Raw genomic sequence first — 57,671 nt, 5'->3', positions numbered from 1 at the left:
GAGATTGGCAAGAGCATGGTAGCGTTGCTTCAATCGGGCACTATCGTTGGTTACGTTTAAAATGGTGCCCGTTAAATCTTTAAAAGTTACTGCTCCTGTTTTTTTACTGGCCGGATTATATTCGGAATATTTAACATCCACCTTGTTCAGTTTTACAGTATCAATTAGGGTGGGCAGGTTTAGGCGTTTTAGTGCCATGTGAGGATAGTTTTGGCCCTTATCGAAACCAGGAGGCGGCGGAGACTCGCGACTCATAAACACTTCTACATTGGCAGGGCCAATTTTTAACGATTGGGCATGCAGGGTTTGATCGGTATTTAATCCAACAAAATCAACGCCATTAAATTCTATTTGATCAAAAGCAAGATCATAGCGGTCTTTCTGCACTTTGTATTTACGGGCAAAAGTTAATTCGGGGTACAAAGGCAAAAGGGTAAAGCCTTTGACTGTTATGCGTTTTGATTTGGCAGAGCCTGAAATGGTATCGACCTTCATCGAGTACATTTTATCTTTGGTGATAGATTTGTAGCCTGCAAGCTGAAAAGAGACATCTTTCGTGTAATAAAACCTGGTTGTATCATCACCCGAAAGCGAATCCAGTAAAAAATCGTTAACCGTAATATCGAGGTGTTTGATTGAGTTTTTAACCTTTTGCGAACCGGTTTTATTGATATAATCGAAATCGGCATCTACAATCCTGATCGCTTTAACGTGGATCGATTTAAAAATCTTCGATACCTGATCGTAAAGCGTTTTCTCACTTTTAACCGTATCGGTCTTTTTAGGTACCTTATTGTAAATCATATTGATAGAAGGCTGTTGTAAAATGATTTCGCTTACTGCTACCTGTTTTTTAAAATAGGCGGTTAGTATGCCAACACGACTAATCTGTAGTTTTTTCAGTTTGAGTTCAAAAGTATGTGCAGGAGCCAGTTTAGCTACTTTTAAACTATCGAAAACCAAAGGGTTGGGCTTTAGCGTAACATCACGCAGGGCCAGGCTCCCTGTAATCACATTCAGGTTAATGCTTTTAAAATCGATATTATACAGGTGGTGCGAACCATTATACACGCCTTCCTTTATTTTTTCGGTGAGCAGGGGCTTCCATCTGGCACTCAGAAACATGGCGCCAAATAATAAAATCAGGATTAAGATCCCGAGGATACTGCCAATCCAGATCCAGACTTTGTTTTTATGTTGAGCTGTCATTTTTATGCCTTAATTGATACGTAACAGCTGTGAGGGCGAAAGGTTTTTGATAAGCGGAAAGACTAAAGTCTAAAGCTGAAAGACCAAAGCGGGTGTAAACAGTGGCTTTGTATCTAAACCCGACCTTAGCGGGATGCCGTAATTTTTCTATTGCGGCAGAAGCGGGGGCGGGACTGCAGCCCGCCACAGGCACAGCCCATTCCTTTCCAAAAAATACAGTCTATCTAAATGCAGGTACTTTACTTTAGCGGAAACGATCCTTGATCATAATCGTACTGTAAACATTTAAACAAAATATGTCAATTTGTCACTTTTAATTTTATTTGTGTATTTTTGCAATCCCCAAAATGTTTTTAAATAATGATTGATTTACAATTACCAGATAAGACGCACGATGAAGCAAGGCAAGGTGAGGCGCTAATTTTAGATACACCGGTAAAAGCTGATGCCCGTAAATTATATATCGAAAGTTATGGTTGCGCCATGAACTTTGCTGATAGTGAAATTGTTGCTTCGATTTTGTCGGAAACTGGATTTGAAACCACCGGGGATTATCACCAGGCCGATGTAATTTTCATCAATACCTGTTCTATCCGCGAAAATGCCGAAACAAGGGTGAGAAACCGCCTGTCGCAATTTGGGGTAGAAAAACGCCGTAACCCGAAATTAATTGTTGGGGTATTAGGCTGTATGGCCGAGCGTTTAAAATCTAAATTTTTAGAAGAAGAGCGTTTGGTTGATGTGGTGGTTGGCCCCGATGCTTACCGCGATTTGCCAAATTTGATTGAGCAGGTTGAAAGTGGCCATAAGGCTGTTAACGTACTGCTATCGCGCGAGGAAACCTACGCCGATATTAGTCCGGTTCGTTTAAACAGCAATGGCATTACCGCCTTTATTTCCATTACACGTGGTTGTAACAACATGTGCTCATTCTGCGTGGTGCCTTTTACCCGTGGTCGCGAGCGCAGCCGCGATGCACATTCGATTGTTGAAGAAGCAAAAGCCTTGTTTGAGGGTGGTTACCGTGAGGTTACCCTTTTGGGCCAAAACGTAGATTCGTACACCTGGACCTCAGAAGATGGTACTGAAACGGTAAACTTTGCGCAGCTTTTAGAGCTAACAGCTTTAGTTAGTCCTGAGTTAAGGGTTCGTTTCTCTACTTCGCACCCTAAAGATATTACTGACGAAGTTTTATATACCATCGCCAAATACGATAACATTTGTAACTATATCCATTTACCAGTTCAATCGGGTAATACACGTGTGCTGGAATTAATGAACCGGACTTATACCCGCGAGTGGTACATTAACCGGATCGATGCTATTCGCAACATTATTCCGGGATGTGCAATTTCTACCGATATCATCGCAGGTTTCTGCACAGAAACGGAAGAAGAGCACGAAGAAACCCTGAGTATGATGGATTACGTGCAGTACGATTTTGCCTATAACTTTACCTATTCAGAGCGTCCGGGTACTTTAGCTGCACGTAAACTGGAAGACGATATCCCTGAGGAGGTTAAAAAACGCCGTTTGGCTGAAATTTTAGCTAAACAACAGGCACACTCGTTAATGCGCTTGCAGGAGTGGGTTGGTAAAACCGTACGCGTTTTAATTGAAGGTACTTCAAAAAAATCGGATAAAGATTATTGTGGCAGGGGAGACAGTGGTGCTATGGCCATTTTCCCGGCAATTGAAGGTGTTAAACCAGGTCAATATGCCAATGTATTTATCGAAAAATGTACATCTGCTACTTTGATCGGAAGAATAGTTTAGAAGCCAAAAGACCAAAGCAAAAAGCAAACATAATCTGAAACACCCAGTCTTGATACTAGTTACTTGATACTAAAGATAGGCACTTGATACTAAAGAATGGATACACAAAATATTAAACAGCGGTTCGGTATTATTGGCAATTCGCCTTTGCTTAACCGTGCTATAGATATTGCCAGCCAGGTAGCACCTACTGATATGTCGGTTTTAATTACCGGCGAAAGTGGTAGTGGTAAAGAGGTATTCTCGCAGATTATCCACCAAATGAGTGCCCGTAAACACGGTGCTTTTATTGCGGTAAACTGTGGTGCCATTCCCGAAGGAACAATAGATTCGGAGCTTTTTGGTCACGAAAAAGGCTCTTTTACCGGTGCACACGAAGCACGTAAAGGTTATTTTGAAGTAGCCAATGGCGGAACCATTTTCTTAGATGAGGTTGCCGAACTACCTCTAGGTACTCAGGCCCGGTTGCTTCGGATTTTAGAAAGCGGCGAATATTTGCGCGTAGGTTCATCTAAAGTGCAAAAAACCGATGTACGTATTATTGCAGCAACCAATGTGGATGTATACAACCGTGTTAAAAACGGCAAATTCCGTGAAGATTTATATTACAGATTGAATACCGTTCCTTTGCGTATTCCGGCTCTGCAGGAGCGTAAAGAAGATATTTATTTATTGTTCAGGAAATTTGCGGCCGATTTTAGCGATAAATACCGTAGCCCAGCTTTACACCTGGAGCCCGATGCTATACAAATTTTAACCAATTACAGCTGGCCGGGCAATGTGCGTCAGTTAAAAAATATTGCTGAGCAAATTTGCGTGTTGGAGAAAGACCGCAATGTTACCGGGCAAGCCATTTTAAACTATATCCCGAACGAGGCCGGTAGTAATTTGCCAATGGCGATTAATGCACAATCTAAAGAAGATTTTACCGAGCGGGATATCTTGTACAAGGTGCTTTTTGATATGAAAAAAGATATGGTTGAGCTGAAAAAACTGGTAGCAGAAATTATTCAGCACGGTGGAAATACCGCAACGGTACTGGCCGATAACCCGCAATACATTAACCAGCTTTACAGAGATGTAGAGTTACCAGCCGGACAAGAGCACGCTTTTACCATACAGCAACCTGCGCCGGTAAACAATAACATTAATGGCAATAGCAACTCAGATTATTTTACACACGATGCTGAAGAGGTAGAAGAGTCATTATCGCTGATTGATAAGGAATCGGACCTGATTAAAAAAGCATTGAAAAAACATAAAGGCAAACGCAAGTTTGCTGCTCAGGAGCTGGGGATCTCAGAACGGACCCTTTACCGTAAGATTAAAGAGTTAAATTTATAAGTTTAAGCCATTGTTGCCGTTATAAGCATGCTGTAAAAAAGCATAACGATTTATCATGATGAAAATTAAAATACTTGCGTTGATATTGGTTGCTACTGTACTGAACGCTTGCTCGTACAAATTTAGCGGTGCATCTACAACGGGCTTAAAAAATGTGGCTATCCGTTTATTCGAAAATAATGCACCACTGGTAGTTCCAACTTTAAGTAATCAGCTTACCGAGGCTTTAAAGAACAGGATTCGTACCCAAACCAAGCTTATTCTGGTAACCGGCGAATCGGATGCTTCGTTTGAAGGTCGTATTACAGGCTACGATATTAAACCAGTGGCCCTTCAAAACAGTGCAACACCAACCTCTGGTGCCAACAGGCTTACCATTACCGTTTCGGTAAAATATAAAAATAACATCAAAGAGCACGAAAAGGAGAGTTTTGAAGAAAGCTTTACCCGTTACTTCGATTTCCCGGTAGGTGGGGCTCCCATTCAATCGTTATTGCCCGGCGCCATCGAAAATATTAACAAGCAATTGGTAGAAGATATTTTTAACCGTGCTTTTGCACAGTGGTAGGCAAAACAGCCCGTTAAACACAAAATTTTTAAAAACCCGTCTACATTTTTTTAACTTAGCAGCAAACCTCAATAATGGATAACAAACAGCTACTGGCAGATTTACTTGCGCAACCCGGAAAGGTTGGTCCAGAGCATGCATCCATGTTGCAGGAAATGGCTGAACAATTTCCATATGCGCAGCCCATTCAATTGCTTTTAGCGCGGGCAAATGCGGCGTTCGTACCTAAAGCCGCTTTATACGGCCAGGGCCATGTGCTGTTCCACATTTTAAATATGGTACCGGTTAAAGCAACCGATACTGTTGAGCTGGATGAACAGGAAGTTTTTGAAGAAACTGGAGCACCTGAAGAAGCGGTTAACTTAAATCAGAACGAAGCAGTTGAAATAGAAACCCCTGATCATTTACCTGGTTCTGATAACCAGTTGGTAGATTTACCTGCTGTAGATCATTCTTTTATCGAAGCTGCATCTGCCATCGATTTCTTTGCTTTTGAAGAAAAAACAAGTACAGAAGTAGTTGCGCCCGCACCTGAAATAGAAACGGTGGTGCCCGATAGCCATGAAAAGAGTTTCGTTTCCAAGTACGACGACGACGAGCTTCCTTATACCTTTTTATGGTGGCTGGCCAAAACACGCGCAGAGCACGAACAAATTTTTCAGCCTTATGCACAGGCAAAGCCGGTTAAGCAAAAAGCAAAACCACAAACAGCTCAGCCGCAGGAAAAAGCAGAGTTTCAGCAGCAGTATGTAGAGCATATTTTTCACATTCAAACCCCATTCGAAGTAGCCGACCATTTGGCCGAATATCCTGCTCCGGAAGTTAAAGATGTGAAAGGTGCTGAAATTATTGAACGGTTTTTAAAAGAAGACCCCACCATTAAGCCTCCTAAGCCCGAATCTATCGATAATGAAAATAAGGCCAAGAAAAGCGCAGAAGATCATTACGACCTGGTTTCGGAAACTTTAGCCAAAATTTACATCGAGCAAATGCTTTACCACAAAGCCATAGATACTTATAAAAAATTAAGTTTGAAATATCCAGAAAAAAGTGGTTACTTTGCCGACCTTATCCAATCTATAGAAAAGAAATTTTAAAAATAATATTACCATGGTAACCTTTTTAATCATTTTATTAATTATTGTATGTATCGCTTTAGGCTTATTTGTATTGGTACAAAACCCTAAAGGTGGTGGTTTAGCTACAGGCGGTGGCACCAGTAACATGTTTGGTGTACAACGTACCGGCGATGTTTTAGAAAAAGGATCGTGGGTTTTATTAACAGCAATCGTTGTTTTAACCTTATCTATTACTACAATTGCTAAAACCAGCGGTGGTAGTGCTGCTGTAGGAAACTCAGCTATTCAGGAGCGTTTAGATAAAACACCTTCACCATCACCACTTGGTGGAAACTTAAACAGCACTAAACCTGCTGCAACAACTCCGGCTAAAGCAGATTCTACTAAAAAATAGTAACAACAATATTGTACTGAAAAGCTTTCCTCAAAAGGGAAAGCTTTTTGCGTTTATAACCCCTTGCTTAAACGAGCTGTTACAACACAATCAACTTAACGCTGGCTGTTAACACATATTTAACATAAAAGCTTTAAATTGCCACATGAAATTAAGTGTGCTGGTTTTGTTTACTGCTCTTGCCGTAGGTCTTTCTATCGGCATGGTTAATTTTTACTTTCAGCATAGCTGGTATTACCTGGCTATCTCGTTCGGGGTATCTTTTCTGAGTAGTTTCCTGGTGTTTTATTACCTGCTCGAAAAATACATTTATACCAAAATTAAACTCATTTATAAGCTTATCCATAACCTTAAATTAGGTAAAGATTTAAAGGATGCTTTGGGGGAGTACGTAAGTTCTGATCCTATTAACGATGTAGAGCAGGAAGTGAAGGAATGGGCAGGTGCGAAGAAAAAGGAGATTGATTTGCTTAAAAAACAGGAACAGTTTAGGCGCGAGTTTCTTTCCAATGTATCGCATGAGTTTAAAACGCCGCTTTTTGCCATTCAGGGCTATATTGAAACCTTGCAGGATTGTTTGGTAGATGATCCGGATCAGGCTGTTTTGTTCTTAAAGAAGGCTGAAAACAATGTAGAACGCCTCAGCTACCTCATTAACGATCTGGATGTGATTTCGAAACTCGAAACAGGCGAATCGCCGATTAATTACCAGAAATTTGATTTTGTGCAACTGGCCAAAGAGGTGATGGAAAACCTGGAAGACCGGGCAGAAAGTAAAAACATCAAACTTTTCTTTAAAGATAAATATACCGCCATTACACCGGTTTCTGCCGATAGGGAAAAAATCCGTCAGGTATTGATTAACCTGATGGTAAACAGCATTAAGTATGGGGTTGATGGCGGCGAAACAGCCATTAAGATTTTCGAATTGCACGATCAGGTACTGATTGAGGTAACCGATAATGGGATTGGTATCGAAGAAAAGCACCTGGCCAGATTATTCGAGCGTTTTTACCGTATCGATACCCACCGCGCCCGCGAAGTAGGTGGAACCGGTTTAGGTTTGGCCATCGTAAAACACATTTTAGAAGCGCACCAGCAAACCATCTCGGTAAGGAGCACGCCCGGCATCGGAACAACCTTCGCGTTTACGCTTCAAAAGGGAGGGTAAACCAGTCTGTTTTAGCGGTTCAAAAAACAAAGCTGATAATTTAGTTCATGCCTGCAAGTACGCTGCTGCGTAAAATCCTGACGTTCTTCATGGTAAAATGAATTTTGATGTCGTTTTTGTTAATATAATTACGAAATTAACATTAACTTAACATTGAGCTTGTAGCTTTGCAACATATTAAGAATTAACATGAACAATATTTTTAAGTTCTTTACGCCTCAAGACAGAAAGTTTCACCCACTTTTCGAGCAGGCAGGAAGCAATGCATTAAAGATTGCTGAAGCCCTTTTAGCCATGGTGAGCACAGCCGATGCTGAAAACAGAAAAGCCATTTTTAAAGAAATTGAACGCCTGGAGCATGTAGGCGACGATATTACCCATTCGATTTTTCTTGAGTTAAGCCGGAACTTTATTACGCCTTTCGATCGTGAAGATATTCATCAGCTGGCTACTGCAGTTGATGATGTTGCCGATTATATTTATGGCACTGCCAACCGTATGCAAATGTATAACATGAACGCCATTAATGAGCCGATTGTTAAAATTGCTGAGCTTTTGGTAGAAATGTGTACCGATATTGATAAAGCAATTAAAGAATTACGCAGTTTCAAAAATATCCGTGTAATTGCTGATGCTTGTATCCGCATTAACAGTGGCGAAAACCAGGCCGATTATGTATTTACCTTAGCCGTAGCCCGTTTATTCGAATACGAAACCAATGCGATTGAATTAATTAAACAAAAAGAGGTTTTACAAACGATAGAGAAAGCAACAGATAAGTGCGAGGATGTGGCGAATGTGCTTGAAACTATCTTGGTTAAAAACGCTTAATAAAAAACAAACATGGTAACTACCTTATTGGTTGTTGTTGTAATTCTGGCTATTGCTTTCGATTATATTAACGGTTTCCACGATGCCGCCAACTCGATTGCAACCATTGTTTCTACAAAAGTACTTACGCCTTTTCAGGCCGTTTTGTGGGCTGCGTTATTCAATTTCGCTGCTTACTTTTATTTTACCGACCACAAAGTGGCCAATACAGTTGCTAAAACTGTTATCGAAAACTACATTACACTCCATGTAATTTTTGCCGGTTTACTGGCAGCCATTATCTGGAACCTGTTAACCTGGTGGTATGGTATCCCTTCCAGCTCATCGCACACCTTAATTGGTGGTTTTGCAGGAGCCGGAATGACACATGCTTTACTTACCGGTGCAAGCCCGCTTGATGCCGTAAACATGCAATACGTAATTAAAATTGTATCGTTTATTGTTCTGGCGCCAATCATTGGTATGGTAATTTCGGTGATATTAACACTCATCATTATCAATATCTGCCGTTATGCTAAGCCGGCAACTGCCGAGAAATGGTTTAAACGTTTGCAGCTTATTTCATCTGCAGCACTAAGTTTCTTCCATGGCGGTAACGATGCGCAAAAAGTTATGGGTATTATTGCTACAGCTTTAATTGCCTCTAAAGTAATTCCCGATTTCGAAGCCATGCCTGCATGGGTGCCAATTGCCTGTTATTCGGCAATCTCTTTAGGTACCATGAGCGGTGGCTGGAAAATTGTAAAAACCATGGGGTCGAAAATTACCAAGGTAACAGCGCTTGAAGGTGTTGCTGCCGAAGGTGCAGGTGCGGTAACGCTGGGTATTACCGAGCATTTCGGTATTCCGGTTTCTACTACGCATACCATTACCGGTTCTATTGTTGGGGTAGGTGTTGTTAAAAGTGTATCAGCTGTACGTTGGGGCGTAACCATTAACCTCATCTGGGCCTGGATTTTAACCATCCCGGTTTCAGCTACGCTGGCAGCCATTATTTATGGTGTGATTTACTACTTTAAATAAAAAACAAAATCCTTTAAATATACTCAGAAGACCAGGGCCAAAAGCCTTGGTCTTTTTTGTTGGCTTTAACCGCAAAGAAAGCAAAGTTTTTCGCAAAGGACACAAAGTTCCTTGTTTTTAAGGTTTCTTGTTCTTCATGAAAAGGTTTGTTTTAAGAACGTATCATTTGCAATCTCCTTAGCTCTAACAGTCATTGCCAGCTCGATCCGATAGCTATCGGATGGCAATCTTAATTCGGATACGTTGCATAATCCTTAATTCCAGATAAGGTTGAGTATTGGAGCTAAATAAAAGCCACAGCTTAACAGATTTGATCTAATCTGTTAAGCTGTGGCAAAAATATTTGCATGGCGAACATTGCTGTAAATGGCGCTTTCACTGGAAAGTTAGCATGTAATATAATTTCCTTTGCGTGCTTTGCGCCTTCTCTTCGCTCCTTTGCGGTAAGATTTAAAACTTAACGCTCAGCTCAACATCATTAGTGCCTTTCTTAGGCAATACCCAATCAGGTCCATCCTGTACCAGTCTTTTGGCTTCTGCATCGGCTTTTTTGTTAAGCGATTTAATTACGGTGATATCTGTAGGTCTTCCGTTGGTTTTTACCTTGAAGCTTAAAATCACAAACTGTTCAGGGCCTTTCGGGTTATACAGTTTATTGTTATTTTCGAGGTATTGCTGATAGTTAATCGTAGCAACCGGAATAGGCTTGGTAATTTCCTCTGCCGATTTTCCGTTAAGATTCTGCTCTGCGCGAAGTGTAATTTTAGGCGCCGCTATATTTTCTTTTTTACGACCGTTTGATCCGGTAATCAGTGCAATTTCATTGAGGGTTTTGCCTCCGCTCATCGCCGAACGGATAGCATTCGGATCTTGCATGCCCACCACCGGAATCTCTTTGAAACCAATGGCGTTAATTAATAAATCCTTGTCTTTAGCACTGCTATCGGCTGGCAAGGTAAAATATCCTTTCGTATCAGTAGCTGTGATGTTCTTCGATCCTGCCAGTTTAACTATTGCGCCACTAATGGGTTTTCCGTCACGCTGATCAACAACGTTGCCGCTGAAAACAATATTACTTGATCCAATAGATTGCGGTGCAGCAGCTACTGCAAGCGGCCCGTCAAATTTAGCTTTAACAGAATCGGCTCTGCGTGCAGCAAAAGCATTCACTTTAGCTTTGCTTAAACTCGCCTGCGCTGCTATTGCTTTACTTTCAGCAATTTCCTTTTCTGCATTATAATCTGCAGGAGTTGTTTTTTTGTTGATGGCCAGATCGCTGGTTTTGGCGTTGGTAATGGCTTTATCAATGATGGCTTGTTTAGAAACTTTGGTCAAAGTATCAACTTTAGGGCTAACAGCAGCTACGGCAGTAGTAGTATCGAGGTTTACCATTACACCTCCCGATTTACGGGCAGCTATTTCGGCATTCCTGCGGTTCGTTTCGCGCATAAAGAACAAAATGCTCACGGCAATAAAAGCTACCGTAGCGGTAGCAGCAATGCTGAGCCTTTGTGTGGTGATACCCCAGAGCTTCCGTTTTACCGGCTTTTCAGCAACCCTGTCATACAGTTGTTTTTGTAAAATAGAAAGGCTTTGTTTGCGTTTTGGCGATTGTTTTAAGCCTTCTAAAGCTTCGGCAACGAAAGGATCTTCCAAAGCCTGCCTTTCTACAAAGTGCATAGCTTTAGCATCAAGCTTACCATCCAGGTAATCTTCCAGCACATCAATATCTAACCAATCGTTATTCACTACTGTTTTTCTCTATACAAATCTTTAAATTCCGCTTACCGTTCTGGATGTAACTTTTAACTTTTAGCATGTCGTAGCCGGTAATATCGGCCACTTCTTTATAGCACTTTTCCTGTAAATAAAATAAATCTACGCTTTTTCGCTGTTCTTCAGGCAAAGTTTCCATACACTTTTCCATAATGGTAAGCTGCGTTTCTTTTGTGTTGTCTATATCCAGATGCACAAACTCGCTGTTTTCCACAAAAGTATCGTCGATAGAAACATTATTTTGCCTGGCCGATTTGCGCAGCGCCATTAAACAATGGTTGCGTGTAAGCACGTGGAGCCAGCTTTTAAAGTTTAGCACCTCATGCACTTTGAGTTTGATAACCAGTTCTTCGAAAATCTGCATGACAGCATCCTTGCTTTGCTCTTCATCTTTGAAATAATTGAGGCAAACCCCGAAAACCAGGTGCATGTATTTGTTGTAAAGCGTACCCAATGCATCTAAATTGCCCGTGTTTTTGTACTCGGCAATTAGTTTAGCATCATCTTGCTGGCTATTTCCAGCTGTATTTTTTATAAATCTCAAAAAAACAGGTAGCTATATCGAATTATCTTTCAAGTATAAAAAATATTTCTGAGTGATTAACCATAAACTAATTTTTTAGGATACTTTGCCCTTTTATCAGCTATAACTGAAATGGAAAATTTAACATTTCAGCTGTAGCGAAACCCTTATCTTTGGTAACCAATAAAAATTGGCCGTTGTTTTGCTTAACAGGATTAAACACACACCAAATGAAAAGAATTAACACTTTTTCTGCAGCACTGGCTTTTCTGCTGTTTGCAAATTTTGCTGCTACTGCCCAGATTAAACTGAGCGATATTTTTAAAAAAGTAACCGAAAAACAGGGCACTGCAACCAGTGCTACCGGAACGCCAACAACCCTCGAAATAGGGCAGGGCATTAAAGAAGCCTTGCAGATTGGCATTTCAGCAGGTGCCGACAGGCTTTCGGTAAAGGATGGTTTTTTAGGCAACCTGGCCGTTAAAATTTTAATGCCACCCGAAGCCCAAAAGGTAGAGAAAACCTTACGTGGTATTGGCCTGAACAAGCTTTGCGATAATGTAATTGTGAGCCTGAACCGTGCAGCCGAAGATGCGGCTACCGAAGCCAAACCCATCTTTATTTCGGCCATTAAACAAATGACCCTGACCGATGCTACCAATATTCTTTTAGGTAATAAAGATGCCGCTACCGAATACTTTAAAAGGGTAACTACAGCGCAATTGGTGCAAAAATTTAGCCCCATTGTAAGCACCAGCTTAAACAAAGTGAATGCGACCAAATATTACAGCGATTTAACCACCCAATACAACAGGTTGCCACTGGTAAAACCGGTTAATACTAACTTAACCGAATATGTTACCCAAAAAGCAATTGATGGTTTGTTTATCGAAGTTGCAAAAGAAGAACTGAAAATAAGGGATAATCTGGGTTCCAGAAGTTCTACCTTACTGCAAAAAGTGTTTGGTTATGCCGATAAGAAAAAAAGTTAAGTCTGTTTAACATCATAAAAAGGAGAGATTCAGGTGCTGCAAGGGGCCTGAATCTTTTTGTTTAAAAACAATTTGTAAAATTGTATATGATGAAATTTAACATTCAGCTGGCTTTTATTTTGATTGCCGGCACGGTACTTACAGGTTGCAGCAATCAACAATCGGCAACGGGCGATTCGAAAGCGGTATTAGACACCGTTTCGTTAAGCAGTAAAAATTATGCCCTGGCTTATCAGGACGGTGAAAAGATTGTTGCTACCAGTATCGATACCATGAAGCAAATTTCGTTTGGCGGCGCAACTGACCCGGCCATCTCGCCTGACGGGAATAAACTGGCTTACACTTTAAGCGATTCTGCCGGCCACCGGTCTATCTGGATTGCCGATATGGAAAATAAAAGTCAGGGGCAACTGGTTGTGAATAACAATAACTATTACCAGGCGGTATGGTCGGCAGATGGGAACACCATTGCCTTTAATATTTTTAACAAGCAAAACCTGTGGAAAATAGGCATCATTAAAGCCGATAACTCGGGTTATGTAATGCTCGATAGCGCATCTAAAATTAATGTGTACGCGCCAACCTGGAAAAACGAGCGCGAAATTATTGGCCAGGATTTAACCAATTTGTACACTTTTGATCTTTCGGGTAAAGTGACAGACACCAAACCAATAGCCGGTTTAATAGGTAAAGATTTAACCATCGCCAGCAGCAACCGGTTTTTCTATACTAAAGACGGTAAGAAACTGGTTTTTAATGCGGGCAATAATGATGTTTTAGACGGATTAACCGGCCCCTCAGAAGCAGTTTATGTTTTAGATCTGGCCAGTAAGAAAGTCGTAAGGCTTTCGCCTAAGGGTATTAATGTACCTTATGTTTTTGTAACTGCCGACGACCGTATTTTTTACAGTGGAGCGGAAAAGCCTTTTACGAATCCCAAAATTTATATCACCGATTTAGACGGAAATAATAAAATTGTGGTTGATAAAGGCACAAACCCGACTGGGGCTTTAAAATAACAACATGGCAAAAAAGGTAAAAATCGTAATCGTAGGTATTGGCGGTGTGGGAGGCTACTTCGGTGGCTTATTGGCTAAAAAATATGCTGGAAAGGGAGCCGTCGAAATTGTTTTTGTGGCCCGCGGCGAACATTTACAGGCAATTAAGGCAAATGGCTTAAAGGTGCTAAAAGGTGATGAATCGTTTACTGCAAAGCCCGATCTGGCAACTAGTCATTTTAACGAAATCGGGTTCGCCGATTATATTATCATTTGTACCAAGAGTTATGGTTTAGCTCAAACGCTCGATAGTTTAAAGCCTTGTATTGCCCCGCAAACGGTGCTTTTGCCATTGTTGAATGGCGTAGACGCCCATGAGATCATTAGTCGTCACTTTCCGGAAAATATAGTGCTAAAGGGCTGTGCTTTTATTATTTCGCGGCTGAAAAGCGCCGGAGTAATTGAAAACTCGGGTAACGTGCAGAAAATATCTTTTGGTTTGGATGGGGCATTAGGCCCGGCAGTACTATTGTTGAACGATATCTGCCAGAATGCAGGAATTGAAGTGAAATGCAGCGATAAAATCTCAACTGCGGTTTGGGAGAAATTTATTTTTATATCGCCAACCGCTACTGCAACTTCTTTTTACAATAAAACCATTGGCGAAGTACTCTTGCATCACAGTCCTGAAGTTAAACAGTTAATCGAAGAAATAAAAAGCCTTGCGCAGGCAAAAGGAATTGCGCTGAGTGATGATATTTCGGAAAAGACCTTTAATACCATGAAATCGATGAAATATGAAGCCACTTCGTCGATGCATAGGGACTATCTCGATCAGAAACCCGAAACTGAAGTAGAATCGTTAACAGGTTACATTGTGCGCGAGGCAGCTAAACATGGCTTGGAAACGCCAGCTTATACGCATTTTTATGCGGGGTTGATTGTGAAATGATTTGGCTTGAGGATTAAAAATCCTCAGCTCATAAGGTCAGGAAAAGATTTCCTGACCAACAATATGGTTTGGAGACCCCGGTTTATACGCATTTTTATGCAGGGTTGATTGGGAAATGATTTTATCTGGAGAATTAAAAATCCTCAGGTTATAAGGTTAGGGAAAGATTTCCTGACCAACATCGTGTCATTGAAATTAGCCTTGCTGAAAAAAAGTGAAAAAAAATTAAAGTAATATTGGGTTTCATCCGTTTACTGGTTTACAAAAGATAAATAGTGCCAAAAAACGAACCTCAAAATATCATTTCCACTGTTGCCAGTTATGGTAAACGCCTCTTCAGTTTCATCCGTGGGCGGGTGAATACCGATGAGGATGCCGAAGATATTCTGCAGGACGTTTGGTTTCAGTTGAGTAACCAGCCCGAGGCGGGTGCCATTGAGCAAATTAGTGGTTGGCTCTACCGTGTTGCGCGGAATAAAATAACAGACAAATACCGCAAACAGAAAGAAGAACGGCTCGAAGATTTTACTTTTGAAGGAGAAGATGGCGAAATTAATTTCAGGGAGATCCTGCTGGCCGAATCCTACTCGCCGGAAGAAGAAGGGTTGAAAAAATTGTTTTGGGACCAGCTTTTTTTAGCATTAGAAGAACTGCCGGAAAACCAACGATACGTATTTGTGCAGAATGAACTAGAAGAACGCACCTTTCAGGAGCTGGCCGATGAAACCGGCGAAAACATCAAAACTTTAATATCGCGAAAAGGTTACGCCGTAAAACATTTACGCAACCGCTTACAAAATTTATATCAGGAATTTATCAATTATTAAATTTGCAGGAGATGAGAAATAGAAAGTTTAGTAAAGGCAAGAAATTCATTTTCTTTTTACCCGTGGTAGCACTAATTGCCACCGCCCTAGGGTTTGTAGTAATGTACTTGTGGAACTGGATTTTACCTGAAGTAGCCCATGCCGGGCGACTTAATTTCTGGCAGGCAATTGGTCTGCTCGTGCTGTGCCGGATCTTGTTCGGTAACTTTAATAAAGGTGGTGGCGGCGGTGGCTTTCGCGAAAAGGCACATAGCATGCGTGCAAAATGGCATAGCATGAACGAGGAAGAAAGAGCAAAGTTTAAGGAAGAATATAAACGACGTTGTGGTGGCTGGGGTCGCCACGATCAACGATAAAGAATTTTTGGAGCCAGCTTAGCTGGCTTTTTTGTTTTAGAGGTCGAGGTTCCAATTAACAGGTGTCATCCTGAGCCTGTCGAAGGACATTAGCCGCTGCATAGTTGAGTATCTAAAAGTAGCAGGTAATAGCTCACTTCTCTTTTTGAAAAATCAATTTGGGTGACAGCCCTTCTGGGATCGTCATTTCGAGCGGAGTGCAACTTATACAGATTTTACATCGGTAACGTAGTCGAGAAATCTATTTGCAGATTCCTCTCAGGTTTCTGTCCGTAGAGTTAAGCGTAGCATCTCTACGGATGGTGAATAAGATTGAGTTTATAACTCAATAATTACGAACGAGTCATAGACTCTTATCCATTCTTTAATCTGTAGAGCCCTTCGGAACTCTACAGACAGTTTGCGTAATAACGTTAATGGTATAGCTTTCCGATGAACAGGGACAGATATTCAAAAGACTGTATGGTTAATAAAAGGGCCTAAAATACAGCCACAGATCTACAGATTAAATCTGAGCATCTGTGGCTTTTTATTTCAACACGTTTCTAGCCTGATTGCTTATCTCAAAGTCAGATGGTAACATCTGACTTCACTTCAACCTATTCATAAAAATATTTCAAAAAAGTTAAAGTAAAATCTTTTCTCCCCCGTCTACCTAATCAAACAAGGAAATAATAGCCATGAAAAAAATATTAAAAGCCATAGGATTCGGAATAGTACTCGGTGCAGCCGTATTCTTCGTTCCATTCATATTCAAATTTATTTTAATCGCGATGTTAATCGGGATGGTGTTCAGGATGTTTGCCTATAAACGACACAGGCATTTTGCCCAAAGGTTTAACGGGTACTATCCTAACCATTTTGAGCAAATTACCCCAATTGATGGTCAATGGTACCGTCCAAACGTTCAGGGTAATGGTATCGCAAACAGTATAAACGTAAATTAATTTAGCCATGAGAGCATTTAGAATATTTTTAGCCTTAGCGGCAGCCGGAGCAACTTTTTACAGTTTAAATGTATTGGCCGTTCAAAACGGATACCGCGACCGGTTAGACTTTAAAAACAGGCATTACCGTGAGCAAGATTGCAGGCCAGGACAGAAAAGCCATGCCTTTAATCACCATAACAACAATACAACAGGCACTTTTGAGCTTAGATCAGCAGCGCCGGAAAGCATCATCCCTGTAAAATAAACTGATATGTCGCGCGTACTTTTTTTATCCAATCCATACGATAGTTCTGCAAGTCCGATTTTGGGCCTGGCAAACGAACTGATTAACAAAGGGCAGGAAGTTACATTTTTCAGCTCGGATGAGTTTCAGGGACCTGTTGAGGGCATAGGTGCTGATTTTAAACCTTATAAGGGAGATCTGGATATTTTTCATGAAAAGAAAAGCGACGAATCTAAATCGGGTTTGATTAGTGCATTGCTCGAGCCAATGAAATTTATCGATGATATTGTGGTACAGATCAGGGGGCTGAAATTCGATTACGCCGTATTTTCTCCTGCCTATCCATACGCCAATATCATTACCCAACTACTGGGAATTCCCAAAGCACAGTTTGGTGTTGCCAGTTAAAATGCCGGCTATAACGGCCGGCGAATTAATAATTACAAACCATTAAATTTTAAAAACATGTACAACGAACATAGCTGCCATACAGGCAAAATGCATCATGGTTGCGGTCACAGCCGCGGCAGATTTGGCCATCACTTTGGAGGCCGTTTTAAACAGGGTTACGAAATGTTTAACCGCGGTTTCAGGCGCGTACCGGTAAATATCGAAGAAACCGAAAATAGTTTCATTATTCACCTTTATGCACCCGCTTTGGTTAAAGAAAACCTGAAAGTGGTAACCAAAGATGATGTTTTAACCATTTCATACAAGCCAGCAGAAGAAGGGGCAGCCGAAAAATTTAGTCGCCGCGAATATAGCAATGGTGCTTTCGAAAGAGCCTTTGCTTTAAACGGAAAGGTACTTAACGATCAGATTGCTGCGGCTTATACCGACGGAATTTTAAAAGTAACCTTACCTAAAAATCCCGAAACCAATACACCAGAGAAAGATATCCTGGTGGACTAAGTTTTGTCTATTATAATTTCGCGAAATGCTCCGGTTACAATCGGGGCATTTTTTGTTTAAATGTTTTTGCGGCCGTACAACTTTTAGGAGTGTTACTTTGAAAGCTTCCTGCCGTGGGTGGGAAGCTTTCAAAGTAACTATGATTTGTCGCTGCGTATGGTGGGAAGGTTTCAAAGTATGTTTGATCGGGCGCTGCGCACTGCAGGAAGCTTTCAAAGTGGTTTTGATCTCTTGTTACTGTGAGCAGCAGGTTTTCAAAGATATAAGGACAGGAAAGGCGTTTCAGCGTCGGGCCATTGCGGCTAAAACAGCCAATCTCTGCAGATGTTGAAATGCGTTTGCTATTCGCCTTAATTTGAGGTACTTTTGCTAAAAGACAAAAACAGACAGATTGAATTTTAACGACTTTAATTTTAACCCCGATTTATTTGAAGGCTTAATGGCCATGGGGTATAAAAGCGCTACTCCGATACAAGAACAAGCCATTCCGGTAATTTTAGATAATCACGATCTGATTGCCTGCGCCCAAACGGGTACCGGAAAAACGGCCAGTTATCTTTTGCCTGTAATGGATAAAATTAGCCGGGCCACTGAAAGACATAACAATACTTTGATTTTGGCGCCAACCCGTGAGCTTGCCCAGCAAATCGATTTGCAGGTAGAAGCGTTGGCTTATTTTACCAATATCAGCTCACTAGCTGTTTATGGCGGGGGCGATGGTATTGCTTACGAACAACAAAAGCGTTCGATGCGTGAAGGGGTAGATATTATTATTGCCACACCCGGGCGTTTAATGGCACATTTATCATCTGGCGTATTGAAACTGGAGCATTTGCAGCATTTAATTCTGGATGAAGCCGACAGGATGCTGGATATGGGTTTTTACGACGATATTATCCGCATCATCAGTTATTTGCCTAAAAAACGACAAACGCTTTTGTTTTCGGCCACCATGGCGCCGAAAATCAGAAATATGGCTGGCAAAATCTTGCACGAGCCTAAACAGATTACCATTTCTATTGCTAAACCTGCCGAAGGGATTGATCAGCAGGCCTACAACATTCACGATCAGCAAAAACAAGCTTTACTAACAGAGATTTTTAAAGAAGGTAAATACAAAAGCAGTATCATTTTTGCTTCAACCAAAGAGAAAGTAAAGGCATTGTATAAAACTTTTAAAGGCTTAGGCATTAAGGCCGAAGCTTTCCATTCGGATTTAGGTCAGAAAGAGCGTGAAGATATTTTACTGGCATTTAAAAATAAGCGGTTGGGCATTATCATCGGAACCGACGTATTATCGCGGGGTATCGATGTAGAAGGAATTGACCTGGTGATTAACTACGATGTGCCTGGTGATCCTGCAGATTATGTACACCGGATTGGTCGTACGGCAAGGGCAGCTACCAAAGGAACGGCCATTACCCTGGTTAACGGCCGCGATAAGCGCAAGTTTGATAACATTGAGAAGCTGATTGAAAAGCAGGTGCCCCGGATGCCTTTGCCTGAGCATATTGCTACCATGGAAATTACTCATGTAGAGGAAAAAAGGCCTCAGCATAAAAACAACGGAAAGAAACGCGTTTGGCACAAAAAGAAACCAAAATCTAAGCCAGCTAGTTAATTGCAGTACTTGTTGTCATCCTGAGAAGGTAATTATTATATAAAAATCAGTAAGAGTGACAGCTTCTCAGAGATCGTCATTTCGAGCGGAGGGCACCGTAGTCGAGAAATCTGTTTCATTAGATTTCTCCGTTCCGCCACCGGTGAAAAACCGATTGGCTCCAGTCGAAATGACGATTCTTCTACGCAGTGCGTCAATGGTAGCCTCCCGATGAATCGGGACAGGTCGTTGAAAGACTTTCCGAATTATATAAGAGAACAGCTCTATAAATTTTAGCCACAGATTCATAGATTTTTATTTAATCTGGAAATCTGTGGTTTTCTAAGTTGACCGTCATTGCGAGAGGGCTTTTTCAGCCGTCGAAGCAATCTTACAAGGGTAACCAGGAGCGCATGATTGATGATTGCTTCATGTCTCTCAACGATGTTCATTTATTTAACAATATGGTGATATTCTGTTGCTGTTTTGACAACTATAAAGAGTAAATTAGCTTTATAAAAACAGAATCATAATGGACGCAAAAATTGGAATAACCGCAGAACATAGACAAGCAGTTTCAGAACAATTGGCTAAACTATTAGCCGACGAATACGTTTTGTACACCAAAACCCGTAATGCCCACTGGAACGTGGAAGGTATCGACTTTTTGGCCAAGCACAAGTTTTTTGAAGAGCAGTATAACCAGCTTGATGAATTTATTGACAGTGTTGCCGAACGCATCCGTAAAATAGGTCATTACGCACCTGCAACCCTTAAAAACTTTTTGGCTTTAACGCACTTAACCGAATACAGCGAGCGCCACAATGATAGCCTGGGTTACATTAAAGATTTATTGGCCGATCATGAAACGGTTATCGAATTTATCAGAGGTAATATCAATCCGATTGCAAACGATTATGGTGATGCCGGAACCAGCGATTTTATTACCGGACTGATGGAAACCCACGAAGAAATGGCCTGGTTTTTAAGAGCGCATATCAAATAAGCGATCAAAATAATTTTTTAAACGCCAATAGGATAAATTCTTATTGGCGTTTTTGTTTTATGGCTATCTTTACGGCACTCCATGGCAAATTTTATTATTATCGGCCTGTGTATACTGGCTGGCATCCTTTTTAGAAAAAGCAAAACCCTGCCCAAAGATGCGCACAAAGGCATTAATGCCTGGATTATTTACATTGCTTTACCTGCGGCTTCATTTAAATATTTACCACACATCGTGTGGACGAAAGAATTGCTTTTTCCGGCACTGGCACCTGCCTGCGTGTGGTTATTTGGCTGGTTGTTTGTAACCGCGTGTAGCCGCAGCCAGAAATTAAGCAAAGCAACAAGCGGCGGGCTAAAGCTAACGAGTGCTTTAAGTAATACCTCATTTCTGGGATTCCCCTTAATTGCGGCCTATTTTAGCGAGAAAGATCAGGCTATAGCCATTATCTGCGATCAGGCTACTTTTATGCTTTTATCTACTATTGGTATTGTGGTGGCCATCCGTTCTTCGCAAAACCAAAAACTGAGTGCAGGGCTGGTAATTAAAAAGGTACTTACCTTTCCGCCACTTATTGGCTGTGTTTTAGCTTTATCTATACCGCATTTTATTAATATTAGCCCCCTCGAATCGCTTTTCGAAAAGCTTGCTGGAACTGTTGGTCCGCTGGCTTTGTTTTCGATTGGTTTACAGCTCAGGTTTGGTGGCTGGTTTGGCGAATTGAAGCACATCAGCTTTGCTTTACTCTACAAATTAATACTGGCACCAACAGTAGTCTTGGCTATGGCGGTGCTATTAGGTTTGAACGGCATCATTACCCGGATCACCATTTTTGAAATGGCCATGCCCACTTTGGTAACGGCTGGTGTGGTTGCAGATCAGTACAATTTAAACCCTAAGTTGTCTAATTTAGTGGTAGGGGTAGGGATTGTGCTTGCCTTTATTACAACGGGTTTGTGGTGGCTGGTGCTTAATTATTCAGGTTTGGTTTAGGTTTAACCGCAAATAATTTTGCCACGGAATCACGGATTTTCACGGAATATTTTAAGCTTACCGTAGTTTTAAGTTAGCGCTCAGTGTTCTCTGTGGATACCTCAATGTTCTCTGTGGTAAAAATGGTCGATACATATCATCGTTAATCACAAAAAAAGCCGCAAAATTTCTTCTGCGGCTCCCAGTCACTTGAAATTTTTTACAAACCTAATTTCTTGGCAATAGCAGATGGGATACCTGCTTTGTTCAATAAAAATGCTGTGGTTTTATATTTTACGTAGTTTTTGGTTACGTATAAATAACCTTTATAATCGTTGGTTACACCCCATGAGTTTTTAACGATATAGTATTCTTTACCGTTCTGGTCTTTAGCTAAACCAACAATGTGCATACCATGGTCATCAGTAGTCTGGTAGTGATCAAAAGCTGCCTGACGGTTTTCCTGTGTAATTTCCATCTCTGCCTGCGGACCATTAAACATATCCGCTTTTTCTTTCATCGTCATGTCGTTAAAAGGCGTCTGCGGAACGAACGCTACGCCGTTTTTATAGCTGAATGATTTCTCGCTTACATCGGTAGCCCAGGCTACAGTATAACCGTTTTTCAAGGCATTGTCAATGATATCGGTAATCTCATTTACTTTAACGTTATAAACCTGATCAAACGACCAGTTATCAGGAACCAATAAAGTAAACTTGCTGTAGAAAGGATGATCGTTGAAGGAAGATAATTCCACGTAGTTATCTGGATTGATACCTACCACTTCGTTTGCGAAAGTTTTAGGCGTATATTTTTTACCGTTGTAAGTAAAGTTTTCAGGGACAGCGCCTAAATACGCATCGATAACGCCGGTATAAGCTTTTAACCAGTTAGGTGTTAACTCACCATTTGAGTTTTTAACCACAGCCTCTAAAACACCTTTTTCGATGTCGCCAAGCTCAGCAGTTTTATTGGTTTTTGTACCATAGTTTAAGCCAGTATACACTTCTTGTGGTACTGCGCCATATTTCCTGTACATATTAATTACATCGTGCAAGGCACCGCCATCGCCTAAAGAAACTGCGCCATGCATGCGTACATAGTTGATTCCTTTTTCTACATAAGCATTACGTGCTGTGAAAATCTGCGATAACTGAACAGGTTGTTTACCTGCTTTGATCATTTCCGATTCAAGGAAAGAGTTGGTAGAATAACTCCAGCAGGTACCCGATGAACCCTGGTTTTGAACAGGTGTATTGGCTAAATTAATAACATCAGTAAATTTAAAAGATGCTTTACTGTTTTCGCTTTGGTTGTTTTTTAAAGAATTAACAAGATTGTCCTGACCGTATGTTACCAAAGTAGATAACGACAAAGCCAGACCAATCACACTGATTTTGGTGTAGTTGATCATTTTTTATGAATAATTATTAAAATTGAGCGAATGTAGAAATACTTGCTGATTTAGGATCAGAATGTTTGTAATAAATCGATAACATCCGTCATATAAATGCAACAATGTTGATTTAGCACTCTGGTAAACTGATTGGGATGTTGGTTGCAAGGCCTCCGTCAGAGGTTTCTTTATACTTCGCATTCATATCCAGGGCAGTTTCCCACATGGTATTTACCACCGCATCTAAACTTACTTTCGCCTTATCGGGGTTACTTTGTAAAGCCAGCTGGCTTGCCGTAATCGCTTTTATAGCACCCATGGTATTTCTTTCAATGCAAGGAATTTGCACTAAGCCTCCAATAGGATCGCAGGTTAAGCCCAGGTGATGTTCCATGGCAATTTCGGCGGCCATTAATACCTGTCTTTGTGAGCCACCCAGGCACTCGGTTAGTGCCGCGGCTGCCATCGCAGATGAAACGCCAATTTCGGCCTGACAACCGCCCATAGCGGCCGAGATAGTGGCTCCTTTTTTGAAAATACTGCCTATTTCTGAAGCGCAGGCTATAAACTGGATGATTTTGTCTTCGGTATAACCATTGCAAAAGGTGATGAAATATTGAAGTACAGCCGGTATTACCCCTGCAGCACCATTGGTAGGGGCAGTAACTACGCGGCCAAACGAAGCGTTTTCTTCATTAACAGCCAGTGCAAAACAACTTACCCAGTCTAAAATGTAATTAAATCCGTTTCCGCCGTTTCTGATAGCCTCTACCCAGGTATCATAGTTGCTGTATTCGTTCTGGCCAATTAGCCTTTTGTTAAGCGGGAAAGCGCGGCGGGCAACTTCTAACCCCCCTGGCAGAAAGCCGGTGGTGTGGCAGCCACGGTAAATACAATCGCGCATTACGGCGAAATGCTGTAAAATGCCTTTTTTCGTTTCCGCTTCAGGTCGCCAGGCCAGTTCATTTTCCATTACAATTTCGCTCACTTTTAAACCTGTAGACAGGCACCAATGCAAAAGCTCTTTGGCTTTCTCAACCGGAAAGGGTAGATCTACCTGTGGTTTTTTGCTATTGTCTTCGCCTTCTTTTACCACAAAACCACCACCAATAGAGTAATAGGTTTCTGAAAAAGCTTTTCCGTTGTTTAAAAAAGCCTGGAAAGTAACTGCGTTGGGGTGGAAAGGTAAGCTTTCTGAAAACAGGAATAGCAAATCTGCAGTATAATCGAAATCGATAACCAGTTGATTGGCGAGGTTCAGTTTTTTATTCTTTTGGATGGCTTCGAAAGTAGGCGTTACTGCATCTACGTCAAAAGTTACCGGATCTGCACCTGTCAATCCCAATAAGATGGCTACATCAGTTCCGTGCCCTTTGCCGGTTTTGGCAAGTGAACCATAAAGCAATATTTTTATGCCTTCTACGGTATCAATCGGGTGGTTTTGCGTCAGCGAAGCCGTAAACTGTTGTGCTGCCCGCCATGGACCTAAAGTATGCGAACTGGAAGGGCCGATGCCTATTTTAAAAATATCGAAAACTGAAATCTGTTCCTTAATCATTACGAAAGTTGTTATGCAAAGCTATGATTGTTTTGTGATTTTTAGCTAAATAATTTTTAGTGATTAATGAGCTAGAATGCCGTAATTTTTGTTCCCCTTGACCTCTTAAAAAGCTATCTTGCGGATACATCTTTTGCAATTCCCTTTGTACAATCCGTCATTGCCAGCTTGACTGGCAATCTTAATGCAGTAAAATGTCCTGTGAGCTATTTTTGAGGCTAACCAAACCCCAATCACTTTGTCCTTGAGGAAATTTCGCTCCCCTTTGAAGGGGGCAGGGGGATGAGTTTTTGATTCTGTTTCACGTGGAAAGCGAATCCGTTAAAAATCAAACTCTATAATATCATCATCTTTTAGCATGCGCTCTACAAACTTCTGGTGGTTTTGTGGCGTGCCGGTAGCCGTCCAGTTGCCGGTAATGATGTTGTTTACCAGCTGATGTTTGCCGCGTTGTGGTTTTAGTTTACTTGCTTTGAAAACTTCCTCGTAGCTTTCTAAATCACCGTGGGTATGCTGTTTTTTAACAATGCGGTATACGCGTTTGGTAAAGCGGCGGTCGCCAATTTCTTCTAAAAAAGGAAAAATAATTAAGGCCAGCATAACCACAACAGTTACCCCGATAGCCTGTTCGTAATACCCTGAACCAACTGCCATGCCTATAGCAGCTACAATCCAGATGATACAGGCGGTAGTTAATCCCTTAACACGGTTTTCTTCCTTAAAAATTACACCTGCGCCTAAAAAACCAATGCCTGTTACAATGTTCGAGGCAATACGATCCTGGCTTGTTGCACCAATATTGATGGAAAGGATGGTAAACAGGGTGGCACCTAAACCAATCATCATCATGGTTTTTAAACCCGCCGATTTACTTCTATACTCGCGTTCGGCACCAATAATACCACATAACAGCGTAGCGAGTAGAAATTTATTCACTTCGCTTTGGGTAATGAAATGGTGGTTTTCCAGGATCTCGTTCATAGGCCTTAAATTAACTAAGGCAAATTAATAAAAATCGTAACATCTCAGGCCATTTGCACGGCCGCCGTTCGAACTATTTGGAAAGTATTTTTCGTAACCTACCCCAATTTCGGAAGTACCGCCGGTATTGGTGTAGTTAATTTTGGAGGTGGTTGCATCGTGGCTAATGCCCAGTCTGAATTTTTCACCGTTGGTTCTGCGGTTAAAAATATCGAAGATCACCGAAAAAACAATCGCATCGTTTCCGTTCCTGTTGCCATCGTTACGGTACCAGATACCGGCGTTAATGCCTGCATATTTGTATTGCATACCTGCACTGAAGGAAGTAACGTTGGTTTGCTTGTAGGCTACGATAGAAGGGATAAGGTAACTGCCGTCGCGGTCGTACTGATCTGGAATCAAGGTTAATTTGTAGCTTAAATTGCCTGAAATACGGAGTGGTAATTTACTTTGAAAACCCGAAAGCGATTCGTCGGGGCGATTGAGGTGGTGTGTAGCCAGGCCCATCATAAATTTGCCAACTACCAGGTTTGCACCTGCATTGGCATCTAAATAAAAACGGCTGTCAACCGCGGGGCGCTCAGCACCCGAAATACTACCGGGAATGTAGCCTGTATTGATATCGATCTGATCGCCAAATACCAGTTTATCCCAGTTTAATTTCTGGTTCGTTACGCCGGCTTGCAAACCGAATGAGAGCGTGAAATCATCGCCGCCAATAATGTAGGCATAACTTACAGCAATGTTATTTTTAACCAGATAAGCGGTGCCTTCGCTGCTGCGGTTAAAAACCAGACCAATGCCACTATTCAGCCTGCGGAGGTTAATATCTCCTGAAGCCGTCATGTAAGAAAAATCACTGGCTAAACCGGTCCACTGGTTGCGGTAGAGCGCATTAAAACGGATATCGCCTTCAAACTGACCGGTAAGTGCAGGGTTTAAATAAATAGGTGCATTGTAAAACTGTGAGTATATATGGTCTTGCGCCAAAGCAATTAGCGGTAGCACCAGTGTAAGTAAAAATATAATTGTCCTTCTCCCCATCATCTATCTGATTAAATATATTACACCCGTTTTTTTGGGAGGAGATGAATCATAAGTCATCCCTTTCCAATCGCTGCCATTAATAAACCTCACATCCACTTTCCAGTAATAAACACCCTGGGGCTGATCCTGACCTTTGTAGGTACCATCCCAACCCTCTAAAGGTGCACCATCGTCTAACTTGGTGGTTTCCCATAAAAGCTGGCCCCATTTATTAAAGACAGACATATTCCATTCTTTTATACCCCGGCCTTTTGCCTTGAAAATCTTGATTTCGTTTTTGGCACTTGCCGGCATAAAGGAGTTGGGGATATTTAAATATCCGGGTACCCCGATAATCCGCACTGATTGAAAAGTGGTTGCTGAACAGCCTTCCTTATTTAAGACTTTGAGGGTTACGGTATAGGAGCCTTCATTGGCATAAGTATGGTTGGGATTTTGCAAGGTTGATTTAGCGCCATCGCCGAACGACCATTCCCAGCTTACCGATCCGGTGCTGGTATCTTTAAAGCCAAAGCTGTAATTCGGAATGGAAAGCTCATTGCCCGGACTTACCGTGAAAGTGGCTACGGGTGGAGCAACAATCTGGATAAAGTCGGGTAAAGCTAACGTATTGGTACAGCCAAGGCTGTTTGTGGTGGTTAGCGTAACGGTATAGTTTACTCCCGAACCAGTGTAAGTGTGCTGTGGCTCAAAATCGGTCGAAGTTGGAGAACCATCGCCAAAATCCCATACATAACCTACTGCAGCTACACTTGTATTTTTAAACTTTACCACAAGATTGGTACAGCCAATGGTTTTATCGGCCATGAAACCAACGGTTGGCTGCGGCAGGATGGTAACAGTTTCGCTTGTTGAGTTTTTTGAGCAATCGTTTTCTGCATCCAGCTTAATGGTATACCGGCCTGGTTTGGTGAAAAGATGCGGGAAAACACCCGTGGTGATAGAAAAGGCGCTGCTGATTTCGCCGGTATCTTCGTTGGTAAAAGTATAGGTAAAGCTGCTGGCTCCGCTTGTGTTATTGATAAAGTTGACCGTAAAAGGCGCGCAACCTCTTTTTTCGTTTCCGTTTACCACCAGCTCAGGGATAATATTGTTTGGCGAAACCCTGATCACCACCGGTATGGCGTTTGCAATACCGCAAGCATTCCTGGCGGTCATGTTTACGGTAAAATCTTTTACTACTAATGTTTTAAAGATGTGACTTACAGTTTGTCTGTCGGTGTAAGTTTCAGGGCTACTGCCATCACCGAAATCGTAGGTGTAAGTTGTGCCGGTACTTTCTGGCCCGGTATTGCTAAAGTTAACCAATAGATCAGCGCAGCCTGTAGTTTTATCGGGGGAGAACAAGGCAACAGGCTTGGCATGTACAATAACTGTCGCAGCCGTTACAACCGGCGGCCCGCAGGGTGAGGTTGTTGTTAGTGTAATGTTATAGGTTTTGTCTTTTCCACTTGGATCGGCCAGGAAAGTTATGGCTGCAGGCTGGGCAAGGGTAGAAGATTGGCCATTGCCAAAATCCCATTTATAAGTTGCACCATTAAGCGGCGTGGTGGTATTGGTAAAAGTAACGCCAAGCGGTCCGCAACCTTCGGTGGTACTTTGTGTAAAAGATGGCGTAACAATTGGTAAAGTTGTAAATACCTCCGTCTTTTCGTCAGTGTTACAGCCCAGGCTGCTGGTTACCACAAGTTTTATGTTTACGCTTTCGTTGCCATTGGTAATGGTATAACCGGGAAAGGCAGGGCCGGTTCCAATTTGTACATTGTTGGCAAACCAGGTATATACGGCATTGCGATCGGGGTATAATGTAGCCGCAACATTGGTTGCATCGAGTTTAAAAGGAGCACAGCCCGTGTTGGTGGTGTAGGTTATTTCTGCTTTGGCATGTGGGTTTACCGTTATTTTAATCTCGTTACTTAAATTACCCGAGCAGGCTCCGCTTGCTACCGCGCGCCGGTAATAAATGGTAACGGTTGGAGTTGGCGGGTTAAAGTTCATGCTTGTAGCACCTAATACATCGCTCCAGGCCGTTCCGTTAATACTGGATTGCCATTGGTAGCTATAGGTGCCGCTGCCACCTGTTGGTGTAGAACCCGTAAGCGGTGCTGCTGTTGCGCCGACACAAATCTGCTGATCAGCACTAATGGTATTGTTGGTTAAACCCGGTAAAACAGTAATCTGTACCGAATTACTGATTGAGGTACAAATCGTGCTGTTTACCAAACGCCTGAAATAAGTAAATACGTTAGCCGTTGTGGTTAAATCTTTACCGATGGCCGAAGGGATATTCACCCAGGTACTGCCGTCGGCACTGCTTTGCCATTGGTAAGCATAGGTGCCTGTTCCACCTGTAGGTGTATCGCCCGTAATGGTAATGTTTTGGCCTGCGCAAACGGGGGCAGCCGATGCATTAATGGTATTGATAACCGGCGGATAATAGGTAATGGTTACATCATCAGTGGAAGGAGGACAGCCGCCAAAGCCGGTAATGGTCCACCTGAAGGTATAGGTTTGACCGGATACAAGGCCGGTAACAGCCGTATTGAATAGAGTAGCGTCGGCAAATACGACTCCGGTTTGGCCGGAGGTTAAGGTCCAGCTACCTGTGTTTGGAGCAGGATTATTCCCGTTTAAAGTAATGCCATTGCCGCTGCACAGGCTTTGGTCAGCACCTGCATTAGCTGCAACCGTACCCGGGTTTACGGTAATGGTGGTTACCGTAGAAAGGGCTTCTGCACAGCTTCCGCTTTGTACTACCGCGCGGAATTGAGTAGTAATGGTAAGGTTAGTAAAAACATAAGGGTTGGCTGTTGAAGCAACTGTCGACCAGTTTGTGCCGTTATCAACCGAACGTTCCCAACGGATGATGTTACCCACCTGTCCGCTTAGTATTATATTGCCTCCATTGGCGCCTGAGCAAACACTGGCATCACTACCAGTAGTGCCGCCTACACTGAGCGGGTTAACGGTAAGCTGTACATCATCACTTGAGGTCGAACAGCCAGAATCGCTGATGGTCCAGCGCAATACATAGGTGTTTCCAGCGACTAAACCCGAAATTAACGTGTTGTTTTGGGTATCATCAGCAAAGGTTATGGTGGTAGGCGCTGATACGATTGTCCACTTACCAGTTCCTACAACGGGGCTATTGCCTTTTAAGGTATAAGTAATTTGGTTACAGATGGCTTCATCTGGTCCCGCGTTGGCAGGTGTTGCACCTGGTAATACAGTTATGGTTACGGTAGCAGGAGTGCCGGGGCAACCATTGGCAGAGACCGGTGTAACAGTATAGGTTACAGTTCCGGGGCTGGTACCCGAATTGGTTAAAATATCGTTAATCTGGTTACTGGCAGAGGCAACCGGTCTGTTGCTGTTGCCTGTTATGGCACCCGTTACGGTACTGGTATAAGTGTAATTTACGCCACTCAGGTTTGCCGAAAGCGTTATGCCTGCAGCAGTAGCATTACAAATGCTGGTGTTTTGTGGCGTTGCGGTAGCTATTGGGTTGGGCGTTACGGTTACCACCAGATTAAAAGGTGTACCATCGCAGCCATCTTTATGCGGTACAATTACATAAGTAACTACGGCGTCGGTGCTGGCATCGGTATTGGTGATGATGTCATTAATATCACCGGTTCCATTGGCGCTATAACCTGTTGCATTTGTGGTTCCCGTTGCCGTCCAGGTGTAGGTAACACCAGTTACAGCCGAGGTAGGGGTGTAAGCCACGCTTTTTCCGGTACAGATGGTTTTTGTTGCCGCACTGGTAACGTTGATATTTTGCTTAATAGTTAAAATAATATCATCGTCTATCTGGTTGCAGGGCGCTGGCAAAGTGGTTGTGGCGCGCAATTTTAAGGTTACCGTTCCCGCTGCTTTTTCGGCTGCTGATGGGGTGTAAACTGCGTTCAGGTCATTTCTATTAGTGTTAAAAGTACCAGTACCACCCACCCATGTTTGGCTTGATGTGGTACCTGTTACTGCTCCAGCCAGTGTAAAGCTGGGATCGTTAAAACAGATGCTTTGATCAGGCCCTGCATTAACCACAGGTGCGGTACTGAATGTCAGGATTTGAGTATCTGTCGCAGTTCCGCAGTTATTTTTGTGGGTTACTGTTACGGTATAAGTATCGTAGCTATCAAACTTAATAGATGGATATTTAGAATTGGCCGTAGTACCACCTGTAAAGCTGTAAGTTCCCGATCCGGCAGCACTAACCGTCCACGTGTAGGTATCAGCTAAATCTTTAGATGTGCCCGAAATGGTGGTTTTGGTTGGGCCCGTAGTGGTATTGTTAAAATCGTAAGTAGATAAATTACAAACCGTAATATCGGGCGAGAGCGTAGCTACAGGTGTTGCGTTTACCACTATGGTTTGTGCAGGTGTAGTTACCACGCCACATGATGGAGTTGAAATGCTTAAGACGATCGTATAAATACCCGGATTGGTAAAATTAAATTCAGGTTCCTTACTGCTTGCACTGGTGCCATTGGCATAAGTTACCGCCGGTGTTACCGACCACGAATAGGTATTGGCTGCATTACAAATGTTATCCAATACGGAGTTATCGGTTGGTTTTAATGTTCCAGGTGCGCAAATGGTTGTTGCGGGTAAGGTAAAATCTGGTTTTGGAGGATCCTGGATACAGATTTTCATTTCTACAGGATCGGCATCACATTCACCTGTTAAATTTTTAGATTCCAGCCGGATGATGTGCTCGCCATGGGTTGTAAATTTGTATACAAAATTGAATGATTTCGGCTTGTCAAACTCCTTCAGTACGCCATCTACATACCAGTTATAAGTAACGTTGTTAGGAGTACAGGCAGCGGTGTTGGTATTTGGATTTTCCCCTAAAATTGAAGTGTTAACGAAAGTAACATCTTTATTTGTACAGCTCGGTGTATTGAAAACAAAATCATTTATTGGTTTAACTACTACTTTGGCTGAAGAGGAAACCGGGGTTCCCATAGTAGTACAGAAGGCATTTTTTACATTAATAGAAACATCAAATGCATTGTATATTGTTCCGGCGCTCGAGGTAGATACACTTCCGCAAGAAGATCTGGTGTAGGCGTGTGTTACTTTCCCGCCATTGGCAATAATTTCGCAAATGGTATAAGTCGATGTTGTTAAATCGCCCCAGTTAATGGTGTAAATATCGCCAGGAAAATTGTTTTGGATACCTGCAGTTGAGGTCACATCTACGTTAAAGGTTAATGCTCCGTTGGGCAAACAAACCACTGTGTTCCCGGTATTAGCAAAGGCAGTTATCGCTCTATTATTGATGAGTAAATAAGCCTTTGTACCAATCGTACCGTCAGGCATTACCGCTTTAGTGTAAATTGTGTAATGTACCTGTTGAGCGGTAAAGTTTTGTGGGTTAATAGCAAAGTTAACCGTTGTCGGAGTGCCGCCATTTACTTCATCAACCACTGTTGCGGTAACAGTACTGTTTGCTGTAGATGCGTTATTGAGGAAAAAAGGATTGTTGGCTTTACTGATACAGGTACCAAAAGTTTCGGTATTAGCAGCGTTCAGATAGGTTGAGGTTAATTTCGCTTCAACAGCAGGACCGGCTTTAACTTCAAATGTGGTAGATGGTGTACTTGCTGATGCCGGACTTGTTGATTTTACCCTCACCATATAACCTGTGCCCGGTGTAAGCCCGGCTGGTAAAACGCCATTGATGTAAGTACTGTAAAAACCGGTGTAAGTACCGATCAGGGTTTCAGCAGCAAAGCTGCCGTTTTGGTCAGAAAGATAAAGCTGAAACTGGTTTCCTTGTGTGGCGCAGCCCGAAGTTATGGTGAATGGCACAGCAATGGTACTACCCGGAGTAAAGGGGCCGGCATCAACTGCACCAATATTAATCTGCGAAAAACATACTGACGTGTAAAACAATGCCCCAAAAAACAGGACAAAACAATGCCATTTCCTTTTACAGCGAATCTTCATAAATCTCTAACACTGAGGAATGATTTTATTACGCGTTGTAAGTTCTGCTTTGGGAAACTTACTTTATCTGGCTTCACTAACTTAGCAGAATGCCGGAATGGGATTCGCAAATAAATATTCGTTGTAAAGAACGTAATTTTTGCATTACAACCGCAAAATTTTACACCAACATTAACTAAATGAGCAGGTTATAGAGACTCTCAAAACTGGTTTCAGGCAGGTAAAGGGCATAAAAAACCCCCAAGGCTTAATCTCCTTGAGGGCATATTTTTACACGAAATCGTTTCGTTATGGATTGATATTACATCATACCACCCATACCGCCGCCACCCATTGGAGGCATTGGAGCGCCACCTTCTTCAGGCTCGTCTGCTAAAACAACTTCTGTAGTTAATAACATTGCTGCAATCGATGCTGCATTTTCTAAAGCTACACGGCTTACTTTAGTTGGGTCGATAACACCTGCACCAATTAAGTTTTCGTAAGCACCTGTGCGTGCATTGTAACCGAAATCGGCAGTACCCTCTTTAACTTTTTGTACTACGATAGAACCTTCAATACCTGCGTTTTCGCAAATCTGACGTAATGGCTCTTCAATAGCACGACGGATGATCTGAATACCTGTGTTTTCATCTTCGTTAACACCTTTTAAATCAGCGATAGAAGCTACAGCGCGGATGAAAGCTACACCACCACCAGCAACAATACCTTCTTCTACAGCCGCACGGGTTGCATGTAAAGCATCATCAACACGGTCTTTTTTCTCTTTCATTTCAACCTCACTTGCTGCACCAACGTAAAGTACTGCAACACCGCCAGCTAATTTAGCCAAACGCTCTTGTAATTTTTCTTTATCGTAGTCAGAAGTAGTAGTTTCGATTTGTGCTTTAATCTGGTTAACACGTGCTTTAATATCGTCAGTGTTACCTGCACCGTTAATTACAGTTGTATTGTCTTTATCAACAACAACTTTCTCTGCAGAACCTAAGTAAGTTAAATCAGCATTTTCTAATTTATAACCTCTTTCTTCAGAAATAACAGTACCACCGGTTAAGATTGCGATGTCTTCTAACATTGCTTTTCTTCTGTCGCCAAAACCTGGAGCTTTAACCGCTACAACTTTCAGTGAACCACGGATTTTATTTACTACTAAAGTAGCTAAAGCTTCGCCATCTAAATCTTCAGAAATGATTACCAATGGTTTGCCAGTTTGAACAGTTTTTTCTAAAACCGGCAACAATTCTTTCATGTTGCTGATTTTTTTATCGTAGATTAAAATGTAAGGGCTGTCTAATTCAGCTTCCATTTTATCTGCATTGGTAACGAAGTATGGAGATAAATAACCTCTGTCAAACTGCATACCTTCTACTGTTTTTACTTCAGTTTCAGTACCTTTTGCTTCTTCAACAGTAATTACCCCATCTTTACCAACTTTGCTCATCGCCTCAGCAATTAACGCACCGATTACCTCGTCGTTATTGGCTGAAATAGAAGCAACTTGTTTAATTTTGTTATTGTCTTCGCCAACAGTTTGCGATTGAGTTTTTAAGTTCTCTACAACAGCAGCAACCGCTTTATCAATACCACGTTTTAAATCCATTGGGTTTGCACCAGCAGCAACGTTTTTAATACCGGTAGTAATAATGGCCTGTGCTAAAACGGTAGCAGTAGTAGTACCATCACCAGCAATGTCAGCTGTTTTAGAAGCTACTTCTTTCACCATTTGAGCACCCATGTTCTCAACTGCATCTTTTAATTCGATTTCTTTAGCAACAGTAACACCATCTTTGGTGATGGCTGGTGAGCCGAATTTTTTATCGATAATTACGTTACGCCCTTTTGGACCTAAAGTTACTTTTACTGCGTTAGCCAGGATATCAACACCTCTTTTCAGGGCGTCGCGTGCTTCTACGTTATATTTTACTTGTTTAGACATTTTTAAGAATATTTTTAAATTTTAATGTTGGAAGGTTGAAATATCTCAATCATCCGGTTTATATAAATATTACAACATTTGAGCGTTGCAACATTTCAATTTTTATCCTACAACAGCGTAGATATCAGTTTCGCGCATAATCAGGTAATCTTTACCTTCATAAGGGAACTCAGTGCCACCGTATTTACCATAAATTACAACATCGCCAACTTTTACGCTAGCTTTTTTACCTTCAGCATCTTCTTCAGAAACAGAAACTACAGTTCCTTTAGATGGTTTTTCTTTAGCGGTATCAGGGATATACAAACCTGACGCAGTTTTTTCTTCTGCTGCAGCCGGTTCAACGATTACTCTGTTCGAACTGCCAGCAATTGGTTTAAGGTTTAACGCCATAACTTTTATTATTTTTTTATTTTGATTTTGTTTTTTTAACTAGGCATACAATTAACACTTTTTATGCCAATAGGTTTTGAGGGACAAATTTTCACCAAACTGTCAATCTTTTCATGCTAATGGCTTGTGGGCGTGTCAGCATGGCAGTAAGTTTTGGTTTTTGAACACCATAAATAAAGTTTTAAAAGACTGTTGATCAGTTTGGGCGATTATACATCAATTTTTTCGGTTAAATACTTCCAATATCTTTTGGGCACATGTTGAACATGCAATTTGGTGTTTTTCCTGGCTACAATGTTAGCACTTTTAAAATAATCTTTCCAAAGTGTGGCATAAAGTGCTTCATTTTCATCCATAAGACCGGGAGCAGGTTTTTGTTTGTTAATGCCCTCGGCAAAACCTATTGTGATTTCTGATACGGTTTCTAAATTGTAATGCAAACCATATTTTCGCTTTAAATCATAAATTACCCATTGCTGATCGGCGTAACGGTTTTTAAAATGATTAGATATTAAGGGCAAAACATTAAAATCCGGGTCAATACTGGCATAAAATAAGCCATCACCCGTTTTTTGGAAACGGATAAAAGCTTCCATGCGGTGTTTTTCGCGTTCTACACTTTTGGCATATTTAGCAAGTGCCATTATATGCTCATTACCATAATTACCTTCTGCACCAATTTCATGTTTGAAAATGTAAATCGAAAAGTGAAAGAGGTGGTTGCTGGCTTCAGGAATTTCGGATAAATAACTGCAATAAAATTTCCGTAGACTCGCTTTTGTTAACTTCTTTTGAAGCCCTGTCCAAACGCGATCTGCTTTTGCCGAATCAGTTATAACCGTAAAACTTTCGGCAAAAGCTTCGGGCTGAAACATTTCGATTGATTTAAGCACAGCCTTACCAGGCTTGCGCTCAAACCATTCAAAAACTGCCGTTAAAAGGCCCGGTAAAGAGCCATCGAAAATGTAAATCATTGGATGTTTTTTATATTAAAGAATGTCGTCATTGCGAAGCCAGTTTTTCATTGGCTAAAGCAATATTTTTAGAAAGATTGGCTGTCGATAAAAAGATTGCTTCGTCGGCTGAAAAGCCTCCTCGCAATGACGATAATGGGATTTAAAACAAAAGCATCTGGTTATTATCTGTTTTTAAATATTTACTCTTGCTTTCGGCCAGGATAAAAGCCTTAATCTGCGTGCCCTGGTAATCTTTTAACTGATAGGGGCTATCGGCACAAATAATAAAATGTTTGGCTTTATTGTAGGCGATGCCTATTTTTTTCAATTGGTCTATCCTCAGTTTACCAAACTTGCGGGCCTGTACAATTTTTTGTGCAGACATTACGCCAATTCCCGGAATGCGCAGAATCATCCTGTAATCGGCCTGGTTAATATCTACAGGAAAGTGCTGCATATTGCGAATGGCCCAGCTTAATTTGGGATCGATATCTACATCAAGATTGGGGTTGGCATCGTTTAAAATTTCCTGAACTTTAAAACCGTAAAAACGCATTAGCCAATCGGTTTGGTACAGCCGGTTTTCTCTTAGCAAAGGCGGCTGAGTACCTAAAACAGGCATGCGGCTATCGTTACTAATGGGTATATAGCCCGAATAATAGACCCTTTTTAACGAAAAATTTCTGTAAAAGGCATTGGCGGTATACATAATATCCTTGTCGCTCTCAGGAGTAGCGCCAATAACCATTTGGGTACTTTGTCCCGCTGGCACAAATTTGGGGATGTGTTTAATCAGTTTTTTATCGGCCGAAAATTGTGCTATTTGTTTTTGAACAAAGTCGAGTGGCTTAATTACATCTGCGTGGTTTTTTTCTGGTGCCAGTAATTTCAGCCCGGCTTCGGTTGGCATTTCTAAATTAATGCTCATCCTGTCGGCGTATAATCCGGCTTCTTTAATCAGTTCGTCGCTGGCCCCGGGAATGGTTTTCAGGTGAATGTAGCCATTGTAGTTTTGCTCTAAACGAAGTTTTTTTACCACCAGCAACAGGCGTTCCATGGTAAAATCGGCGTTTTTAAAAATCCCTGAGCTTAAAAACAATCCTTCGATATAATTGCGGCGGTAAAAATTCATGGTCAGGTCTACCACTTCATCCACTGTAAAAGCGGCGCGTTTAATATCGTTGCTTTTGCGCGATACGCAGAACAAACAATCGTAAATGCAGTGGTTGGTTAGCAGGATTTTTAACAATGATACACACCTGCCATCTTCGGTATAGGTATGGCAAATGCCCGAAACATGGCTGTTTCCGAGGCCTTTATTGTCATTTTTTCTTGTGCCGCCGCTCGATGAACAAGAAACATCGTATTTAGCGGCGTCAGCAAGAATATTCAGTTTTTCACGAATTCGGTCAGACATAGGATAGCTTTTTAATGCTAACAAAGATAGTTAAAAGCTAAAAATATTAGTATTTTATCTGTGGTAATCCTATTCTGTTCGGGAATAAAAGGGTTTGATTAAAAACTATTTGAGGGTTGTAATTTACCCGATAAAGGTAGTTGACTGCCGATTTGGTAATTTTTCTGGTAATGGTCCAGTTCTGAAAAAAAACGATCAGCCTCGGCTTCAAGATCTTTTGCCGGGTTGAAATTGGCCACAAAGTTTGGATTTTTAAATTCGATCTGATAATAATAACCGCCGTTGTTGTTATCGAGCATTTCGGTAACACGGCTAACATTCTCCCAGCCCGAAAAAAAGTCAGTTCTGCGGTACAATAAAGAAGTGCTTTTTAATTTAAAACCGATGCCATCGTCGCCAATTAGCACTTCGCTGTGTACAAATATCTGTGTTTTAGCTACCCAGAAAAGCATCAGCGCCATCGAGATAATAGATAAAGAAACGAACATTAGCATCATCGCTTCTGAAAGTGAAGTGAATAAACCAAAAATGCAGTACATTACCAGTGAAATGAACAGCAATGGGGAGCCGATCATCGCGATTAGCATCACATTATTTTTGTGATATTTTAGTTTATAGGCATGCATGGCATTAATTTTTGTAAAGTTAAGACCCTGTGTATGCCTGTGAAATACTTAGTTCTAGGTATTTTTGGTGATTACTTACCCGACCATTCTTTATAAAAGTGTTCTAAATAAAGCAGCATAAAATTGTGTCGCTCTGTAGCCATTATCTTACCGGTTTCGGTATTCATCATATCTTTGAGGAGCAAAAGCTTTTCGTAAAAGTGGTTGATGGTTGGGGCTGTTGTATTTTTATAACTTTCTTTGGTCAGATGTGTTTCGGGCTGGATTGCCGGATCGTAGAGCACTCTGTTTTTAAACCCACCATAAGTAAAAGCCCTCGCAATGCCAATAGCGCCAATGGCATCCAGCCTATCGGCATCCTGTACAATCTGCATTTCCTTCGAGGTGAAGCTGCCGGCATCAAAGCTGTTTTTAAACGACATATTTTGGATAATCAGTTTAACATGGGCAATGATTTCGGGATCAACAGCAATGGATTCGAGGAAAGCCGCCGCTATATTTGGCCCTAATTCTTCGTCGCCATGGTTAAACTTGGGGTCGGCAATGTCGTGAAGCAAAGCGGCAAAAGCAACTACAAGTGGGTTGCCATTTTCTTGCTCATTGATGGTTTTTGCGGTTTCAAAAACCCTTTCAATGTGGAACCAGTCGTGTCCCGCTTCGGCATTTGCTAAAGTTTTTTTTACAAAATCGATGGTTTTCTGGATAGGTTCCTGCATTGTGCTAAATTTTTCCAAAGGTATTGGAATTATTTGGCGGGGAAAATAAATGATATCAACACGGCGCTCAGCTAGCTTACTGCTGCCCGGCGCTCGTCATCCGCAATAATTTTGATCAAATCGTTATGATTAAGCGTTAGCAGGTGCGATACCTCTACTTCTAAAATCGTGGCAATCTGAAACAGACGATCGATAGTGAGCTTGCTGTAGCCAAGTTCTATTTTACTGTAAGCGTTTTGCGATATTTTGAGTTTTGCAGCCAGGTAATCCTGAGTATAGTCTCTGTATTCTCTAATCTTTCTGATATTCCCGGCAACATTTTTTGTCTTTAATGCCAATGTGTTTTCCATAAAAAGGTATTAATTTTTAACGTTTTCTCTACTTATTTACGAAAGTTATAGGCCTATAGTTTTTTTAAACTGATTATTTAGCACTATTAGGAATTACGTGAGCCTGAGAGACAACTTATTACTGCAACAATTGGATTTTGAAAAAGTTTTGAGCAGCCTGCGGCGCTGATAACGAGGTAACCAGGTTGAGGGGAGGAGCTGAGGCGTTATGGAGATTTGGATCTAACCAGGGTTTGTGAGCCTGATTTAAAAGATTCTGGGCGTAATGTTTGTTGAAATGGAGGTTAGTAAAGGCCCCAGTCGTCTTCAAATTCGTCTTTTTCGAAATATTTTACCCACTCAATAAACAGTAAGCGAAATTTTTCGATTTCGGCCAGTACAATGTCTTTATACTCGGGCGTGCAAATCCCAAACATATCGGCAGCCCTTACCTGGGTTTCGAGCTCGCGACAATTGGTTCTGATAATGGAAGCATTTTCCATGCGTAAAATATACATATCTGCACCTTCAGCACCCACAATTTTGGGGCATAGCATCAGTGCATTCTGCATAATTAAGTTGGCAGTTAGTTCTGCCATTTCGCCTTCCAGTGTTTCGCAGAAGAGGGCAGCATATTTATATACCGCCCTGGCCTGATTATATAAGTTCTTAGCCCTGGATACTTTTAACCTTACTTTTTCGGCGTCATCGGACGATAGGTTTTCTTCATCCTCATCATCCCGGCCAAAGCGGCTAAAATGCTCCCATTCGGGCATATGGTCCATGTCATCGAATTCCATATTCTTCAAAATTGGTTACGTTATGGAACGTAAGAGCGTGTAATATATTAAATTTCAATGAAAAAGACTAGTCTTCTGTTTTTGCGATTCTTCTCGAGCCATCGTACAACTCGTACTCCAACAGCCTGCAGTCTAATTTACCATTATAAAATTCAATTTTTTTAGCAGCTTTTAAGCCTATTTTTTTAGCAAGATCGGGATTTCCGGTGAAAATATAGCCAGAATAGCCTTTACATTTTGTTTTCATGAAATCGCCCATGCGCTTATAAGTAAGTTCCAGTTTACTGTGCACACCTAAACGCTCGCCATACTCGGGGTTAAAAACCACTGCACCTTTGCCATCTTCGGGTACTGGCGTTAGCTCAAAATCGCATACCTCGAACTCGATTAAGCCATCAACTCCGGCGGTTTTTGCGTTTCTGCGTGTTACCTCAACTGCATCTTCAGAAAGATCGGAAGCTACAATTTTAAGCTCAATATTTTTAATTACCTGCTCTTTTAATATCCTGCGCTCTGCAAAAAATACTTCTTCGTTATAACCCAGAATGTGCATAAAGGCATAATTCATGCGGTATAATCCCGGTGCGCGGTTTGTGGCAATCAGTGCCGCTTCGATGGCTAAAGTACCCGAACCACACATCGGATTAATAAAAGGCGATTTTTTATCCCAGTTGGTGGCATAAATTACACCTGCAGCCAGTGCTTCGAGCATAGGTGCTTTACCTGGTATTTTGCGGTAACCATGTTTGGCCAGCGTTTCGCCCGAGGTATCGATAAAAACATTGGCTTCAGCATCTTTCCAGTATAAATGTACCACCGCTTTATTTACATCAGAGCCTGAATTGGGACGAATGCCTTTTTTCTCTTTCAAACGGTCTACAATCGCATCCTTTACTTTCAGGTTGGCAAAAAGCGGTGTAGTTATATTCGGGTTATCCACATTTGAGGTAACAGAGAAATAACCTGAAAAATCAATCAGTTCTTCCCACTCAATTGCTTTAATTTCTTTGTATAAATCGTCGGGGGTATTCGCTTTAAAATTTTTAATTGAGTATAAGATCTGACTGGCGCAACGCAAGTTCAAATTCAGCTTTATACACTCTGTAACGGTTATATTAAGCTCAACGCCAGTAGCGAAAGCTCTTTCGATAGTGTAACCTAAAGCCTTAACTTCTTCTTGTAAATAAGGCGAAAGGCGCTTGTTGCAGGTAATAATTACCTTGCTTTTATTGTGGAAAACTTGCATCATAATATATGCGAAGTTATCAATAAAATTATAGAGATTTGATGTTTATAAGTACATTATTAGTATTGGTTATGGAAATTAAAGGAAAAGTACACGAAGTAGGTGCCACACAACAAGTAAGCGAAACGTTTAAAAAACGTGATTTAATAGTAGAATACGCAGAAAATCCAACATATCCTGAATATATCCGTTTTGAGGCTTTGCAAGATAAAACTGCATTATTAGATACATTTAAAACAGGCGATGAAGTTGAGGTTTTCTTTAATTTACGTGGCCGTCCCTGGACAGATAAAACAGGTAAAACATCATATTTTAACAGTTTGGTGATTTGGCGTATCAATGCCGTTGCAGGTGCTCCGGCAGCAGGTGCCCCAGCTTATGCAGCCCCGGTTGATGTAAGTAACGCACCAGGTGAGGATGATGATCTGCCTTTCTAAATAAAGAATCTTTTTTAAGCAAACAATTTTGAACCATGCCGGGGCTTTTGCCCCGGCATTTTTTTTTACCCGCGCCAGACTTCCGAAGTTTTACCCGGCCTGGGCATGGGAAACCTCGGAAGTCTCCGATGTTCAGCGCTGTTAAAATATGTTAAAAACAAGCATTTAGCACTGTTTATCAGTATTTTTGATAAACTGTTGGGGTTTAAACAGCCCTTTTCTGGTTTTTTTAGTCCCGGTTACGAAACTTATTCATGAAGAAAAGAAGTTTTTGGTTAATTACTGTTTTAATGACAGTGGCTTTGCTCGGCGTATTTGTAATGCAGTTGTATTACATCAGGGAGTCGTATAAGCTAAAGTCACAGCTTTTTGATGAACAGGTAAACCAGACGCTTTCTACCGTGGTGAATAAAATTCAGCGCAGAAATGTTGCCGATCACCTAAATAGGAAAGATGCCGAAAATAAGCTGAAACAAATTCAGGATTCGAGGCAACGTGCGCTGGATATTAAAGATTTGAGGCAGCAATATGTGCAGGAAGCCGAATTGCGGCAGGCCGAAAGGGAAAATCAGATTGAAACTTACCTCAACCAGCAGGATAGTATCATCAGGGTATCATACCGGGCACCAAATGTAATTTCTGAAAGGGAATACACCTCTTTAACCTCGAAAAACGGCGATAAGCTGGATTTGCAGATGGATGCCTATATTGATATCAAAAGCCTGATATTAAAGGGTTACAGTATGCGAAGTAAGCCTTTTTCTGCTCCTCCAAAGACATTTGAATTTAAAAGCCTGCAAAATTTACCCGATACCCTGAGGTATCTGGTTTTCGATCCGAGAGATGGTAGCCCGGGCTTTGCCAATGTACCTAAAATCCCGACGGATTTAGATAAGAAATTTAAGCGCGATGATGAGATCGCCAAGAAAAAGCTCGAACTGAAAATTGCTGCTTTAGGAAAAGATACCTTTTCTTACAATCGCTTAAGCATGGTAGAAGATGTATCGAAAGAATTGCAGGAAACCAATGTTCCGATTTATAAGCGCATTAATTTCGACTCGCTGGGTAGCATACTACGGGCAGAACTTTTGGCTAATAATATTACTTTGGCGCCATCTTATCGTGTTTCTTTGGCCAAAAAAGATTCGACCATCTTCATGATGGCAGCTAATGTTAAAGGCGAGTTTTTACCCGGTAATACCTACAAAATACCCTTATTTGGCAATGATATTTTTCGCGATCCGGGAATGCTCTTTGTCAGTTTCCCCGATAAAAGCTCGGCAATTGTTGCTAACTTAAGCGCAACGCTGGCTTCTTCGGTAGGTTTGTTACTGGTGCTGGTTTTTATTTTTTCTTATACGCTATATGCGATTTTAAAACAAAAGAAAATATCGGAGATGAAAACCGATTTCATCAACAACATGACCCACGAGTTTAAAACGCCTGTAGCTACCATCATGATTGCCAGCGAGGCCTTAAAAGACCCCGAGGTAACCGAAGATAAAGCAAGGCTTAAGAGATTGGCAGGCATCATATACGATGAGAATGTGCGGTTGGGCAGCCATATTGAAAGGGTGTTAAGTATTGCCAGGTTAGAAAAAGGCGAGCTTAATATGGAGAACGCCGAGGTAGATATGAACGATCTGATTATGATTGTTCTGGATAGTATGGAGTTGCAGCTGCAGAAAAGAAATGCCGTTATAACCGTAAATACCAATGCCGAAAATGCTGTTGTTTTTGGCGATGAGCTGCATTTATCGAACGTAATTTACAACCTGATCGATAATGCCAATAAATACAGCACCGATATCCCTGAAATAACCATTACCACCCGCAATACCAGTAAGCATTTAATTATCGAAATTGCAGATAAAGGTATAGGGATGACCAAAGAACAGGCCAGGCGCATTTTCGATCAGTTTTACAGGGTGCCTACAGGTAACCTGCATGATGTAAAGGGCTTTGGTTTGGGACTGAATTACGTTCAGGATATCATTAAAAAATTAAATGGAACCGTTAAAGTAAGTAGCGAAAAAGATAAAGGAACTACATTCGAAATATCTTTACCTTTATAATGCTGTTAACCATCGGCACAAAAGCTGGCTTTATCGATACATTAAAATTTAACAGGTTTAATTTGCTTAATATAGTAGCGTATTAATTTAAAGTTACGTATAAATTAAACCGTTATGCAGATTACGAATCAAACTTTCAGTGTAGGTAACGCTACATATGTGAATAAAATTAAGAACATGAAGAAAATACTTCTGGTAGAGGACGATCCAAACTTAGGTTTATTATTGCAGGACTATTTACAGCTAAAGGGTAAATTTGATGTAGTACTGTGCACTGACGGTGAAGAAGGGTTGCGGGCTTTTGGTAAGCAAAACTTCGATTTGTGCATTTTAGATGTAATGATGCCTAAAAAGGATGGGTTTACTTTGGGTAAAGACATCAGAAAGGCAAATGCACACGTACCCATTATTTTTGCAACGGCTAAAACCATGCTCGAAGATAAAGCTGCGGCCTACGATTTGGGTGGAGATGATTACATTACCAAACCTTTCCGCATTGAAGAGCTTTTGCTTCGCATAAACGCCATGTTTAAACGTGTGGCTAATAAAGCTGAGAGTAACGACGAATCCGCAGAAACGCAGTTTTCTATTGGCCAGTATCATTTCGATTATACCACGCAGATTATTACCAATAACGATGTTCAGCAGAAACTTTCTACCAAAGAGGCAGAGTTGCTGCGTTTGTTATGCCTGAAAAAGAATACCGTATTAACCCGCGAAGAAGCTTTACTTAGCATCTGGCACGACGATAACTACTTTAACGGCCGCAGTATGGATGTGTTTTTAAGTAAACTGCGCAAATACCTGCGCGCTGATCCGGCTGTTGAAATTATCAATGTGCACGGAAAAGGCTATAAATTACTCGTTAATTAAATGCAGTTTTAATGTTGTAAGGTTGGAATGTTCAGGTCGAACTTTCCAACATTTCAATCTTCCAGCCTATAAATATAAGTTTTCTTGAATGGCTGGAATAATACCTCTTTCCTGAGCCAGTTTAAATAAGGTATCAACCGCTTTACGGCCTTCTTCGCCCAGGTTAATACTATATTTGTTTACGTAAAGTTCAATGTGCTTGTACATTACGCTTTCGTCCATGGCCTGCGCATGCTGGCGAATAAAATCAATACTCGATTTTGGATGCGCAAAGGCGTATTCAACCGACTGCCTGATTAAGCGGTTAACTTTTAATTGTACCTCGCGGTCGAGATTACGGTTAATTACAATACCACCCAAAGGAATTGCACAACCGGTTAGTTTTTCCCAGTAATCGCCAAGGTCTACAATTTTATTTAAGCCTTTATCCTGGTAAGTAAACCGGTTTTCGTGTATAATCAGGCCTAAATCAATCTTTTCTTCCAGTAAAGCCGATTCGATTTCAGAAAATACCAGTTCCTGCTTGTTCTGCAATTCAGGATAGGCAATACCCAGCAGAAAATTTGCCGTGGTGTATTTGCCCGGTATACCGACTTTCAGTCCGGAGTTCGGAGTCCGGAGTTCGGTGGCTTCGCTATCAAAATCATTCTTGCTGATCAACAACGGTCCAACACCAAAGCCAAGGGCGCTACCTGCATCGAGCAGGGCATATTGGTTAGCTACATAAGCAAAAGCATGAAAACTTAATTTGGTAATATTTAATTCGCCCCGCAGTGCTTTCTGGTTCAGTGTTTCAACATCATCGTAATAAACCTCAAATTCTAAACCTTCAGTATCAATTTTATGGTGAATTAATGCGTCGAAAATAAAAGTATCGTTAGGGCAGGGCGAAAAGCCAAGGGTAAGTTTCATAGCTCAAAATTAACTACTGCGGTAAATTAATCCGTCATGCTCAGTTCATTTCTCCAATAAAAGCAATGGCCCAGTCGTTCAGGTTTTTAATAGAAAGTCCTATTTTCCAGTTGTCTTTGTTTCGGGGCTCTACATAGTTAGATACACTTCTTATTTGCAGGCAATCAATATGAAACTGTTTGCAGGCATAAAAAACAGCTGCGCCTTCCATACTTTCGGTTGTGGGGTTTAGCCTTTTAACCAGGTTTTTAATGCTTTTTTCGCTTCCGGTTACACAATTCATGGTAATGCCTTTTGCCAGGGGTAAATCTATTTTATGCTGGCTGCGAGCGGTGTAATGGTTATCGCCGAAGCCCAGGTCGGTAATGGTTAAAAAATCGTCGCCATTCTCGGCGCCCAATTCGGCAAAGGTATCTTCGGTAATGTTTAATACCGTACCCAGGGCAATATTACGGTCAAAAGAGCCTGCAATACCGAAATTTACCACCAGGTTATATTTATGCGAGAGGTGCCTGCCCAAAGCAAAGGCTGTTGCTACCATGCCTACTCCGGTAATCAGCAGATCAAAATTTTTGCTTTCCACAAAATCGCCTTCCGGCAGGTTGAAATGTTGATAAAAGAAAGAAAGTTCGGCCTTTGTGGCTGCAACAACTAAAGTTTTCATAAAGTAAAGTTAGCAGATTGTTTCATTAAAGTTTTAGTTTTATGTAAGCTTTGGTCTTTAGTCTTTAAGCTTAAACCTTTATCTGTATATTTGCGGTTTATTTTATAGTAATGATTTACATAACGAGAAAAGCATCATTTAACGCAGCGCATAAGCTGGCCCGAACCGATTGGGATGATGATAAAAATAGTGAGGTTTATGGCAAATGCGCCAATCCAAACTGGCACGGCCATAACTATTGGTTATACGTTACCGTTAAAGGCGAAGTTAACCCCGAAACTGGTTTCCTTGTCGACCTGAAATGGTTAAAAGATGTAATGAATAATTATGTTGTAGATAAGGTAGATCATAAAAACCTGAACCTTGATGTCGATTTTATGAAAGGCAAACTGGCCTCGACCGAAAATCTGGCTATCGAAATCTGGAAACAGTTGTGGGCACCAATTGCAGAAAGTGGTGCAATTTTACATTGCGTAAAAATCTACGAAACTGAAAACAATTATGTTGAATATTTTGGCTAAAAACCTACATTAATGAGCGATAAAGACGTATTAAAAGGCGAGTCGATAGATGGGTATGTAAAAATAGACCGTTATAACGATGATAAAATAGAAGCCGTAGCTACACACTACAAAGATATTTTAGGGCAATTGGGAGAAAACCCGGAGCGCGAAGGTTTATTAAAAACCCCTGAGCGTGTGGCCAAAGCATTACAATATTTAACACATGGTTACGATTTAAAACCTGATGAAATTTTAAAATCGGCTATGTTTGAAGAAGACTATAGCCAAATGGTTGTAGTTAAAGATATTGAAGTATATTCGATGTGCGAACACCACATGTTGCCGTTTTTTGGTAAGGCCCATATTGCCTATATCCCGAACGGACATATTGTGGGTTTAAGCAAAATTCCGCGTGTGGTTGATGCTTTTGCGCGTCGTTTACAGGTACAGGAGCGTTTAACCAACGAAATCAGGGATTGTATCCAAAATACCTTAAACCCGATGGGCGTCGCAGTAGTAATGGAGTGCAGGCACTTATGTATGGCCATGCGTGGTGTACAAAAACAGAATTCGGTAACTACAACCTCGGCCTTTACCGGTACCTTTTTAAGTAACGATAAAACAAGAGCAGAGTTTTTAAGGTTAATTACCGCGAGTTTAGATTAACCCCCTTCCCCCTTGAGGGGGCAGGATTTAACAGTAATAATTTTAACTAAATATTTAATTTCCCCTTTAGGGGATTAAGGGGTATGAAAGCATATATTTTTCCCGGACAGGGCGCACAGTTTGTAGGCATGGGTAAAGACCTTTACGAAAACCCGGAAGCTGCAGCATTATTTGAAAAAGCTAACGAAATTATTGGTTTCCGCATAAGCGATATCATGTTTAGCGGAACTGATGAAGAATTGAAACAAACTAAGGTAACGCAGCCGGCAATCTTTTTGCATTCGGTTATTTTAGCCAAAGTTTTAGGTGCCGGTTTCAAACCTGATATGGTTGCAGGGCACTCTTTAGGCGAATTTTCGGCTTTAGTAGCAGCAAATGCATTAAGCTTTGAAGATGGTTTGAAATTGGTTATTGCACGTGCAAACGCCATGCAGAAAGCCTGCGAGGCACAACCATCAACCATGGCTGCTATTTTAGGTTTGGCTGATGAGGTTGTAGAACAAATTTGTGCAGATATTGATGCCGTTGTAGTGCCGGCCAATTACAACTGCCCGGGGCAGCTGGTAATTTCTGGTAGTATTGAAGGTATTGATCTGGCATGTGCCAAATTAACGGAGGCCGGAGCAAAAAGGGCATTGAAATTAAATGTAGGTGGTGCTTTCCACTCGCCGTTAATGGAGCCGGCAAAAATTGAATTACAGGCAGCTATAGAAGCAACAAACATTGCTGCACCAGTTTGTCCGGTTTACCAAAATGTTGATGCAAAGCCTTACACCGACCCTGCAGAAATAAAAGCCAATTTAATTAAACAATTAACCGGTGCTGTACGTTGGACACAGACGGTAGGCAATATGCTTGCCGATGGTGCAACCGAATTTGTTGAGGTTGGTCCGGGCAATGTATTGCAGGGATTGGTTAAAAAAGTAAGTCGTGAAGTACAAACCAGTAGTGCTGTAATCGCTTAATTTTTATTTCCTTAAAATATAAGTACCAACGCCATAAACCAAAGTTTATGGCGTTGTTTTTTACCAATATTTAAATATCTTTATCCGTAGATGAAACTAAGCTTTGGTGTAAAAATAAGATTTCTATTGCTTGTTTTGGGCTGTTGTCTCATTGCAACTTCCATTTCTTTAAGCCGTTTTACGACCAAAAGCGAATTGCTTGATCATGATGCCAACGAGATTCAGCAAAACCTCTTAGCTAAAGAAAGATCTGTTGAAAGTTTCTTAGCCAATAAGAAAGAGGTTGCCAAAGCCAAACAATTTCATCTAAATCCGCAGGATGCCACCAATTTTATCGAAACCTATCGCAAGCAAAATGGCATTAATTTATTTACCTATCAAAATAATGAGCTTAAATTCTGGAGCACCTATAAAGTTTCAGAAATAGATCCCACTGCTATAAAAGAAGGAAGTTCGGTGCTGTTCTTTTCAAACGGATGGTACGAAGTGATTAAGAGTGTACAGGGTAATTTTAGTTTTATTTTTCTCATCTCCATTCAATCTCAGTATCCTTTTAAAGAAACGCAGTATTTTAAAAACGATATAGACCCGCTGTTATCCAAAACCAGGATTTTAACCTTTGCTTCTTTTACCGATAAAGATGTTTACACGATAAAAAGCCTCGATAATAAATTTCTATTCGGCCTAAAAGTTAAACCCGGCTATGCCGATACCTATTACTCAGGCATTCAGCTTTGGCTTTTTGTGGCTGGAATGCTGTGTATCTGCATGTTTTTTAATTCGCTATGCTCGTTTATTGCAAGGCGCGGACATATTGCCTGGGGTACTTTTTTATTGCTGTTTTTCTTTCTGGCCTTTCGCTTAACTGATCTATATTTCGGCTGGTTTAACCACCGCTTTACATTGGGTCTTTTTGATCCTAAAATTTATGCCGATAGCTTTTTAATGCCCTCACTTGGTGATTTTTTACTCAACGTAATCGCCATTACCTGGTTGCTTTTGTTTATGTACAATCACAAAGCACAATACCAGTTTCCGGGATGGATTAAGCGAAATAAATTTGTCGGTTTGTTTATTCATGCAGCCTTAATGGTGTTTATTGGTAAGATTGTTTGGGATACCGACGATATCTTTTTCGGGCTGATTTTTAATTCGCGCATTAACTTCGATATTGTAAACATTTTAAAACTTAGCGGTACCAGCTGGGTGGGGATTGTAATTTTGTGCCTCGCCTGGTTCCAGATTTATCTCATTACCGTAATTTCGGCAACGGTAAGCAGCCAGTTAAACGTTACCAACAGAGAAAGGATTATTATTTTTCTGATCGGGTTTACAGGCGTGTTTATTTATAAGTTGTTTGTTGATTTCAATGCTTTTTTCATCGTTTTTGCCCTCGTTTTGTTTATCGTAGCCAGAGCGGTGTATTTAAAGGAAAGTAATTTTTCAATTGGCATGTTTGCCATTGTTTTTTTCTGCCTGGCTTTTAATACCTCTATTAAATACACGCGTTTTAAAGACATTAAAGAGCGGAACCTGCGCGAGCCGATGGCGCGGAAAATACAATCTTCAGAAGATCTGAATGCCATTTTAGCCTTGGGCACACTGGGTAATGATATAGCTAAAGACGATTTTCTGGCCCGGTATTTTAATCAAAATAAAACCGCCAATTACGCCGTACTTAAAAATCACCTTAAAGATTATCTCGATGGTTATTTAAGTCGCTATGATTCGCAAATTTATCCGTACGACAGGTTGGGTACGGCAATGGGCAATGCCGATAGTCCGCCAATTGATAAATATAAAAATCTGGTTGAAGCGGGTTCGGTAAAGATTGATGGTTCAAACTTCTTCTATCAGGTAAATAATACTTTTGGCTATCAGGATTATTTTGGAATTATTTCGGTAGTTGATAATGGGAATTTACTCGGTACCCTCATTATCGAGCTCCGGTCCAAGCCTTACAATTACAATAACAGGCTACCTGATCTTTTGAGCGATCAAAAGCAGGCAAAAGACGAAGATTTCAGGGGCTATTCTATTGCCTTTTACAGCAATGATAAACTGCTTAACCAATCTGGTAATTATACTTTCCCTTTAGATGGCAGCGTGTTTAAAGGGAAAAAGGATGATTTTGTTACCCTCAGTGACGATAGCCTGCATTATAGCCACCTCATTTATAAGCCTTCGGCGAGTAAAATGGTAATCATTAGTAAAGCCAAGGTAGATTATGTAGAGCGGTTAGCCGCATTATCTTTCTTTTTTCTGGTGTTTATTATCTTCTCTTTACTGCTTTACGGCTTAATATGGCTGATTAAAAACCTCGATGACGATAAAGTTGGCTGGTTTAGTATTAACCGCTCGTTAATGATCAATGCCAATAAAATTTTATATAAAACACGTATCCAGGTGGTGATTGTGCTCTCGGTAGTGGCCACTTTAGTAATTGTAGGCTGGGTAACCTACTACTACATGGATAAAGAATACCGGGGGCAACAGGATGCCATATTGAAAGATAAGATCAGGAAAGTGCAGCAGAATTTCGAAAAGCAGGTTTTTAGCAATGGAATGATTTCGAACGATGAAAATGCTGCTGCGGATTTTAACAATTTCGCCGATATAAACAATGCCGATCTGAATTTGTATGACCTGAGTGGTAACCTGATCATGACCACCTACCCGAAGCTGTACAGTTATAAAATTATTGGACGAAAAATTGGGCCACTGGCTTATATTGCCTTAAATGGGTTGCACCGTTCGGAGTTTATCAATCTCGACGAGAAAATAGGAAATTTAACTTATGCAGCGGCTTATGCACCGGTAAGGAATGCACAAAACAAAACCATAGCCTACCTGGGTTTGCCCAATTATTCGAACGAAGAGGAGTACAGCGATAAAATAGCGCTTTTTGTAAGTAACCTGATTAATATTTACGCGCTCGTTTTCGTTGCTATCGGGGTACTGGCCATCTTTTTAGCCAACCAGATTACAAGCCCTTTAACCTTTATTCAGGAAAGTATCAGCAGAACAAAAATAGGGCAGCGTAACGAGCCGATTGTTTGGCGCCGCCATGATGAAATTGGATCGTTAATTAAAGAATACAACAGCATGATTGCGGCTTTGGAGGATAGTGCCCTTAAGCTGGCCCGCTCTGAGCGCGAAAGTGCCTGGCGCGAAATGGCCAAACAGGTGGCACACGAAATTAAAAATCCGTTAACCCCGCTCAAACTGGGGGTGCAGCTACTCGAAAAATCATGGAAGGAAAAAGATCCGAACTTTGAACTGAAGTTTAATAAATTCAGCAAATCGTTTATCGAACAGATTGATAGTCTTTCAAAAATCGCTTCAGAATTCTCTAATTTTGCCAAAATGCCCGATACGAACTTAGAACGGCTGTTGCTGCTACCCATTATTGAACAGGCCAGAGAAGTGTTTAAAAGCACCGAGAACGTAACCATCGATGTGATAAACAAAAGCGACCGCGAGATTGAAATCATGGCCGATCACGATCAGCTACTCCGCACGTTTAATAACCTGCTTAAAAATGCCATTGAAGCTATTGATGAAGATACTTTGTGCTGTATAACCATTGTTGTTTATATGGATGCGAAAAGCGCCTATATCGAAATTAAAGATAACGGAAAGGGCATACCTCCATCTTTACAGGATAAGATCTTTGTGCCCAACTTTACCACAAAATCATCGGGTACAGGCTTAGGACTGGCTTTTGTTAAACAGGCCGTAGAAAACGCAGGTGGTGCGGTTAAATTTACTTCGGTAAGCGGTCTTGGAACTACGTTTTATCTGAATTTCCCTTTGGCTTAGCTAAGTATGAGGAAGAAGCGTTAATGTGATTTTACCGAAGTTCTACCTGGGCTTTCCCCATGGTATTGCCATCAGCATATAAGATTACGGTATAAATACCTTTTATAAAGGGCTTTGGGTTTGCCCAGTCGATAACATAGGTGCTATCATCGTTATTGTAATTGATAAAAATAGAGTGGCTGTACTGCATGTCCTGTCCGTCGGCTTCGAAGTGGTTGCCTTCATCAGCCAATAGGTTTCCTGCCGGATCGAACACCCTGAGGTAAATGTTATGATGCCCTTTTTCGGCCAGTTGGTTTGGGATGATGGTAAAGCGTACGCTTAATTTTTCGGCTGTAGACGATCTGGTTACTTCTACTTTCTTTCCGCTCGATTTAGTTCTGAAGGCAATAATTTCGGCCGATTGAAGCTTTAGCACAGCAGCAGTTTTAACTTTTGCATTGAGGTTGCTGTTCTCACTTTCGAGGTTCGACGCTTTGTTGCTGATGTTTCTTAAGGTATTCTCCAGGCTATCGCGGCTGTTCTTTAAAAAGATATTGTCTTTTTGCAGCTGGATAATCTGATCGCTGTAATTCTTAACAAAGGTTTTTAGCTCATTAATTTGCGCATTTGCCTTATCGAGCTCAACCTGGGTAATCTGATTTTTCTCCAGAGCCAGTTTAAGTGCATCGATTTTTTTGCGCGCGTCTTTCTGTTCTTCAACCAGCTTTTCGTTTAAATCTAAATTAAGCGCATTAACCTTATCTAACTCCACTTCAATTTTTTCGACCTCAAGCCGCAATTTGTCCTTCTCCGTACTTACGGTAACAAACCTTTCGCTCTGCTTTCGGTCTTTAAGAAACAAATAAGCATTTGTACCAATTAAAGCCGCTATAACAATTACCAGAAAGTAAATTTTGTTCCTATCACCTTTATTAACTTTTTGTGATTCCATTTTTAATAACGCTGTATCTTCTGTAAATTAATATACTTTTGTTCTCCATAGGTAAATGGGGGTACACAATTAATTTTTAGGAGGCGCAAATTAAAATTTTTAATAAACTTATAAGAGTTTTTAAAAAAAATCGTTTACTTGCTAATGTTCATTTGTACTCAAATCAACACAAACACACAACCTGAATAAAAAAATAAGATAGAAATAATGCTTAAAAACTTCCTATACGCACTTTTATCCTTAACTGTATTACCATATATATTAAATGCACAACCATTATCAAAAATTGCACCAAAAAGGGAGTTTAGAGGGGTATGGGTGGCAACTGTTACCAATATAGACTGGCCTTCCAAGCCCGGTCTCACTGTCGATCAGCAAAAACAGGAACTTATCGGTATTCTTGAACGCCATAAAAGTCAGGGCATGAACGCCATTATTTTGCAGGTAAGGCCGGCTGCGGATGCTTTTTACGCCAAATCGAGAGAACCCTGGAGCCAATGGTTAATGGGTAAACAAGGTCTGGCACCAGCCGCTGGTTACGATCCCCTGGCTTTTGCCATTAAAGAAGCGCATTTCAGAGGAATGGAATTACATGCCTGGTTTAACCCTTACCGGGCCAGCATGAGTAGTACTGCGGTATTGAGCGAGAACCATGCTTATCGCCAGCATCCCGATTGGTTTTTTACTTATGGTGGCAAAAAACAATTCGATCCGGGTATTCCGGAAGTTAGGGAATATATTGTGCAGGTAATTCTGGATGTAGTAAAAGGCTACGATATCGATGGCATCCATTTCGATGATTATTTTTATCCCTACAAGGTAGAAGGTCAAACCATTAACGATGGCAATACTTTTTATAAATACCCCAACAATTTCTCTGATATTAAAGACTGGAGACGGAATAATGTCGATTTGCTGATTAAACAGCTTGATGATAGTATTCACCACTATAAAAAGTGGGTTAAATTCGGCATCAGCCCCTTCGGAATCTGGAAAAATAAAAATGAAGACCCTGAAGGTTCTGCAACCAGTGGTTTATCTAATTATGCCGAACTTTTTGCAGATAGCCGTAAATGGGTAAAAGAGGGCTGGGTAGATTACATTAACCCTCAAATTTATTTTACGTTTACCAGAAGAGTTGCGCCTTATGGTGTTTTGGTTGATTGGTGGAGCAACAATACTTACGGCAGGCATGTTTATATTGGTCAGGGCGCTTACCTGGTAAACTCAAGGGCAGAGGCTGCCTGGAGAAACATGAGCGAAATTCCTAACCAGATCAGGTATCTGAGAGATAATAACCGGATCCAAGGGAGTGTGTTTTTTAGTTCAAAATCTTTAAGTACGGTAGCAAAAGCAGTCGGAGATTCATTAAAAAACGATTTTTATAAGTACCCTGCTTTGCCACCACAAATGCCATGGCTGGATGAAGTACCGCCAAACGAACCACAGGCTTTAACTGCCGATGCCATGAAAGATGGGGTGCACCTGAAATGGCAACTCCCGCTGAAAGCCAAAGACGGAGAAACCGCTTCGGGTTTTGTAGTTTACCGCTTTAACGAGGGCGAGAAAATTTCGGTCCTTGATCCTAAAAACATTGTCAAAATAAGTTTTGAAGATTACCTTTCATTTATTGATACAAGCGTAGAAAGCGGCAAGCGCTACAGCTATCTGGTAACCGCCTTAGACCGCCTAAAAAATGAAAGTGAGCCTAGCGGCCCTGTTGGTGTAGAAGTGCCGCTGGCGAAAGAATAAGGGCTAAAGAGCCTTTTTATTGGTCGATTCTCTTTCTACAACAGTGGGATCGAGCACAATATGTTCCATACCGGAGTAAGGATTTTGCTGGTTAATCATTTTCAGAAACATCTTAGCACATGCTTTGCCAATTTGTGGCGCATGCTGATCAATGGTGGATAGATTAGGGGTGATGTAGGCTGAAAAAGCTTCGTTGGCAAAACCGATAACCCCAATTTCAGGCGGAGTTTCGTCAATTTCTTTCAGCTTTTTAATAACCCCAACGGCTGTAAAATCATCCCCGGCAATAATGGCGTCGGGTTTATTGCGTCCGCGCATTAGTTTACCAGCCCCGAAACGGCCATCTTTGATAGACAAACCTCCAAAAATAATATGCTCTTCTATTAACGGCAGGCCATTGTCTGCAAGTGCTGCTTTGTAACCTTCCAAACGATCGTTAAAAATCTTGATCTGGTGTACTGTGGTTACAAAAGCTATTTTTCTGTAGCCACTATCAATTAAATGTTGTGTAGCAATATAACCCGCCCTAAAATCATCGAGGGTAATGGTGGGTACCTTTAAATCTGCATTTACCCTATCGAATAAAATTAAGGGCTTATTTTGTTTTACAATTTCTGCAAAGTGGCTTACATCTTGTGTTTCTAAAGATAATGAAGCCATAATTCCATCAACCTGTGCTTCTAGTAAAGTTTTTACACCATTTATTTCATTTTCTACTGATTCGTTAGATTGATAGATAATTACACGGTATCCGCTATCTTTTAAGCCATCTTCAATGCAATGGATAATGGAAGCAAAAAAATGAGCCTGTACACTTGGAACAATAACCCCGATAATGTGTGTTTTGCCCGATTTTAATGCCGATGCGAGCTTGTTTGGGCTATAGTTTAATTTCCTGGCCATATCAACCACTGCTTTTCTTGTGGTATCGCTTATGGCCGGAAAGCCACTCAATGCCCTCGAAACGGTAGATACCGTAACATTCAACTCCTTTGCAATGTCGTATATGGTGGTTTTCTTTTTCAAATTTTTGATGGGAGGTCGATTTAATAATAGGTTATAAAAATACTAAACCTTAATAATAATGTTCTTCTTGTACATGAAATATAATAATACATAGAAACCAAGAACATAGGTAATGGCCCAAACCAATGAAGCATTTATCGGGCTAAAAAACGGCGTGTAGCAAGTTTCATAAAACCGAACCAGCAATCCGGTTTTTGTTCCGTCGGGTTTAGTAACCTGTACAAGGTTTAATACCCTGGGCATTAAGCCCGCCAAAAAGAAAACTGTAATGGCATTTACACCATACACCACAAACGGAGTTGTAAATTTCTTGTAGCCCTGCACATCGATAATCCAGTAACATAGCGCAAGGCCTATACTAGCCAATCCCCCGGCATAAAGCACATAAGAGCTTGTCCAAAGTGCTTTGTTAATGGGGAACTGTAAATCCCAAAGCAGGCCAAGTATAACAGCCGTTATACCTGCTGTAAAAAGCCAGGCTACTTTTGTGGCGTTATCTACATCTTTTCGGCGCATCCATACGCCAACAAGAATACCAAACAGGCAAGTGCCAACCGCTGGTAAGGTGCTTAGAATTCCTTCCGGATCCCATGTTTTTGATGAAACCCAGGTGTGCGCTTCAGTTAAAATCCCCCTATCTATCCAGGCGGCCAGATTAGTTTCTTTTTCCAGGTTCGGATAGCCTACGCCGGGCACGGGTATAAAGGTCATTAAAACCCAGTAAACAGCCAGGATAACAATTAATGTTTTAAATATTGTTTTTTCAGAAGCTTTTAGGAAAATGATACTGCTGATGATAAAAACAATGCCAATTCTTTGCAAAACACCTAATAGCCTAACCGTTTGAAAAGCTTCAAGAAGCGTACTTTCGGTGGTGATTGCACTGATGATTTTTCCGAAAATAGCCAAAAAGAACCCTAACAGGTATAGGGTTATGCCCCTCTTAATGGCTTTAACAATGGTTTTTTGATGCGTAGCCGGATTTGCTTTGCTACTACTCATCGCAAAGGCAATTGATACCCCAACAATCCACAGGAAAAACGGGAAGATCAGGTCGGTTGGCGTGCATCCATTCCATTCGGCATGCTCTAAAGGTGCATAAATATGCCCCCAACTACCCGGATTGTTTACTAAAATCATAGCGGCTACCGTTAATCCTCTAAAAAAATCGAGTGAAAGCAATCTTGGTTTAGTTTCGGTCATGGTTAGTTGGTTTGGTTCAGCTAACTAATTTAGAGTATTGTTTTTATAAAGAGAAATAACTTGCTTACGAAGTTTAGCCAGGGGCAGTGTGCGGTAACTTCGTAAGTTTCTTGAGCAGTTCGCTAAGTAGCTCATTTATCGTCAGTCTTATGATTGGTTATAAATGCGGCTAAACCGCCAAACCATTCCAGCACTTCGTTTTTATTGATTGATGTTGGCTCATTAGATAAGTAAGCGCTAAAAGAAGAGTATTTATAGTCCTCCATCTTATTTACCAGTTTTGAAACTGACGGATTTTGATGGATATAGGTTACGATTCTCGTATAATAAGCTTCTGTGTCAACTTTTTTTACTTTATATCTTCCTTGAAATAAACTTCCAACTCTATTATAGGTTTGGTTTATCGCTTTAACATAAGAAATAAATAAATTCTTAATTCCCCTTTCAAATTCAGTTTTATTATTTACCCTGATGAAAAAATGGAAGTGATTTGGCATGAGGCAGTAAGCAAAAACATCTGTCGATGGTAAAACATACTTCTTAAACTGCAATAAAAAGTAATAATAGTTGCGGTTTTCAAAAAAGATTTTGCCTTTATTGTTTCCTCTGTTGTAAACGTGGTAGCAACAACCTTCCTCTATTTTCATATTCTAATAATTTGAATAATCGTTTAGGGATAGCTAATTCTACTGAAAGATAAAAATATTTTTTTATGTTAAAACCTCCGAAGTCTTTCAATGCCCTACCTCTTCAGACTTCGGAGGAAAAAAAATCCTGCTTTGAACTAACAAAGCAGGATTGATATCGATTATACTAAAACTAATCTTCAAATTTCCAGCGTACAAAAGCTTCCATCGCTTCGTATTCTGCAAGACCTAAATCATCGTAAGCCTTAGCTGTTTCGCGGTTACGGTCTTCGGCACGTTGCCAGAATTCTCTCGAGTCATCGCCAGGGAAAACAGCTCTGTCTTTTTGGCTCTGGTGCTTGAAAATAGCAT

52 protein-coding genes (2 of these 52 cut by a window edge) are annotated in these 57,671 nt (G+C 41.1%); 28 read left to right on the top strand and 24 right to left on the bottom strand.

Annotation, left to right across the window (positions count from 1 at the left end; all coding sequences use genetic code 11):
• On the bottom strand, positions 1-1,209 hold the 5' portion of the coding sequence (locus OC25_RS15670; RefSeq protein WP_039477847.1) for an AsmA family protein. Its footprint begins 579 nt before the window's first position; 1,209 of the gene's 1,788 nt are visible here — the first part of the coding sequence; its start codon is at positions 1,207-1,209; its stop codon lies beyond the left edge, outside the window.
• Between the two features lie 360 nt (positions 1,210-1,569).
• Between OC25_RS15670 and miaB the strand changes: the two genes are divergently transcribed.
• The 8 genes from miaB to OC25_RS15630 all read left to right on the top strand — a co-directional run bounded on the left by miaB (position 1,570) and on the right by OC25_RS15630 (position 9,395).
• Entirely contained in the window at positions 1,570-2,985 is a 1,416-nt protein-coding gene (miaB, locus tag OC25_RS15665; RefSeq protein ID WP_039477844.1) for a tRNA (N6-isopentenyl adenosine(37)-C2)-methylthiotransferase MiaB, read from the top strand.
• A 96-nt stretch (positions 2,986-3,081) separates the two neighbouring features.
• On the top strand, positions 3,082-4,329 hold the full coding sequence (locus tag OC25_RS15660) for a sigma-54-dependent Fis family transcriptional regulator (protein ID WP_039477841.1): 1,248 nt from the start codon (positions 3,082-3,084) through the stop codon (positions 4,327-4,329).
• Between the two features lie 55 nt (positions 4,330-4,384).
• The gene (locus tag OC25_RS15655; protein ID WP_039477838.1) at positions 4,385-4,897 is read left to right on the top strand and encodes an LptE family protein; all 513 of its coding nucleotides are present in this window, start codon (positions 4,385-4,387) and stop codon (positions 4,895-4,897) included.
• Between the two features lie 74 nt (positions 4,898-4,971).
• The gene (locus tag OC25_RS15650) at positions 4,972-5,994 is read left to right on the top strand and encodes a hypothetical protein (RefSeq protein ID WP_039477836.1); all 1,023 of its coding nucleotides are present in this window, start codon (positions 4,972-4,974) and stop codon (positions 5,992-5,994) included.
• A gap of 13 nt (positions 5,995-6,007) precedes the next feature.
• Positions 6,008-6,370 (top strand): preprotein translocase subunit SecG, encoded by a 363-nt coding sequence (gene secG / locus OC25_RS15645; RefSeq protein ID WP_039477834.1) that lies wholly within the window; start codon positions 6,008-6,010, stop codon positions 6,368-6,370.
• Between the two features lie 145 nt (positions 6,371-6,515).
• Entirely contained in the window at positions 6,516-7,541 is a 1,026-nt protein-coding gene (locus tag OC25_RS15640; RefSeq protein WP_039477831.1) for a sensor histidine kinase, read from the top strand.
• Between the two features lie 189 nt (positions 7,542-7,730).
• Positions 7,731-8,372 (top strand): DUF47 domain-containing protein, encoded by a 642-nt coding sequence (locus OC25_RS15635; protein ID WP_208599622.1) that lies wholly within the window; start codon positions 7,731-7,733, stop codon positions 8,370-8,372.
• A gap of 12 nt (positions 8,373-8,384) precedes the next feature.
• Complete coding sequence (locus OC25_RS15630) at positions 8,385-9,395, top strand: inorganic phosphate transporter (RefSeq protein ID WP_039477827.1); 1,011 nt, start codon at positions 8,385-8,387, stop codon at positions 9,393-9,395.
• Between the two features lie 450 nt (positions 9,396-9,845).
• On the opposite strand, the gene OC25_RS15625 is transcribed toward OC25_RS15630, so the two are convergent.
• Positions 9,846-11,144 carry a carboxypeptidase-like regulatory domain-containing protein gene (locus OC25_RS15625; RefSeq protein WP_039477826.1) on the bottom strand — a complete coding sequence of 433 codons (1,299 nt, stop codon included), beginning with the start codon at positions 11,142-11,144 and terminating at the stop codon, positions 9,846-9,848.
• Entirely contained in the window at positions 11,137-11,715 is a 579-nt protein-coding gene (locus tag OC25_RS15620; RefSeq protein ID WP_039477824.1) for an RNA polymerase sigma factor, read from the bottom strand. The genes OC25_RS15625 and OC25_RS15620 overlap by 8 nt, the downstream gene beginning before the upstream one ends.
• A 209-nt stretch (positions 11,716-11,924) precedes the next feature.
• On the opposite strand from OC25_RS15620, the gene OC25_RS15615 reads away from it, so the two are divergent.
• The 12 genes from OC25_RS15615 to OC25_RS15560 all read left to right on the top strand — a co-directional run bounded on the left by OC25_RS15615 (position 11,925) and on the right by OC25_RS15560 (position 21,503).
• The gene (locus tag OC25_RS15615; RefSeq protein WP_039477822.1) at positions 11,925-12,686 is read left to right on the top strand and encodes a DUF4197 domain-containing protein; all 762 of its coding nucleotides are present in this window, start codon (positions 11,925-11,927) and stop codon (positions 12,684-12,686) included.
• A gap of 86 nt (positions 12,687-12,772) precedes the next feature.
• Positions 12,773-13,705, top strand: coding sequence for a TolB-like translocation protein (locus OC25_RS15610; protein ID WP_082018618.1), 933 nt, complete (start codon positions 12,773-12,775; stop codon positions 13,703-13,705).
• Positions 13,706-13,709: 4 nt separating this feature from the next.
• Positions 13,710-14,636, top strand: coding sequence for a ketopantoate reductase family protein (locus tag OC25_RS15605; RefSeq protein ID WP_039477819.1), 927 nt, complete (start codon positions 13,710-13,712; stop codon positions 14,634-14,636).
• Positions 14,637-14,911: 275 nt separating this feature from the next.
• Positions 14,912-15,463, top strand: a complete 552-nt coding sequence (locus OC25_RS15600) for an RNA polymerase sigma factor (RefSeq protein WP_039477817.1) — start codon at positions 14,912-14,914, stop codon at positions 15,461-15,463.
• An 11-nt stretch (positions 15,464-15,474) separates the two neighbouring features.
• Positions 15,475-15,819: a hypothetical protein gene (locus OC25_RS15595; protein ID WP_039477815.1), complete on the top strand. Its 345-nt coding sequence runs from the start codon at positions 15,475-15,477 to the stop codon at positions 15,817-15,819.
• 680 nt (positions 15,820-16,499) lie between these two features.
• Entirely contained in the window at positions 16,500-16,766 is a 267-nt protein-coding gene (locus OC25_RS15590) for a hypothetical protein (RefSeq protein ID WP_039477814.1), read from the top strand.
• Positions 16,767-16,773: 7 nt separating this feature from the next.
• The gene (locus tag OC25_RS15585; protein WP_039477812.1) at positions 16,774-17,013 is read left to right on the top strand and encodes a hypothetical protein; all 240 of its coding nucleotides are present in this window, start codon (positions 16,774-16,776) and stop codon (positions 17,011-17,013) included.
• Positions 17,014-17,019: 6 nt separating this feature from the next.
• Entirely contained in the window at positions 17,020-17,400 is a 381-nt protein-coding gene (locus OC25_RS15580; RefSeq protein WP_039477810.1) for a glycosyltransferase, read from the top strand.
• A 57-nt stretch (positions 17,401-17,457) separates the two neighbouring features.
• Positions 17,458-17,904 carry an Hsp20/alpha crystallin family protein gene (locus tag OC25_RS15575; RefSeq protein WP_039477808.1) on the top strand — a complete coding sequence of 149 codons (447 nt, stop codon included), beginning with the start codon at positions 17,458-17,460 and terminating at the stop codon, positions 17,902-17,904.
• Between the two features lie 391 nt (positions 17,905-18,295).
• A complete protein-coding gene (locus OC25_RS15570) occupies positions 18,296-19,525 on the top strand; it encodes a DEAD/DEAH box helicase (protein WP_039477805.1) in 1,230 nt (409 codons plus the stop codon).
• Positions 19,526-20,036: 511 nt separating this feature from the next.
• Complete coding sequence (locus tag OC25_RS15565; protein WP_039477802.1) at positions 20,037-20,510, top strand: Dps family protein; 474 nt, start codon at positions 20,037-20,039, stop codon at positions 20,508-20,510.
• An 81-nt stretch (positions 20,511-20,591) separates the two neighbouring features.
• Entirely contained in the window at positions 20,592-21,503 is a 912-nt protein-coding gene (locus OC25_RS15560; protein WP_039477798.1) for an AEC family transporter, read from the top strand.
• A gap of 199 nt (positions 21,504-21,702) precedes the next feature.
• On the opposite strand, the gene OC25_RS15555 is transcribed toward OC25_RS15560, so the two are convergent.
• The 14 genes from OC25_RS15555 to OC25_RS15490 all read right to left on the bottom strand — a co-directional run bounded on the left by OC25_RS15555 (position 21,703) and on the right by OC25_RS15490 (position 40,841).
• A complete protein-coding gene (locus OC25_RS15555) occupies positions 21,703-22,896 on the bottom strand; it encodes a C1 family peptidase (RefSeq protein WP_039477795.1) in 1,194 nt (397 codons plus the stop codon).
• A 112-nt stretch (positions 22,897-23,008) separates the two neighbouring features.
• On the bottom strand, positions 23,009-24,436 hold the full coding sequence (locus tag OC25_RS15550) for an L-serine ammonia-lyase (protein ID WP_039477793.1): 1,428 nt from the start codon (positions 24,434-24,436) through the stop codon (positions 23,009-23,011).
• Positions 24,437-24,757: 321 nt separating this feature from the next.
• Positions 24,758-25,417 (bottom strand): MgtC/SapB family protein, encoded by a 660-nt coding sequence (locus OC25_RS15545; RefSeq protein WP_052266241.1) that lies wholly within the window; start codon positions 25,415-25,417, stop codon positions 24,758-24,760.
• Between the two features lie 24 nt (positions 25,418-25,441).
• Entirely contained in the window at positions 25,442-26,464 is a 1,023-nt protein-coding gene (locus tag OC25_RS15540; protein WP_039477791.1) for a PorP/SprF family type IX secretion system membrane protein, read from the bottom strand.
• Positions 26,465-32,422 (bottom strand): PKD domain-containing protein, encoded by a 5,958-nt coding sequence (locus OC25_RS15535; protein ID WP_052266240.1) that lies wholly within the window; start codon positions 32,420-32,422, stop codon positions 26,465-26,467.
• A 301-nt stretch (positions 32,423-32,723) separates the two neighbouring features.
• A complete protein-coding gene (gene groL, locus OC25_RS15530; protein ID WP_039477789.1) occupies positions 32,724-34,358 on the bottom strand; it encodes a chaperonin GroEL in 1,635 nt (544 codons plus the stop codon).
• A 102-nt stretch (positions 34,359-34,460) separates the two neighbouring features.
• Positions 34,461-34,751: a co-chaperone GroES gene (locus OC25_RS15525; RefSeq protein ID WP_010599229.1), complete on the bottom strand. Its 291-nt coding sequence runs from the start codon at positions 34,749-34,751 to the stop codon at positions 34,461-34,463.
• 209 nt (positions 34,752-34,960) lie between these two features.
• Positions 34,961-35,725 carry a TIGR03915 family putative DNA repair protein gene (locus OC25_RS15520; protein ID WP_039477784.1) on the bottom strand — a complete coding sequence of 255 codons (765 nt, stop codon included), beginning with the start codon at positions 35,723-35,725 and terminating at the stop codon, positions 34,961-34,963.
• 142 nt (positions 35,726-35,867) lie between these two features.
• Positions 35,868-37,124: a putative DNA modification/repair radical SAM protein gene (locus tag OC25_RS15515; protein WP_039477781.1), complete on the bottom strand. Its 1,257-nt coding sequence runs from the start codon at positions 37,122-37,124 to the stop codon at positions 35,868-35,870.
• A 98-nt stretch (positions 37,125-37,222) separates the two neighbouring features.
• Positions 37,223-37,750: a hypothetical protein gene (locus OC25_RS15510; RefSeq protein ID WP_039477779.1), complete on the bottom strand. Its 528-nt coding sequence runs from the start codon at positions 37,748-37,750 to the stop codon at positions 37,223-37,225.
• A 71-nt stretch (positions 37,751-37,821) separates the two neighbouring features.
• On the bottom strand, positions 37,822-38,466 hold the full coding sequence (locus OC25_RS15505) for an HD domain-containing protein (RefSeq protein ID WP_039477777.1): 645 nt from the start codon (positions 38,464-38,466) through the stop codon (positions 37,822-37,824).
• A gap of 71 nt (positions 38,467-38,537) precedes the next feature.
• Positions 38,538-38,816, bottom strand: a complete 279-nt coding sequence (locus tag OC25_RS15500; RefSeq protein ID WP_039477774.1) for a helix-turn-helix domain-containing protein — start codon at positions 38,814-38,816, stop codon at positions 38,538-38,540.
• Positions 38,817-39,100: 284 nt separating this feature from the next.
• Positions 39,101-39,595, bottom strand: a complete 495-nt coding sequence (locus tag OC25_RS26970) for a hypothetical protein (RefSeq protein WP_052266239.1) — start codon at positions 39,593-39,595, stop codon at positions 39,101-39,103.
• A 67-nt stretch (positions 39,596-39,662) separates the two neighbouring features.
• Positions 39,663-40,841 (bottom strand): THUMP domain-containing class I SAM-dependent RNA methyltransferase, encoded by a 1,179-nt coding sequence (locus OC25_RS15490; protein ID WP_039477937.1) that lies wholly within the window; start codon positions 40,839-40,841, stop codon positions 39,663-39,665.
• A 71-nt stretch (positions 40,842-40,912) separates the two neighbouring features.
• On the opposite strand from OC25_RS15490, the gene OC25_RS15485 reads away from it, so the two are divergent.
• The 3 genes from OC25_RS15485 to OC25_RS15475 all read left to right on the top strand — a co-directional run bounded on the left by OC25_RS15485 (position 40,913) and on the right by OC25_RS15475 (position 44,226).
• Positions 40,913-41,278, top strand: coding sequence for a DUF3127 domain-containing protein (locus OC25_RS15485; RefSeq protein WP_039477771.1), 366 nt, complete (start codon positions 40,913-40,915; stop codon positions 41,276-41,278).
• 254 nt (positions 41,279-41,532) lie between these two features.
• A complete protein-coding gene (locus OC25_RS15480; RefSeq protein WP_039477767.1) occupies positions 41,533-43,353 on the top strand; it encodes a sensor histidine kinase in 1,821 nt (606 codons plus the stop codon).
• A gap of 177 nt (positions 43,354-43,530) precedes the next feature.
• Positions 43,531-44,226 carry a response regulator transcription factor gene (locus tag OC25_RS15475; RefSeq protein ID WP_209435604.1) on the top strand — a complete coding sequence of 232 codons (696 nt, stop codon included), beginning with the start codon at positions 43,531-43,533 and terminating at the stop codon, positions 44,224-44,226.
• 66 nt (positions 44,227-44,292) lie between these two features.
• Here the strand turns inward: OC25_RS15475 and OC25_RS15470 are convergent, their stop codons facing one another.
• Together OC25_RS15470 and mqnB are read right to left on the bottom strand one after the other, a co-directional pair.
• Entirely contained in the window at positions 44,293-45,138 is an 846-nt protein-coding gene (locus tag OC25_RS15470) for a menaquinone biosynthesis family protein (protein ID WP_039477764.1), read from the bottom strand.
• Between the two features lie 40 nt (positions 45,139-45,178).
• Positions 45,179-45,802: a futalosine hydrolase gene (gene mqnB, locus OC25_RS15465; protein ID WP_039477761.1), complete on the bottom strand. Its 624-nt coding sequence runs from the start codon at positions 45,800-45,802 to the stop codon at positions 45,179-45,181.
• 110 nt (positions 45,803-45,912) lie between these two features.
• Here mqnB and OC25_RS15460 point away from each other — a divergent pair, with 110 nt between their 5' ends.
• The 4 genes from OC25_RS15460 to OC25_RS15445 all read left to right on the top strand — a co-directional run bounded on the left by OC25_RS15460 (position 45,913) and on the right by OC25_RS15445 (position 51,758).
• On the top strand, positions 45,913-46,323 hold the full coding sequence (locus OC25_RS15460; protein ID WP_039477758.1) for a 6-pyruvoyl trahydropterin synthase family protein: 411 nt from the start codon (positions 45,913-45,915) through the stop codon (positions 46,321-46,323).
• Positions 46,324-46,335: 12 nt separating this feature from the next.
• Positions 46,336-46,971 (top strand): GTP cyclohydrolase I FolE, encoded by a 636-nt coding sequence (gene folE / locus OC25_RS15455; RefSeq protein ID WP_039477756.1) that lies wholly within the window; start codon positions 46,336-46,338, stop codon positions 46,969-46,971.
• An 83-nt stretch (positions 46,972-47,054) separates the two neighbouring features.
• Complete coding sequence (gene fabD, locus OC25_RS15450; protein WP_039477754.1) at positions 47,055-47,936, top strand: ACP S-malonyltransferase; 882 nt, start codon at positions 47,055-47,057, stop codon at positions 47,934-47,936.
• A 90-nt stretch (positions 47,937-48,026) separates the two neighbouring features.
• The gene (locus OC25_RS15445; RefSeq protein ID WP_039477751.1) at positions 48,027-51,758 is read left to right on the top strand and encodes a sensor histidine kinase; all 3,732 of its coding nucleotides are present in this window, start codon (positions 48,027-48,029) and stop codon (positions 51,756-51,758) included.
• A gap of 31 nt (positions 51,759-51,789) precedes the next feature.
• On the opposite strand, the gene OC25_RS15440 is transcribed toward OC25_RS15445, so the two are convergent.
• On the bottom strand, positions 51,790-52,692 hold the full coding sequence (locus OC25_RS15440) for a coiled-coil domain-containing protein (RefSeq protein ID WP_039477748.1): 903 nt from the start codon (positions 52,690-52,692) through the stop codon (positions 51,790-51,792).
• A gap of 207 nt (positions 52,693-52,899) precedes the next feature.
• Between OC25_RS15440 and OC25_RS15435 the strand changes: the two genes are divergently transcribed.
• Entirely contained in the window at positions 52,900-54,444 is a 1,545-nt protein-coding gene (locus OC25_RS15435) for a glycoside hydrolase family 10-like protein (protein ID WP_039477741.1), read from the top strand.
• Between the two features lie 3 nt (positions 54,445-54,447).
• On the opposite strand, the gene OC25_RS15430 is transcribed toward OC25_RS15435, so the two are convergent.
• The 4 genes from OC25_RS15430 to nagB form a co-directional block, all read right to left on the bottom strand.
• Positions 54,448-55,470 (bottom strand): LacI family DNA-binding transcriptional regulator, encoded by a 1,023-nt coding sequence (locus OC25_RS15430; RefSeq protein WP_039477740.1) that lies wholly within the window; start codon positions 55,468-55,470, stop codon positions 54,448-54,450.
• A gap of 42 nt (positions 55,471-55,512) precedes the next feature.
• Positions 55,513-56,673: an acyltransferase family protein gene (locus tag OC25_RS15425; RefSeq protein ID WP_039477737.1), complete on the bottom strand. Its 1,161-nt coding sequence runs from the start codon at positions 56,671-56,673 to the stop codon at positions 55,513-55,515.
• Between the two features lie 131 nt (positions 56,674-56,804).
• Positions 56,805-57,320, bottom strand: coding sequence for a transposase (locus OC25_RS15420; RefSeq protein WP_039477736.1), 516 nt, complete (start codon positions 57,318-57,320; stop codon positions 56,805-56,807).
• Positions 57,321-57,492: 172 nt separating this feature from the next.
• A protein-coding gene (gene nagB / locus OC25_RS15415; protein ID WP_039477733.1) for a glucosamine-6-phosphate deaminase crosses the window boundary here: on the bottom strand, positions 57,493-57,671 show its 3' portion. The gene runs 1,747 nt beyond the window's last position; only the last 179 of its 1,926 coding nucleotides appear in the window; its start codon lies off the right edge, out of view; its stop codon occupies positions 57,493-57,495.

This window comes from Pedobacter kyungheensis, from assembly GCF_000812965.1.
In the GTDB taxonomy this organism is placed as follows: Bacteria; Bacteroidota; Bacteroidia; order Sphingobacteriales; family Sphingobacteriaceae; genus Pedobacter; species Pedobacter kyungheensis.
The sequence above is the reverse complement of the archived record's forward strand: the minus strand, read 5'-3'. Positions and strand labels throughout refer to the sequence as shown.

Excerpts from the sequence above, each read along its gene's own strand:
- miaB (WP_039477844.1), top strand. The coding sequence starts at position 1,570 with ATGATTGATTTACAATTACCAGATAAGACGCACGATGAAGCAAGGCAA.
- OC25_RS15660 (WP_039477841.1), top strand. The coding sequence starts at position 3,082 with ATGGATACACAAAATATTAAACAGCGGTTCGGTATTATTGGCAATTCG.
- OC25_RS15655 (WP_039477838.1), top strand. The coding sequence starts at position 4,385 with ATGATGAAAATTAAAATACTTGCGTTGATATTGGTTGCTACTGTACTG.
- OC25_RS15650 (WP_039477836.1), top strand. The coding sequence starts at position 4,972 with ATGGATAACAAACAGCTACTGGCAGATTTACTTGCGCAACCCGGAAAG.
- secG (WP_039477834.1), top strand. The coding sequence starts at position 6,008 with ATGGTAACCTTTTTAATCATTTTATTAATTATTGTATGTATCGCTTTA.
- OC25_RS15640 (WP_039477831.1), top strand. The coding sequence starts at position 6,516 with ATGAAATTAAGTGTGCTGGTTTTGTTTACTGCTCTTGCCGTAGGTCTT.
- OC25_RS15635 (WP_208599622.1), top strand. The coding sequence starts at position 7,731 with ATGAACAATATTTTTAAGTTCTTTACGCCTCAAGACAGAAAGTTTCAC.
- OC25_RS15630 (WP_039477827.1), top strand. The coding sequence starts at position 8,385 with ATGGTAACTACCTTATTGGTTGTTGTTGTAATTCTGGCTATTGCTTTC.
- OC25_RS15615 (WP_039477822.1), top strand. The coding sequence starts at position 11,925 with ATGAAAAGAATTAACACTTTTTCTGCAGCACTGGCTTTTCTGCTGTTT.
- OC25_RS15610 (WP_082018618.1), top strand. The coding sequence starts at position 12,773 with ATGATGAAATTTAACATTCAGCTGGCTTTTATTTTGATTGCCGGCACG.
- OC25_RS15605 (WP_039477819.1), top strand. The coding sequence starts at position 13,710 with ATGGCAAAAAAGGTAAAAATCGTAATCGTAGGTATTGGCGGTGTGGGA.
- OC25_RS15595 (WP_039477815.1), top strand. The coding sequence starts at position 15,475 with ATGAGAAATAGAAAGTTTAGTAAAGGCAAGAAATTCATTTTCTTTTTA.
- OC25_RS15590 (WP_039477814.1), top strand. The coding sequence starts at position 16,500 with ATGAAAAAAATATTAAAAGCCATAGGATTCGGAATAGTACTCGGTGCA.
- OC25_RS15585 (WP_039477812.1), top strand. The coding sequence starts at position 16,774 with ATGAGAGCATTTAGAATATTTTTAGCCTTAGCGGCAGCCGGAGCAACT.
- OC25_RS15580 (WP_039477810.1), top strand. The coding sequence starts at position 17,020 with ATGTCGCGCGTACTTTTTTTATCCAATCCATACGATAGTTCTGCAAGT.
- OC25_RS15575 (WP_039477808.1), top strand. The coding sequence starts at position 17,458 with ATGTACAACGAACATAGCTGCCATACAGGCAAAATGCATCATGGTTGC.
- OC25_RS15565 (WP_039477802.1), top strand. The coding sequence starts at position 20,037 with ATGGACGCAAAAATTGGAATAACCGCAGAACATAGACAAGCAGTTTCA.
- OC25_RS15560 (WP_039477798.1), top strand. The coding sequence starts at position 20,592 with ATGGCAAATTTTATTATTATCGGCCTGTGTATACTGGCTGGCATCCTT.
- OC25_RS15555 (WP_039477795.1), bottom strand. The coding sequence starts at position 22,896 with ATGATCAACTACACCAAAATCAGTGTGATTGGTCTGGCTTTGTCGTTA.
- OC25_RS15550 (WP_039477793.1), bottom strand. The coding sequence starts at position 24,436 with ATGATTAAGGAACAGATTTCAGTTTTCGATATTTTTAAAATAGGCATC.
- OC25_RS15545 (WP_052266241.1), bottom strand. The coding sequence starts at position 25,417 with ATGAACGAGATCCTGGAAAACCACCATTTCATTACCCAAAGCGAAGTG.
- OC25_RS15540 (WP_039477791.1), bottom strand. The coding sequence starts at position 26,464 with ATGATGGGGAGAAGGACAATTATATTTTTACTTACACTGGTGCTACCG.
- OC25_RS15535 (WP_052266240.1), bottom strand. The coding sequence starts at position 32,422 with ATGAAGATTCGCTGTAAAAGGAAATGGCATTGTTTTGTCCTGTTTTTT.
- groL (WP_039477789.1), bottom strand. The coding sequence starts at position 34,358 with ATGTCTAAACAAGTAAAATATAACGTAGAAGCACGCGACGCCCTGAAA.
- OC25_RS15525 (WP_010599229.1), bottom strand. The coding sequence starts at position 34,751 with ATGGCGTTAAACCTTAAACCAATTGCTGGCAGTTCGAACAGAGTAATC.
- OC25_RS15520 (WP_039477784.1), bottom strand. The coding sequence starts at position 35,725 with ATGATTTACATTTTCGATGGCTCTTTACCGGGCCTTTTAACGGCAGTT.
- OC25_RS15515 (WP_039477781.1), bottom strand. The coding sequence starts at position 37,124 with ATGTCTGACCGAATTCGTGAAAAACTGAATATTCTTGCTGACGCCGCT.
- OC25_RS15510 (WP_039477779.1), bottom strand. The coding sequence starts at position 37,750 with ATGCATGCCTATAAACTAAAATATCACAAAAATAATGTGATGCTAATC.
- OC25_RS15505 (WP_039477777.1), bottom strand. The coding sequence starts at position 38,466 with ATGCAGGAACCTATCCAGAAAACCATCGATTTTGTAAAAAAAACTTTA.
- OC25_RS15500 (WP_039477774.1), bottom strand. The coding sequence starts at position 38,816 with ATGGAAAACACATTGGCATTAAAGACAAAAAATGTTGCCGGGAATATC.
- OC25_RS26970 (WP_052266239.1), bottom strand. The coding sequence starts at position 39,595 with ATGGAATTCGATGACATGGACCATATGCCCGAATGGGAGCATTTTAGC.
- OC25_RS15490 (WP_039477937.1), bottom strand. The coding sequence starts at position 40,841 with ATGCAAGTTTTCCACAATAAAAGCAAGGTAATTATTACCTGCAACAAG.
- OC25_RS15485 (WP_039477771.1), top strand. The coding sequence starts at position 40,913 with ATGGAAATTAAAGGAAAAGTACACGAAGTAGGTGCCACACAACAAGTA.
- OC25_RS15480 (WP_039477767.1), top strand. The coding sequence starts at position 41,533 with ATGAAGAAAAGAAGTTTTTGGTTAATTACTGTTTTAATGACAGTGGCT.
- OC25_RS15475 (WP_209435604.1), top strand. The coding sequence starts at position 43,531 with ATGAAGAAAATACTTCTGGTAGAGGACGATCCAAACTTAGGTTTATTA.
- OC25_RS15470 (WP_039477764.1), bottom strand. The coding sequence starts at position 45,138 with ATGAAACTTACCCTTGGCTTTTCGCCCTGCCCTAACGATACTTTTATT.
- mqnB (WP_039477761.1), bottom strand. The coding sequence starts at position 45,802 with ATGAAAACTTTAGTTGTTGCAGCCACAAAGGCCGAACTTTCTTTCTTT.
- OC25_RS15460 (WP_039477758.1), top strand. The coding sequence starts at position 45,913 with ATGATTTACATAACGAGAAAAGCATCATTTAACGCAGCGCATAAGCTG.
- folE (WP_039477756.1), top strand. The coding sequence starts at position 46,336 with ATGAGCGATAAAGACGTATTAAAAGGCGAGTCGATAGATGGGTATGTA.
- fabD (WP_039477754.1), top strand. The coding sequence starts at position 47,055 with ATGAAAGCATATATTTTTCCCGGACAGGGCGCACAGTTTGTAGGCATG.
- OC25_RS15445 (WP_039477751.1), top strand. The coding sequence starts at position 48,027 with ATGAAACTAAGCTTTGGTGTAAAAATAAGATTTCTATTGCTTGTTTTG.
- OC25_RS15440 (WP_039477748.1), bottom strand. The coding sequence starts at position 52,692 with ATGGAATCACAAAAAGTTAATAAAGGTGATAGGAACAAAATTTACTTT.
- OC25_RS15435 (WP_039477741.1), top strand. The coding sequence starts at position 52,900 with ATGCTTAAAAACTTCCTATACGCACTTTTATCCTTAACTGTATTACCA.
- OC25_RS15425 (WP_039477737.1), bottom strand. The coding sequence starts at position 56,673 with ATGACCGAAACTAAACCAAGATTGCTTTCACTCGATTTTTTTAGAGGA.
- OC25_RS15420 (WP_039477736.1), bottom strand. The coding sequence starts at position 57,320 with ATGAAAATAGAGGAAGGTTGTTGCTACCACGTTTACAACAGAGGAAAC.